54 protein-coding genes (2 of these 54 running past the window's edge) are annotated in these 57671 nt (G+C 46.3%); 38 read left to right on the top strand and 16 right to left on the bottom strand.

What is annotated here, in order from left to right; all coding sequences use genetic code 11:
• From SPB21_RS07580 to SPB21_RS07560, 5 genes are all read left to right on the top strand, one after another.
• Positions 1–165, top strand: partial view of a hypothetical protein gene (locus tag SPB21_RS07580; protein WP_499866184.1) — the 3' portion only. The gene continues 561 nt to the left of window position 1, outside the view; the window shows 165 of its 726 coding nt (coding positions 562–726); the start codon falls outside the window, past its left edge; the stop codon is at positions 163–165.
• 192 nt (positions 166–357) lie between these two features.
• Positions 358–552, top strand: a complete 195-nt coding sequence (locus SPB21_RS07575; RefSeq protein ID WP_499866183.1) for a heavy-metal-associated domain-containing protein — start codon at positions 358–360, stop codon at positions 550–552.
• 310 nt (positions 553–862) lie between these two features.
• Positions 863–1162 (top strand): hypothetical protein, encoded by a 300-nt coding sequence (locus tag SPB21_RS07570; RefSeq protein WP_499866182.1) that lies wholly within the window; start codon positions 863–865, stop codon positions 1160–1162.
• Between the two features lie 311 nt (positions 1163–1473).
• Positions 1474–1728, top strand: a complete 255-nt coding sequence (locus SPB21_RS07565) for a hypothetical protein (protein ID WP_163699609.1) — start codon at positions 1474–1476, stop codon at positions 1726–1728.
• Positions 1729–2220: 492 nt separating this feature from the next.
• Complete coding sequence (locus SPB21_RS07560; protein ID WP_499866181.1) at positions 2221–2616, top strand: response regulator transcription factor; 396 nt, start codon at positions 2221–2223, stop codon at positions 2614–2616.
• A gap of 871 nt (positions 2617–3487) precedes the next feature.
• Here the strand turns inward: SPB21_RS07560 and SPB21_RS07555 are convergent.
• Both SPB21_RS07555 and SPB21_RS07550 read right to left on the bottom strand, forming a co-directional pair.
• Positions 3488–3886 (bottom strand): hypothetical protein, encoded by a 399-nt coding sequence (locus SPB21_RS07555; RefSeq protein ID WP_163697264.1) that lies wholly within the window; start codon positions 3884–3886, stop codon positions 3488–3490.
• Positions 3887–3980: 94 nt separating this feature from the next.
• Positions 3981–4412 carry a hypothetical protein gene (locus SPB21_RS07550; protein WP_163697262.1) on the bottom strand — a complete coding sequence of 144 codons (432 nt, stop codon included), beginning with the start codon at positions 4410–4412 and terminating at the stop codon, positions 3981–3983.
• 339 nt (positions 4413–4751) lie between these two features.
• On the opposite strand from SPB21_RS07550, the gene SPB21_RS07545 reads away from it, so the two are divergent.
• Together SPB21_RS07545 and SPB21_RS07540 are read left to right on the top strand one after the other, a co-directional pair.
• The gene (locus SPB21_RS07545; protein ID WP_499866180.1) at positions 4752–5201 is read left to right on the top strand and encodes a hypothetical protein; all 450 of its coding nucleotides are present in this window, start codon (positions 4752–4754) and stop codon (positions 5199–5201) included.
• Entirely contained in the window at positions 5198–5599 is a 402-nt protein-coding gene (locus SPB21_RS07540) for a hypothetical protein (RefSeq protein WP_499866179.1), read from the top strand. The genes SPB21_RS07545 and SPB21_RS07540 overlap by 4 nt, the downstream gene beginning before the upstream one ends.
• On the opposite strand, the gene SPB21_RS07535 is transcribed toward SPB21_RS07540, so the two are convergent.
• On the bottom strand, positions 5596–5937 hold the full coding sequence (locus tag SPB21_RS07535) for a hypothetical protein (protein WP_499866178.1): 342 nt from the start codon (positions 5935–5937) through the stop codon (positions 5596–5598). The genes SPB21_RS07540 and SPB21_RS07535 overlap by 4 nt on opposite strands.
• A gap of 63 nt (positions 5938–6000) precedes the next feature.
• On the opposite strand from SPB21_RS07535, the gene SPB21_RS07530 reads away from it, so the two are divergent.
• A complete protein-coding gene (locus tag SPB21_RS07530) occupies positions 6001–6396 on the top strand; it encodes a hypothetical protein (RefSeq protein WP_499866177.1) in 396 nt (131 codons plus the stop codon).
• On the top strand, positions 6393–6854 hold the full coding sequence (locus tag SPB21_RS07525) for a hypothetical protein (protein WP_499866176.1): 462 nt from the start codon (positions 6393–6395) through the stop codon (positions 6852–6854). Before SPB21_RS07530 ends, SPB21_RS07525 begins: the two co-directional genes overlap by 4 nt.
• Here the strand turns inward: SPB21_RS07525 and SPB21_RS07520 are convergent.
• A complete protein-coding gene (locus SPB21_RS07520) occupies positions 6840–7931 on the bottom strand; it encodes an IS481 family transposase (protein ID WP_499866134.1) in 1092 nt (363 codons plus the stop codon). The genes SPB21_RS07525 and SPB21_RS07520 overlap by 15 nt on opposite strands.
• A gap of 97 nt (positions 7932–8028) precedes the next feature.
• Between SPB21_RS07520 and SPB21_RS07515 the strand changes: the two genes are divergently transcribed.
• The 11 genes from SPB21_RS07515 to SPB21_RS07465 are packed head-to-tail and all read left to right on the top strand — an operon-like array spanning position 8029 to position 19867.
• Complete coding sequence (locus SPB21_RS07515) at positions 8029–8274, top strand: hypothetical protein (RefSeq protein WP_499866175.1); 246 nt, start codon at positions 8029–8031, stop codon at positions 8272–8274.
• Positions 8275–8283: 9 nt separating this feature from the next.
• Positions 8284–9000 carry a hypothetical protein gene (locus SPB21_RS07510; RefSeq protein ID WP_499866174.1) on the top strand — a complete coding sequence of 239 codons (717 nt, stop codon included), beginning with the start codon at positions 8284–8286 and terminating at the stop codon, positions 8998–9000.
• Positions 9000–9230 carry a hypothetical protein gene (locus tag SPB21_RS07505; protein ID WP_499866173.1) on the top strand — a complete coding sequence of 77 codons (231 nt, stop codon included), beginning with the start codon at positions 9000–9002 and terminating at the stop codon, positions 9228–9230. Before SPB21_RS07510 ends, SPB21_RS07505 begins: the two co-directional genes overlap by 1 nt.
• A complete protein-coding gene (locus SPB21_RS07500) occupies positions 9202–9678 on the top strand; it encodes a hypothetical protein (RefSeq protein ID WP_499866172.1) in 477 nt (158 codons plus the stop codon). Before SPB21_RS07505 ends, SPB21_RS07500 begins: the two co-directional genes overlap by 29 nt.
• Positions 9679–9719: 41 nt before the next feature.
• A complete protein-coding gene (locus tag SPB21_RS07495; RefSeq protein WP_499866171.1) occupies positions 9720–9929 on the top strand; it encodes a hypothetical protein in 210 nt (69 codons plus the stop codon).
• Positions 9929–13498: a tape measure protein gene (locus tag SPB21_RS07490; RefSeq protein ID WP_499866170.1), complete on the top strand. Its 3570-nt coding sequence runs from the start codon at positions 9929–9931 to the stop codon at positions 13496–13498. The genes SPB21_RS07495 and SPB21_RS07490 overlap by 1 nt, the downstream gene beginning before the upstream one ends.
• Positions 13498–13989, top strand: coding sequence for a hypothetical protein (locus SPB21_RS07485; protein WP_499866169.1), 492 nt, complete (start codon positions 13498–13500; stop codon positions 13987–13989). The genes SPB21_RS07490 and SPB21_RS07485 overlap by 1 nt, the downstream gene beginning before the upstream one ends.
• Positions 13989–16937, top strand: a complete 2949-nt coding sequence (locus SPB21_RS07480; RefSeq protein WP_499866168.1) for a hypothetical protein — start codon at positions 13989–13991, stop codon at positions 16935–16937. The genes SPB21_RS07485 and SPB21_RS07480 overlap by 1 nt, the downstream gene beginning before the upstream one ends.
• A gap of 13 nt (positions 16938–16950) precedes the next feature.
• Positions 16951–17637 carry a hypothetical protein gene (locus SPB21_RS07475; RefSeq protein ID WP_499866167.1) on the top strand — a complete coding sequence of 229 codons (687 nt, stop codon included), beginning with the start codon at positions 16951–16953 and terminating at the stop codon, positions 17635–17637.
• Positions 17637–18452, top strand: a complete 816-nt coding sequence (locus tag SPB21_RS07470) for a hypothetical protein (protein ID WP_499866166.1) — start codon at positions 17637–17639, stop codon at positions 18450–18452. The genes SPB21_RS07475 and SPB21_RS07470 overlap by 1 nt, the downstream gene beginning before the upstream one ends.
• Entirely contained in the window at positions 18449–19867 is a 1419-nt protein-coding gene (locus tag SPB21_RS07465) for a hypothetical protein (protein WP_499866165.1), read from the top strand. The genes SPB21_RS07470 and SPB21_RS07465 overlap by 4 nt, the downstream gene beginning before the upstream one ends.
• 330 nt (positions 19868–20197) lie before the next feature.
• On the opposite strand, the gene SPB21_RS07460 is transcribed toward SPB21_RS07465, so the two are convergent.
• Positions 20198–20470, bottom strand: a complete 273-nt coding sequence (locus SPB21_RS07460; RefSeq protein WP_499866164.1) for a hypothetical protein — start codon at positions 20468–20470, stop codon at positions 20198–20200.
• Between the two features lie 128 nt (positions 20471–20598).
• Here SPB21_RS07460 and SPB21_RS07455 point away from each other — a divergent pair, with 128 nt between their 5' ends.
• The 5 genes from SPB21_RS07455 to SPB21_RS07435 all read left to right on the top strand — a co-directional run bounded on the left by SPB21_RS07455 (position 20599) and on the right by SPB21_RS07435 (position 26890).
• The gene (locus SPB21_RS07455; protein ID WP_499866163.1) at positions 20599–20811 is read left to right on the top strand and encodes a hypothetical protein; all 213 of its coding nucleotides are present in this window, start codon (positions 20599–20601) and stop codon (positions 20809–20811) included.
• Between the two features lie 56 nt (positions 20812–20867).
• Positions 20868–21113, top strand: a complete 246-nt coding sequence (locus SPB21_RS07450; protein WP_499866162.1) for a hypothetical protein — start codon at positions 20868–20870, stop codon at positions 21111–21113.
• Positions 21114–21628: 515 nt separating this feature from the next.
• Complete coding sequence (locus SPB21_RS07445) at positions 21629–23095, top strand: toll/interleukin-1 receptor domain-containing protein (RefSeq protein WP_499866161.1); 1467 nt, start codon at positions 21629–21631, stop codon at positions 23093–23095.
• 44 nt (positions 23096–23139) lie between these two features.
• Entirely contained in the window at positions 23140–23757 is a 618-nt protein-coding gene (locus SPB21_RS07440; RefSeq protein ID WP_499866160.1) for a CHAT domain-containing protein, read from the top strand.
• 1039 nt (positions 23758–24796) lie between these two features.
• Positions 24797–26890, top strand: coding sequence for an NACHT domain-containing protein (locus tag SPB21_RS07435; protein WP_499866159.1), 2094 nt, complete (start codon positions 24797–24799; stop codon positions 26888–26890).
• Between the two features lie 240 nt (positions 26891–27130).
• Here the strand turns inward: SPB21_RS07435 and SPB21_RS07430 are convergent, their stop codons facing one another.
• Positions 27131–27517, bottom strand: coding sequence for a hypothetical protein (locus tag SPB21_RS07430; RefSeq protein ID WP_499866158.1), 387 nt, complete (start codon positions 27515–27517; stop codon positions 27131–27133).
• A gap of 137 nt (positions 27518–27654) precedes the next feature.
• Here SPB21_RS07430 and parA point away from each other — a divergent pair, with 137 nt between their 5' ends.
• Entirely contained in the window at positions 27655–28350 is a 696-nt protein-coding gene (parA, locus tag SPB21_RS07425) for a ParA family partition ATPase (RefSeq protein WP_499866157.1), read from the top strand.
• A 411-nt stretch (positions 28351–28761) separates the two neighbouring features.
• Here parA and SPB21_RS07420 read toward each other — a convergent pair whose 3' ends face one another.
• Positions 28762–29103, bottom strand: a complete 342-nt coding sequence (locus tag SPB21_RS07420; RefSeq protein ID WP_499866156.1) for a conjugal transfer protein TraD — start codon at positions 29101–29103, stop codon at positions 28762–28764.
• A 393-nt stretch (positions 29104–29496) separates the two neighbouring features.
• On the opposite strand from SPB21_RS07420, the gene SPB21_RS07415 reads away from it, so the two are divergent.
• Entirely contained in the window at positions 29497–31020 is a 1524-nt protein-coding gene (locus tag SPB21_RS07415) for a MobA/MobL family protein (protein ID WP_499866155.1), read from the top strand.
• Here the strand turns inward: SPB21_RS07415 and SPB21_RS07410 are convergent.
• A complete protein-coding gene (locus SPB21_RS07410) occupies positions 31006–32544 on the bottom strand; it encodes a type IV secretion system DNA-binding domain-containing protein (protein WP_499866154.1) in 1539 nt (512 codons plus the stop codon). The genes SPB21_RS07415 and SPB21_RS07410 overlap by 15 nt on opposite strands.
• Before the next feature lie 716 nt (positions 32545–33260).
• On the opposite strand from SPB21_RS07410, the gene SPB21_RS07405 reads away from it, so the two are divergent.
• The 8 genes from SPB21_RS07405 to SPB21_RS07370 all read left to right on the top strand — a co-directional run bounded on the left by SPB21_RS07405 (position 33261) and on the right by SPB21_RS07370 (position 47139).
• Positions 33261–34283 carry a replication initiation protein gene (locus SPB21_RS07405; protein ID WP_499866153.1) on the top strand — a complete coding sequence of 341 codons (1023 nt, stop codon included), beginning with the start codon at positions 33261–33263 and terminating at the stop codon, positions 34281–34283.
• Between the two features lie 134 nt (positions 34284–34417).
• Positions 34418–34717 (top strand): trypco2 family protein, encoded by a 300-nt coding sequence (locus SPB21_RS07400; protein WP_499866152.1) that lies wholly within the window; start codon positions 34418–34420, stop codon positions 34715–34717.
• A 34-nt stretch (positions 34718–34751) separates the two neighbouring features.
• Positions 34752–40652 carry an NB-ARC domain-containing protein gene (locus SPB21_RS07395; RefSeq protein ID WP_499866151.1) on the top strand — a complete coding sequence of 1967 codons (5901 nt, stop codon included), beginning with the start codon at positions 34752–34754 and terminating at the stop codon, positions 40650–40652.
• Between the two features lie 111 nt (positions 40653–40763).
• Positions 40764–41414 carry a type II toxin-antitoxin system toxin DNA ADP-ribosyl transferase DarT gene (gene darT, locus SPB21_RS07390; RefSeq protein ID WP_499866150.1) on the top strand — a complete coding sequence of 217 codons (651 nt, stop codon included), beginning with the start codon at positions 40764–40766 and terminating at the stop codon, positions 41412–41414.
• 19 nt (positions 41415–41433) lie between these two features.
• The gene (gene darG, locus SPB21_RS07385; protein WP_499866149.1) at positions 41434–42468 is read left to right on the top strand and encodes a type II toxin-antitoxin system antitoxin DNA ADP-ribosyl glycohydrolase DarG; all 1035 of its coding nucleotides are present in this window, start codon (positions 41434–41436) and stop codon (positions 42466–42468) included.
• A 126-nt stretch (positions 42469–42594) separates the two neighbouring features.
• Positions 42595–45162 (top strand): tetratricopeptide repeat protein, encoded by a 2568-nt coding sequence (locus SPB21_RS07380; protein ID WP_499866148.1) that lies wholly within the window; start codon positions 42595–42597, stop codon positions 45160–45162.
• A gap of 33 nt (positions 45163–45195) precedes the next feature.
• Positions 45196–45885 (top strand): hypothetical protein, encoded by a 690-nt coding sequence (locus SPB21_RS07375; RefSeq protein WP_499866147.1) that lies wholly within the window; start codon positions 45196–45198, stop codon positions 45883–45885.
• A gap of 204 nt (positions 45886–46089) precedes the next feature.
• Entirely contained in the window at positions 46090–47139 is a 1050-nt protein-coding gene (locus SPB21_RS07370; RefSeq protein ID WP_499866146.1) for a hypothetical protein, read from the top strand.
• 64 nt (positions 47140–47203) lie between these two features.
• Here the strand turns inward: SPB21_RS07370 and radC are convergent, their stop codons facing one another.
• The 7 genes from radC to SPB21_RS07335 all read right to left on the bottom strand — a co-directional run bounded on the left by radC (position 47204) and on the right by SPB21_RS07335 (position 52961).
• Complete coding sequence (radC, locus tag SPB21_RS07365; RefSeq protein WP_499866145.1) at positions 47204–48016, bottom strand: RadC family protein; 813 nt, start codon at positions 48014–48016, stop codon at positions 47204–47206.
• A gap of 162 nt (positions 48017–48178) precedes the next feature.
• Positions 48179–48811 carry a hypothetical protein gene (locus tag SPB21_RS07360; protein ID WP_499866144.1) on the bottom strand — a complete coding sequence of 211 codons (633 nt, stop codon included), beginning with the start codon at positions 48809–48811 and terminating at the stop codon, positions 48179–48181.
• Between the two features lie 3 nt (positions 48812–48814).
• Positions 48815–50920, bottom strand: coding sequence for a type IV secretion system DNA-binding domain-containing protein (locus SPB21_RS07355; protein ID WP_499866143.1), 2106 nt, complete (start codon positions 50918–50920; stop codon positions 48815–48817).
• Complete coding sequence (locus SPB21_RS07350; RefSeq protein ID WP_499866142.1) at positions 50917–51504, bottom strand: hypothetical protein; 588 nt, start codon at positions 51502–51504, stop codon at positions 50917–50919. Before SPB21_RS07350 ends, SPB21_RS07355 begins: the two co-directional genes overlap by 4 nt.
• Positions 51501–51986 carry a DUF6753 family protein gene (locus SPB21_RS07345; protein WP_499866141.1) on the bottom strand — a complete coding sequence of 162 codons (486 nt, stop codon included), beginning with the start codon at positions 51984–51986 and terminating at the stop codon, positions 51501–51503. Before SPB21_RS07345 ends, SPB21_RS07350 begins: the two co-directional genes overlap by 4 nt.
• On the bottom strand, positions 51874–52698 hold the full coding sequence (locus SPB21_RS07340) for a P-loop NTPase family protein (protein ID WP_499866140.1): 825 nt from the start codon (positions 52696–52698) through the stop codon (positions 51874–51876). The genes SPB21_RS07345 and SPB21_RS07340 overlap by 113 nt, the downstream gene beginning before the upstream one ends.
• Positions 52699–52703: 5 nt before the next feature.
• A complete protein-coding gene (locus SPB21_RS07335) occupies positions 52704–52961 on the bottom strand; it encodes a hypothetical protein (protein ID WP_499866139.1) in 258 nt (85 codons plus the stop codon).
• Between the two features lie 250 nt (positions 52962–53211).
• On the opposite strand from SPB21_RS07335, the gene SPB21_RS07330 reads away from it, so the two are divergent.
• The 3 genes from SPB21_RS07330 to SPB21_RS07320 all read left to right on the top strand — a co-directional run bounded on the left by SPB21_RS07330 (position 53212) and on the right by SPB21_RS07320 (position 57372).
• A complete protein-coding gene (locus SPB21_RS07330) occupies positions 53212–53352 on the top strand; it encodes a hypothetical protein (RefSeq protein WP_499866138.1) in 141 nt (46 codons plus the stop codon).
• Between the two features lie 545 nt (positions 53353–53897).
• Positions 53898–54209: a CU044_2847 family protein gene (locus tag SPB21_RS07325; RefSeq protein WP_499866137.1), complete on the top strand. Its 312-nt coding sequence runs from the start codon at positions 53898–53900 to the stop codon at positions 54207–54209.
• A gap of 4 nt (positions 54210–54213) precedes the next feature.
• Entirely contained in the window at positions 54214–57372 is a 3159-nt protein-coding gene (locus SPB21_RS07320) for a GAF domain-containing protein (RefSeq protein ID WP_499866136.1), read from the top strand.
• Positions 57373–57665: 293 nt separating this feature from the next.
• Here the strand turns inward: SPB21_RS07320 and SPB21_RS07315 are convergent, their stop codons facing one another.
• A protein-coding gene (locus SPB21_RS07315) for a tyrosine-type recombinase/integrase (RefSeq protein ID WP_499866135.1) crosses the window boundary here: on the bottom strand, positions 57666–57671 show its end. 975 nt of this gene lie beyond the right edge of the window; only the last 6 of its 981 coding nucleotides appear in the window; the start codon falls outside the window, past its right edge — the gene reads right to left on this strand; the stop codon is at positions 57666–57668.

Raw genomic sequence — 57671 nt, 5'->3', positions numbered from 1 at the left:
GTTGAGTGGCGGAATAAGCCTGGTGAAGGGATTGCTCGCACTGCCAAATACGTCACAACCGTTGGCTCCGATATGGTTCTGCCTGAATTCGGGGACTTACTGAGTGTCCATGACTCAACGACGTTGGCATTGATGGACCGTGGTGTTAAAACCTACCTGGCCTAACCCCACCAAAGTCGAACGCGATCGCACCCAGGTTTCAAGTTGTATAGTTAGCTGCTGTAAAGAGAAGCCCGTCAAGGTGACTCGCACCACTCAATGGGATTGTTACAATCTGTACCCAGGTTTCTACGCTGGTCTGTGTACAAACGATCTACATTAAAGGTGCCACTGTTTCGAAAAGGACACCCTATCCCTATGGCTATGCAACTCAAGGTTTCTTCCATCGTTTGTGATGGTTGCGCTGACACGATTACCAAAGCCATCACCGAGCTGGACCCCGGTGCAAAGGTCAACATCAATGTTGAGACGAAGGAGGTATCTGCCGAAACCAGCGCCTCTGAAAATGCTGTGCGGGAAGCGATTACTGCAAAAGGTCATACGGTGGAGTAAGATTTCTTATCCTGCTTAACAGTTAATCGTCGTGGGGAGCGCCGAAGGCTGGATTCTGAATAAAAGTTTCATCGGTCAACGTATTCAGAAATGCCAGCAAATCCTGTCGCTCCTGCTCGGTTAAGCTCGAACCCCTGAATGAAGGTACTCTTTATGGGATTGGCAGGGGCATCGGTTGGTGGTGGAGTAGCACTCACCCAAGTCCTTAACTTTTCGGCATGCCCTGATACTGAGGTTTAACTCAGATCGCTAGGGAGCCTTGGGTGATTAGGTAGAAAGTTTCCTCCCAATAATGAGTTAGCTTGTCGATATGGCCATTCCACTCACATCTGGTACCCAGGAGCGTCTCGCCCTCCTTTTCGCGCCGAGCGAGCTTGAAGCTGCCATGGCGCTTCTTCTGCAAGACTGCGGAGACAACATCACCGAGCACGTCAAGCTGCTGGAACGGGTGCGATTTGCCGTGCTCAAGGCAAGTGGTGGCACGCTTGACGGTCTAGTCGACGCCATCGCCCTGGCCCAAACAGACTGGCGTGACGCTCTCGTCGGTGCCGGGTTCGCAGACGATCCTGAGCAACATACGCTCTGGTGGCCGGGCGACGAGGCAAGCTAACAAGTGGTTGCAGCTAGATGTGATCTCCTGGCCAAAGCTTCCAAGGTGACAGGAGTTGTTTGATGGGGAGTAGTAGCATAGCCTCTATTTTGGTTAGATGAGCATCAATATAGGCGGTGCAGGATTTTAGTTGAATTTCAAGTTTATTTGCTGTAGTTGACTGGGAATCTTAGCGATGTAAGCCATTTTTTCCTGTTTTCTTCTGTCGTAAACAAGAAAGTTTGTATGCGTTAAGCGATCATCGGCTAGCAATGTTGCTGCCGGTGAATATGGAAGTACCAAGATATTCATCTAGCCATGGAGATAGCGTAATGAATAAGCTGACTGGACGAGTTCAAACTGTTAAAACTAAAAGTAACGATAACGCTATTGTGGTAATAGATTCAACTTCCCATGGAAACCTTCCGCCAAAAGGTACGGACGGGCCTTTAGATAATTATTTTTATTTCCCTGGTAGTATGACAGAAGATCAGTTATCTGAGTTTAAGCGTGCCCAAGGATCGAACCTCGGCGTCACGGTAGAATTTGAAAATGACCGTGTTATTGACAGTATAGTTGTGTTTTAATAACAGCCCACTATGCCAATAGTCCAGCCAGAAAAGCGAGAGAAATAGATAGAAAGGCCATTCAGATGGTTTTGTCTATTAACAAAACCATCTGAATGGCTATGACATGCATGACAAAGGCAAGAAACTTACTCAACAGTTGAAGGGAACTCTGTAGAAGACTCTATGTCAGCTCAATTTACTACGACTGCCGCCCAACAGCAGAGGTTGTGACAGTTGGTATTTCAATGCTCAAAGGACTTGCAGAAACTTAGGAGTTAAGTAATGACCAGCATCCTAGACCAGAACTTCCAGGGTGCTAGAGGTGAGCGTCAGAGATTATTAGGGGAGTGAACGGGCGCTTAGTGCCATGAATGGTTGCATTCATCAGCTACGATGTCCTATTAAACGAATAATTGACACTTTTCCGTAAATTCTGAGTCAATGCCTACATCTTCTTCCCCAAAAAGCCTTTACGCTTCCGAGTTGACGACTTGAATTTAAGTTTGTATTGTGGCAACTATTCTAATTGTTGAAGACAGCCCCAGAATTGCAGCCTTTGTATCAAAAGGGTTGAAAAGAGCAGGCTATCAAACCCAGATAGCCTCAAATGGGAATCAAGCTCTACCGTTAGCTTTATCAGGAAAATTCGACCTTATATTGCTAGATTTAGGGCTACCTGGAATGGATGGTAGGGAAGTTTTAAAGGAGATCCGTACGCAAGCAATGCAGATCCCTGTGATTGTTGTGACGGCTCTTGACAATGACGAAGTTCGAGAAGACGTTCTCTCCTTAGGGGCTCAAGCATTCATTGTCAAGCCTTTCCGGTTTAATAGTCTATTGACGTGTGTTCGTTCCCATCTTATGGAAGGCGTGTGCTCAACTCTCTCAGACCCAATAAGAACTTGAGGGAGTGTGAACCTTTGAAAGGTGCGATCTCTCCCTACAGAACTGGGCACTCTAGACACTGAGGGCAGACATACTGCCTATTCAAACTTCTATAACAAAGCCGCCCCCAGTGCCTTGTGTGTTGGGGGTTATTTAATGCCTGTCTGCACCCCACCCCAAACAAAATAAACCCCCAGGCGCATACTCCTAGGGGGATCAGGTGTTCCGCATTGCGGAAGCTTTGCAGATAGCCCTAGTGTGCCCAGGGAGGGTTGAGGATAGCGGGGGAAAGGTTAAGGCAATAGGAAGGACCATCGTCACTTCGAGGGTACGGCTGATCTCTGAAAGCCCTATGTTTTGGTTGACATCCGTGGGGCCTTATTTGACAAGGGTTTCAGTGGTTACGACCGTAAATCCTAAAGGCTGATAGGATAGGATTATCGGCATCCGTGGTTTGGCTGTCTGGGGCGTGCTCTATGACAGGCTTCTGCTGGGGGTGTCTTTACCGATCAGTTCAGATCGGAATAGTTGGAAACCCCGTCACCGTTATCATCTTTGACGTCGTCACACGATATAACCTTTACCGATCAGTTCAGATCGGAATAGTTGGAAACGAGTAGCAGCAGTAAGCATTACACCAGCAGACTTAACAACTTTACCGATCAGTTCAGATCGGAATAGTTGGAAACTGGCACCCTCAAATGCCTTGATTAATGCTACGAGCTTTTGTCTTCACCGATCGGCCCAGATCCGGAATAGCTATAAGCAACAAAAAGCCGCCCTGGGAATTCTCGGGGCGGTTGCTTTTTATAGCCCCAAACAAAAACCCCCAACCAACGTCAGGGGAGCTGGATTATCACAAGCAGGAATTACAATAAGCCCGTCACAATTATCAGTCTTTCTGAACGTTCAGTCGGATATGTGTGGCCGTTCCTACCCCTACTTCATTTCCGTCTTGATCAACAAAATACATGCCAGGTGAATCACATTCGCATTTAGCCTTCCAAGATAGCATGAGCTCATGAGCAATATAGTTTTGTCTTGAATCCTCTAGCTGCCACCAACCAGGATCGAACACCAATACCATTTGTTCATGATTGCTTTTGTTGACTCCAGATTCAATGATTAGATCATCCAATTCCATCGCAGCCGCCTCAGTCTTGAATGATTCTTGGCTTGCAAGTGTTTTAGCGCTTAGTCTTTCTGGGTCATTGGTTTGCAGGGATAGTAGTACTATGCCTCCTGTCACAAGCAGCAGGGACAAAGTTACAGGCAGCCAGTATTTACGCATAGCAATAGTCCCCGAACAGCAACAGATCAATTATCCATCACTATTCAGGGGCTATCAGAACGGTCGCGGCTTAGTAGACTTTTAGCTTAGCCTGCTACTCAATCTCAATGCTCTGAATCGACCATTCTTCTGGCAAATGGTTGAACGTCGCCACAAAATCAGCCTCAGTTCGCCCGCCAACCTGATCGATAGTGACTTCCCTGAACTCTTCAGACCGTCCTTCTTGCTGAGCACGAATAGTGAGCGTAATGTTGCTAATAGGCGAGGCACCAGAATTCCTTAGAGTCCCCCTTATATTATTGCCGACAGCCCAAACGCCATAGGTAGATAAGTCTGATAGCCTCTGCTGATTAAGCGCGGCAATCGCTTGCTCCTCTCTCGCCTGAGCCGCTACGTCCCGCTCGTTGCACATATAACTCAGGTCCGTGCGCACCCCATACATATCCATGTAGCACACAGGTGTAGCCAATGCCGAGGGAGCAGCAGAAAACAACGCAAACGAAGCGATAACCGGGGTAAGTTTCATGTGTCGTATGTAGGGAAACTACACTAAAAACTTCCCTGAGGCGTTCATCTGTCGGGATGCTTTAACTAAATGAGACTTTTGGTTAACCCCCTCAATAGATAGCATTGAGCATTCTTTCGCAACTTTTAAAAGCATTCGGAGGTCGATACTACAGGGTGTTCATCGGACTCTAAATGCACTTACTCACCTCCCTTGGCTTGTACCTGCCGAGGGATTTTTTTTGGGGGATGATCAATGCTGTCTATTGAAGGGGTTAGCCGAAAGTATCGAATATGTACGACTGACCTGATCGACTTATCGGCTTGTGGATAATGGGGGTGTTGAGTTTGGGAGTGTGGCATGAGTAGCTTTCTTCGTGGCTTAAAGCAAATCCCTTGGTGGCTATGGCTGCTGATAAGTTTTGTTTTGCTAGCAGCGTATGGTAACAGCTTGCCTGAAGAATCTGTAAATTCAAAAGAAAACCCTGACCAAGCCACTCCTGAGCCATCTAAGCCAAAGCCAACGCTGACAGCAGCGGAACTCAGAGAATTTGATGACGTTGTCCTTGAATTAGACCCAGGGCAAACGCTGGTAACCGGTGTTACTCAATGGGAGGATTCGGAGATAGTTGATGTAACTGTAGGAAACGGATTTATTCTGGTTGATCAGACCCAACAAGGAGAGGTTGCGATCGCAATGCGAGACAGATTAGCTAATATATGCGAGTGCAGCCCCTACCTGAAATTCGAAACAGAAGGTGGGCAGCGCTTAGTAGAGATTGGGCGAGGACAGCCCAAGTATAAGCAATGACCTGGATCGCAAAAAATATCGGTTCGTACCCCACAGAAATCACTTTTAAGCTTGCTACTGCAATTACGGATGATGGCGAGGGAGGCACCGCGACAGGCACTGAGGACTTGGTTATTCCTGTGCGCCTAAGCCCCGTCTCAGGGCAAGGTGAAGCTGCACAGATCATTGAGCAAGACTTTCCCGGAGCGTCCAACTATCAATATGTGTTCTACGGGTGGGTGAATGACCCCACTAACTACAAATTTCCCGCAGCACTTCGAAAACAACGCCGACCTATTGGTGAGTGCGAGATAGAAGTAGGCGAAGGACGGATCGAGTGCTCAGTTAGCGGGGTGGTGTTGGAGATGGCCGCCAAGAAAATTGGTGAAAAATTTACAGCGATTTGGACAGCGATTTAACCCTTCTCCCACTCCTCTCTCTTGATCAAGTAGGGCTCACCCTGCGATCGCGTGTAAACAAAAACCATATTTTTATTCATCGATATTGTGTTTATCTCAGACCAATGTAGCGGAACTATCGTTGATAGGCTTCTATCTGTTAATTGAGCTGTGATGAGGATGGCAGCTTTTCTACAGCAAGACTCCCAATCATTGGAGCAAAGCTGCGCATAAAGAAGGTTTACAGCGATCGCCATATTGGTCGCGTTGGTCTGCCCCCCAAGCAACTCAGATAGCTCTTGCCAACGGCTGTGGACCGTCTCAGATAAGCCTGTGGCACGAATTTCTTTGTTGGCCATTGCGATTTTCCAGGATATCTGGAATTTTAGCCCAATGCTGAAATTGTCGGCCATGCTGTAGCCATGGCGAGTGTAACTATTTTCAAACAGAATATAGAGCGGGCATTAACTAGCGGGCTTCAAGATACAGTCCGTGATCTTAATAGTGCCTATACAACAGCCATTGAGGCACCACGCTATGGCTGGCCTGGTAGCACTGCACGACGCTCTGGCGAGTTAGCTGGGACCACTCGAAACATTGTTGACCTGGGTGGGTTTCGGGATTCTCGGGATGTGGAGTTTATTAATCCATTCCTGGCTGAGTTTAGCTGGAATGTACCCTATGCGCCTCAGATCTTCTTTGGCTATACCACCCGTGCTGGCAACACCTTTCCTGCTCGCAACCCAGTGGAAGAAGCTCATAAGATCACCAACCCAACTGAGCTGTTTGGCGAGAGCGTACGGAGGTATGCGTCGTGAGTATCACTCTGGCTGAACTCCGTAATCGCGTCGCTTCGTCCCTGGCGACTGAGTTGGGGACGAAGACGTTTGCTACAGCGGGAGGTGAGGCAACTGTTCAAGCGCTGACTATTGATGATGGCAATGTTCAGACGGTGGGTGGCCAGCCCTGGGAGCAGAAGCCAATTAAACACACTGGCTTGGAATGCGTCATCCAACCAGAAGTGGATAGCAATATCCGGCCATTACTGGGAGGGGATTTTTACCTCACCCATACGACTCGGATCACACTAAAGCAGTTTGATATCACTGCCACAACCAAGACAGCGAGATCTCTATTGATTCAAGAGTTAGGCAATCTAATCGACAATATTGGCCCCCGGATTGGCAGAAATGCGGCGATAGATTCCGTGGAGCAACAAAGTTTTGATGTAATAGATCAAACTTCATCTGACAGAAGGGGGTTATCTGACACTTAGAGACTTGTCAGGTTGTGTTTGATTTTTTACACTCTTTTCTCCGTATTGATCTAATTGTTTTTCGTTTGCTAAATGCGCACTATCGAGAAAGGTTTGTATGGGCGTCTTGCCGTAACAATATCGACCTGAATGGGGTCGTTCCCAATTGTAATACTCTATCCATTCATCCACATCGTTTTGTAGGTCTTCAAGGCTTTGATAGACTTTTTTACGAAACGCAATTTGATAAAACTCCTCCAAAATGGTGCGATGAAAGCGTTCACAAATCCCATTGGTTTGGGGTGATCTGGCTTTCGTTCGCGTATGGTCAATGTCTTCAATGGCCAGGTAGAGTTGATATTCATGGTGTTCGACATTGCCACAATATTCGGTGCCTCGGTCCGTCAAAATCCTCAGTAATGGAATGCTCTGTTCCTCATAGAATGGGATTACTCGGTCATTGAGCGTATCAGCGGCCACCAGCGCATTCTTACGGTCATACAGCTTCACCTGAGCCACCCGAGTGTAGGTATCAATGAAGGTTTGCTGATAAATCCGTCCGATGCCTTTGATGTGACCCACATAGAAGGTGTCTTGAGAGCCTAGATACCCCGGATGATGGGTTTCTATTTCCCCATGGGCTTCCTTTTGTTCCTTCGCCTTTTCGAGGGCTTTTACCTGCGCTTCGGTGAGGATTAGGTTGTCTTGAGCCGCTTTCGCTTCCAGTGCTTTGAGCCGGAGCTTAAACGTTTGAAGGTCATGCCGTAGCCAAATAGAGCGAACACCGCCTGGAGAGACAAAGAGGCCGTGTTTCTTCAGTTCATTCGAGACACGCACCTGGCCGTAGGCCGGTTGGTCTGTGGCAAACGCAACGACGGCGGCTTCTACCTCTGGGTCGACTCGGTTCTTGACGCAGGGCTTTTTACGGTCAATGTCGCGTAGAGCCGCTTCTCCACCGGTCTCGTAGAGTTCTTTATAGCGATAGAACGAATCTCGCGATACGCCCATCACTTTGCATGCCTTGGAGACGTTGCCGAGGGTTTTGGCTAGATTTAAGATGCCTAAGCGATTCTTGACGATCTTGTCTTGGGTATTCATTGTGACACTCCTGATTCAGTGTGAGTTTACAGGTTGTGTCAGATAAAGTCTTAACTATTACAGTTTTGACCTGATCTTTTATGGGAGTTCATAGCCTATGCCTTCACAACCACCTCGTCAGCCTCCCGGTTCAACCCTAGCCCTGGGCTTCATCGATCCTCAGACACAAGAGTTTGTAAGCACTGCATCGCTAACAGTATTGCCTAATGGCGTAATTGAATTTAAAGCGATCTCGGATATTCCAAAGGGAAGCGTTGCCTATCTTCCGACGACTTTTATCCCTCAGCCTTTATCCCCGCAACAACCACAAACGACCACATTTAGCAGCTTTGACCACCCATAACTAATACCCATGCCACAAGCCACCCAACCCATTAGCCCACCCCAGGCAAAAAATACGATTGTCCGCTCAGCCCTGATTGCTACCGGCCAAACATCTCGCCCGATCTCAGGAACCTTTGAAGTTGCAGGCACCGGCAATAGTGGAGCTGTCGCAGTCGAAGGTACTGCCGAAAATATCGATCTAATCCTGAGCGCTGCTATCACAAGCGTTGTCGAAGTCGGCCAACCGCTAGAATTTGTTGCCCCCTCAGGTGCCAGTGTTATCGCTCGTGTACGAACAAAATATGAAGGATCTGGAACGACTCTAGCGGTATCAGCCAATGAAACGATTGTTGATGGTTCTACGGCTGTATTCCCGCCTGTTGCCCGTATTCGTCAGTCAGCTGACATCAACGAATCTGTCTCTACTACCTCGTTCTCTAGCTTTGACCATGCCACCTCTGCGGTGAGTATCGGTGAAGGTACAGCGGATGGGACGTTCAATGGAGGTTACTCGTATTACGATGCCTTTTTCGAAACGCTCACCTACGCCAAGGACAACACTCAGAAGCTTTACGTAGAGCGTGAGCTGGAGTCTCCTGATTCTAATGTGTTCTCAACTGGCCCAATCATCTGGGGCATTTGTGTAGCTACTGGTATCGCCTCTCCAGCGGCTGACGGCTCAGAGGTTCAAGGCAATATCACTGTAGCCTTCGATTCTATTAATCGCATCGCACCTCAGACCTAATGATCGTACTTAGCAACCGTGATGTGTTTCTGATTGGCCAGATTGCTGATGGCGGCGTCAATGCGTTGGCAATCTGGCTGAAGGATAAAGCGATCTCAGGCACCCAACAACAGTTATGGGACCGCCTAGAACAAACCATTCACAGCACGGTTGCCATCCCACCTGAAACCGCCCAAGTTCACACTGATATCCTGCTGCCTTATGTCGTCACCCCTACCCTGGAAGATTGAGCCTAAAAAAAGAAAAATCGAAGCGGATGGGATTGAGTTTGAAATCCCAGATTACGGTTCTTTGTTGGTCGGGGAGCTGGACTATATGAAGGCGATGCCAAAAGACCTGGCTGATCATCAATTTGCTCGTCAGTTCGTTGCCTTCTGTCTTCGATTTCGGCATAAGGATCAGATTCCTCAAGACATAACTGATGAAGATCTGTTAGCTGAAATGCCCGTGGGATTAATCGCCAAGCTATTCAATTTCCTGGTTTATGGCGATGAGAATAAGTCTATTGCGGAGGTCAAAGTCAAGGCAAAAAAGCCAAGGAAACAGACACCGGACAACTCTACTGGCAACTCCAACTCTACTACCCAGGGCATCCCTACTTTGCTACCAAAGCCTACGAGAGGTGTCCAATCAGGGTTATCAATGCCGCCATCAGCAACTATGAAGAAAACCGCCTAAGGCAGCTGAACAGCGAAGCTAAGGCGATCGCGAACCTCGGCGTGATTGTTGCTCGACTGGCAGGCGTAAAACAGCCAGATACGGTGTGGGTGAATGAATTTGAACTAATTGAAAGGAAGCGCCAGATTAATGAGTTGTTCTCTCCTGCCTTGGCCCAAAAATACTTAGAGCTACATGAGGCCAAAATCATCCCAGCTTGGGTCGATGAGCTGACGGATTTGAACAAGATGAAACTAGCCGCAATTGAGTAATGGTCGACGCAGGCAGAGTCTTATTTCAGGTTGGGATTGATCGGCCCTCGTTGGACCGTGCAATTGCTGATGCAGAACGAAGGCTAGGCAGCATCGGTGACATTGATCTCAAGATAGGCAATCAGGGCGCTGCTGCTGCTGTCAGTTCTGTTCAGCGATTGTTTGATGGCATTCGCGTTCCTGAAATTGGAATTCAGATCAACACGAACCAGGCTAAGTCATCTGTCTCTAGCCTCAAGACAGATGTATTGGATTTAGAAACTGCGATCGCTGCTATTAGCGGTAACCGGGCCAAAATAGATCTCGATGTGAAACGAGGTGAGGCAAGCCTGGCTAGGATTGAAGCACAGATTCTTAGGCTAGAACGACAGAAAATTAACATCCCAGTTGTGACACTGGAAGGGGCCGCCCAAGTACGAGCAATTGAAGCGCAGATAGCAAGCTTGAACGCCCGCAAAATCAGCGTAGAAGCCAACACTGAACAAGCCAGGGCACAGCTAAACCAGCTCGACAGAACCCTAGATGACCTCAATAGCAACGATGCGGAGCAAGCGTTAGAACGGCTGCAGCAGGAATTCAGGCAAACCGAGCGTGCGGCGAGAGATGCAGGGGACGGGGCACAATCATTTAACTCCGTACTAGCTGGTTTTGCTGGGGGTGCCGCATTTGCGCTGGTGGATCGGCTGGTCGATGCGTTTGGCAATCTCACCCAAAAAGTAACTGAGTTCGTTGCTGCCAGCATTCAAGCAAATCAATCCTTAAGAGCGACTGAGAATGCCTTAAGCATTGTTCTGGGCTCCCAGGAGGCAGCAGCCGAGAGCATAGACTTTCTGAGAGATGTCTCGGAACGGACTGGTCAATCATTCCAGGCATTACAAACGGAATACTCTGGGTTGACGGCGGCAGCGGCTGAAGCTGGAGTCCCTCAGGAGCAAGTCAATGATCTGTTCGCTGAAACTAGCCGAGTACTAGCTATTTTTGGTAAAGACAGCCAGTCAACAGGCTTGGCATTCAACGCCCTGACGCAGATCACAAGCAAGGGCGTGGTCTCTATGGAAGAGCTACGCCAACAACTCGGTGAGCAACTTCCAGTGGCGTTTGGTGCGGTTGCTCGTGGTTTGGGGATAACGACAGCAGAGCTTAACGACCTAGTAGCCAGTGGTGAGCTCACTGCTGCTGAATTTATCCCCGCATTCACTCGTGGACTTCAAGAAATTGAAGGTGCTGCTCCGGCTGCCCAGCAAGCGATCGCGCGCTTAGAGAACTCTATTCTCGAATTCCAGCAAGGATTGGGGAGGGCTATTGAGCCCCTTGAAACAGCATTCAGCGAAACATTCGCCGCGATATTTAGCAATGTTGATGTTGGGGTGTTAGACCCATTGGTAGAGGCTGGCAACCGCCTGCGCGACTCATTGGCCGAAAACCCAGAGCTAGCCGAGCGATTAGGTGAAGCACTGACAAACTTTATCGGTAGCGGTGCGCAGGCGGTTGCCAATATCCTCGACAGTATTACCGAAGCCCTGAGCGACCCTGAGAATGTAGAGCGGTTTGCTGGATCAATCGAGAATGCAGGGAAATTGCTAGAATCTCTAGTTTCGATTGGTGGGCTAGCAGTTGAAGCGTTACTGACACTGGGTACGGGATTTGACAATGTGATTGGTGATGGCCCAGTTGACGCGATCGTTGGTTTTGTTGACGCACTAGAAACGATTGCCCCCATTGCTGGCGGGGCTGTTGATTCCCTAGGGTCTATTGCCAGCGCAATGGATGACATCTCAGGGAGAATCCCTGGAGTCGTAAACGCAGCAGGAAATCTTGCAAGGTTTGGGGTTCTTGGCGGAACCGCAAAAACAATATTTGATAATCTACCTGGCCAACCAGATCGAAACGCTCAACCCGAGGCAGCGGATACTAGTCAGTTTGTTCCTCAACAGGATGAACTAGACAAGTCTGTGCGTGCGTCGCGGCAAGCGTCTGAGACTATTGCACAAGATTCTGAACGTGCTGCACGGGCTGCTGCCGCTGCCAGAGTAAAAGCCAACGAAGAAGCCATTGCCGAACAAAAACGAGCCCAAGAGCAGGCCCTGATCGATCTCGAAATTGCCCAGAATAATCGCATTATCGGCGTACGCGAAAACCAAAGCGCTGGCAACATCACCGCAAGTCAAGCTGATAGCCAAATAGCGGAGATTGAATCTCAGGCGATTCGAGATCGCATCGCCCTCAGAGAACAAGAAATCGCTCAGGTTCGAGCATTGGAACAACAGGGGGCACTATCTGCCGAGGAAGTCGCCCAGCGTATCAGCGCTGCCAAGCAAGCAGCCAGCGAACTAACCATCCAGGCCATTGAGCAGGAAGTACAGGCGCAGGAAGAGGTTAGGCAAGCAGCACTAGATAGGTTAGACGCAGAATCCCAGTTAAACTCTCTCAGGGCAGAGCAGGTAAATTTGCAGTCTGATTTAGCAGGGACAGCACTACAGGATCAATCAGCCCTGATTAGCGCTCAAGTTGGCTTAGAGCAATCTCGCCTATCACTTTCCCGTCAGTCTCTTGATACAAAATTAGCTGAAGCTCAGGCGGCTGAAGATGTGGTGGCGGTGGAGGCATTGCGAGATCGCATCCTGCTCAACCAACGGCAATCAATTGCAGCTGAATTCTCAGCCCGTCGCCAACAGTTGCGGATTCAAGAGCAACTGGCTGAGCTTGATGCCGACCGACAATTAAGGCTTGGCCAGATAGCCGCCGCTGAAGCCCGTATTGCTGTAGAGCGCGCCCGAATAGGAGGTAGCAGCCAGGAAGAAATTCAAGGGCTTCAGGAAATTGCTCAGTTACGCGAAGCAGAAACGGAGGCTTTGACATTTCAGGCCCAGTCCAAAGAAAATATCTTGGCTCTGCAATTTGACCAGCTGGATAATGAGGAAGAGCTGGCCAACCAGTTAGCTATTCAAGAGCGTCGTCAGCAAGCGATTGAAGAATTTAAGAAGCAACAGAAAGACCTGGCCGATGAACAGGTAAAAGTTGAGAAGGAATTAGCGTCAGCAGCCAGAGATAGAGAATCAGCCGCCCAAGGGATTGTGTCGGCGTTGAGCGGGTTGCAGGATATCTCAGCAGAAGATGCTCTCGGAAATTTAGATCAGCTTGAAGAAAATTTTAGAGCCGCTAGGCGTGCTGGGGCGATTGACAGCAACCAATCTAGCAGCATCCAAAGGGCCATCAATCAGGCTCAGTCTGCTGCTCGTAGTGGCGGAGAATTTACGATTGAAGAGGCGATCCGGTTTGCCCAGCGGAACGAAAATAATGCATTCGCTAGCGGCATTTTGGATACTGCGGGACTGGGGGGTGTAAATTCACTGCTCGACAGTCAGCAAGAATTTGCCTTGGCGGAAGAGCAAATATCGGAGTTGTCTGGCAAGCTAGCTGAAGTCAAAGAGGCAATTCAGTCGCTTCCAGAAAATCTTCCTCCAACCGTACAGAACCTCAATGTAACCACACCTCAACCTGTGGATGACGCGGCATCTGTCGTGTTCAACCTGGGCAACGAAGTAGCAAATCGCAGGGGTATTGTGTGATGGCATACCCAACGACAACAGAGAACGGCATAAGGTTAATCCTCCCTAAGCCAAGCACAGGCAATTACACGCTCACGCTGACAAGCTTTGGCAGATTTCCAGGGCAATACCCCCGATTCGAACCTCAGTATTACGGGATTGAATATAGCGCTCATGGTGGAGTCGCCAGGGTGGGGACTTCGTTTAGGCCTAAAATGTTTTGGCAATTTGAAGCCAGCCTCAATCGTGATCAGCAAGAAACCCTAAAACGCATGGAGGCGGTGTACCTGAGTAGTCCATCTGCTTGGACTATTTACGACTACACCAACCCTCACTCTGAAGTGGGAAGCGCTTCTATGGCCTTGGCCCCCAACAGTACGTTAGCGGACGATGGGGATACTGTTCTTTATTATCCCGTATGGACAGCAGAGCCTGTTGATCAAGGCTTTGAATTTAGAGAAGATCCAAGGGATGGCATAAATTTTGTGTCATTTCGGCTCAAGGAGGTCTGATGGTTGCCTCCGAAGCCCGTTCCCGCCGCCTCCGCATCCTGATCGGCTCCGACCAACAAGACTGGTCAGCACATTGGTCTGTGTTGTCTATCGGTCGTTCTGGGCTCAGCGATGAACGCGACCCTGGCAAAATCCCAGTTACGGGCACCCTGGAGATCAAGGGCAACACAATCAACCCACCCGAAAGCATCGACCCCGCCATTAATCCAGTGCGTTGGAACCCAGGGGTCAATATCTACATCCAGGCTCGGAACGATGCCAATACTGCGTGGATCGATACGTGGTTTTCACGGCTGAAGATCCTGAAAACCCCAAAACGCCCCCGCACCAATGGCAACCTTGTTTTGGAGGTCGGCTGCAAAATCCAATGGGGCAATCAGTCCCAGTTTGAAGACGATCGCTCTGGGATTATCTACGGACAAGCCGAACCCTGCAATGCAGTCGCAACAAGGTTGATCCAGGCCAGTGGCATCGATGGCGGAGTGAGCCTGAGCACCTGGCCCTATTCCATGGATCGACCAGTGGGGAAAAGGCAGAACAGCTTTCTGGAACAGGCAGCGGATCTGGCCTATGCCAATGACTGGCATTATCTGTATCAGGACATCAACGGGAGTATTGTTGATCGGGAATTTACTCTGGCTTCAGGATCTCCGATTGCGACCGTTACTGTTGGGCAAGACGACATCATCTATGAGCCAGCCGACGGTGAAGAGAGACCGGCTGAGACGACCAAAGTGGCGGGTACTGGTTTCCTGTTGGGGTCGATTGAGAATCCGTCTGTGGATATCGAAGACGTCTTAGTCAACTTCAACGACATCAGCCCCAACAGTGTTGGTGACGGCATTGGCGAGCGAGTTATCACCACAACATCGTTCACGTCGGGGGCCACACCTACCAAAACAAAACGAGTGCAGGTATTCAGGGCGGAGGCGTTGGTATTTCAAGATCCTGATATCCCTAGCCAGTTAATTGAGGTTAGCGATACGAATGAATTTGAAACTTATGAGACTGGCAAGGTGGACCCGACCACAGCAAGGCTGACTCAGTTTATAAAAACCGAACTCGTCAAAGGTAGAACCTTAGACCCCACTGATGAAGTGTTCAATATGCGGCAAACGTACCGCAAGCAGGAGGATATGACCTATGGGGCTGGCGAGCCCATGACGCGGTATCAATGTTTAGAGAAACAGGCGGCCATTGTTTTGGATGACAATGCACTGGGTCCGTGGGCCGAAGTTACGACTGAAGATCTTGATTACGAGTGGACTGAATACGCCACTGGCAAATTCGATCGCGTTGACAAAGACAAGCAGCCCCTGATCAGTCTTCGTAGCAATATAAATCGCGAGTTCGCCAACCCTGAGGCGTTACTGACCAGGGTGCGAAAATTCAACCGCAACACCCCCAACAAACCATTCGAGACTGTTTTCTTTGACGCTGGCATAGACGAAGACTCCACCGAATTTGAGGGCTCTGCTGCATACATCGCCCCAGGCGGCCCGAGTGGGGTGGAGAAAGAGCGTCTGTTCACGGTGGCCGATGGGTTTGGTTTTAGTGAGGAGCAAATGGAAGCCTTGGCGATTAAGCACCGAGATTTGATTATTGGTCGTGAGAGATCCTACGAGATCGGACTGGCCATCACTGATGCTCTTTTGCAAGCCCCACCACTAGCACAGATAAATGTGGTGGATGTGGATGGAAGCACGTATGAGTATTTGAGTGATTCCCTCTCGTTTGAATTCCAAGAGGCGAGATCCGAGGCGTTTTGTTTTGGCATCTGGATTGATGGGGGATACCAGAAGGCAATCAACATTGCCGCCACAATTCCAGCAGGACGGCTAAATACAGAGATCATTCAATCCAGCTTCAGTATCGCTACCAGCATCCCAGCAGGACGGTTGACGATCAACCTCACAACCGGGTTCAGCGTCGCCGTGACAATTCCAGGGGGGCAGTTGAACACCACGATTGTTTCCTCGTTCAGTGTCTCTGCCACAATCCCGGCGGGGCAGCTAAATACGCAGATTCAAGCACCGATATTAATTGCTGCATCCATCCCGGCGGGGCAATTAAGCACAACGATCATTCAATCGAGCTTCAGTATCGCTGCGGCCATTCCAGCAGGAAGGTTAAACACGGCGGTTGTTCCATCATTCAGTGTCTCTGCCACAATTCCTCAAGGGCAACTGACATCTGATATTGCAAGTAACAGTGCAGACCCAGATGCAGCCGTTTACATTGCGGCCCTATCGGGGAGTTATTCTCAAGCTCAGCAAAATGCAATTAATCAATTCTTTGTTGACCTTAAAGCAAACGCAACCTGGGATGAGCTTGACGAGATCGTGATTTTCAGGATGCAGGCTGAGGCAGACGCCTTGATTAGCCTTAAGACAGCTACTAGCGTGATCATTAACAACGGGGCAACTTTCACTGCTGGCATCGGATTCACGACTGGATCGGGCGGCTACCTAGATAGCGGGTTCAATCCAGCCCTGGCGACAAAATATCAGCGGGATTCAGCAACAATCGCCTATGAGGTAAATGGAACCAATAGCGGCCTCATTCAATGTGATGTGGGGGGACGTGCGAGCACATCAACATCTCCCGAAGTCTTCATTGCTACAAAAACGTCAGCCTCACGAAATTATCGAAGGCTGAACTCGACATCGGGAGGATCCACCTTTGGGGCTGCTGACGCGGGAGTGTTTGCTGTGCAACGAACTAGCCCAATTCTGACAACTGTGTATAAAGAGGGGGTGTCTATAGGCAGCGAGAGCATTCCATCCACAGCGGTGCCTGACGTCGAGTTGTATGTCGGGGCATATTCCAACAATGAATCTGCGACCAGAATTCGTTCTGCCGATTATGCGTTTGTTGCGTTTGGGAGTGGGAGTGTGAATATTGCCACGCTAACCAACGCTTGGGCCACATTGAAATCCGTTTTGTAAGGAGTCCCTGAAAATGCCACTATCCACCACTGCTATTAATGCTGGAGCCAATGCCTTGGTCGATCTCGTTGATACAGGGGCAGGTACTGGCACCCTCGAACTAGGAGATTCTGCATCGTTCACAAATGTCCTCGTTTCATTCGATCTCGCCACGCCTGAAGCCTTCGCCGCCGCCGCGGGAGGAATTGCAAATTTCAATGGCACCCCAATCTCAGCGACTGCCACAGCAACAGGAACAGCCACTCATCAACGACTCAAAGACCGAGACGGGACTGTTGTTGACGGAGTTGATGAGGTAATAGATGCGATTCTTGCCCTGGTTAATGCTGGCGCAGGAACCGCGACGGTTGAGATTGGGAATTCTGATTTTTCGGTGATCTACATCACCTATAACTTAGGCACCACAGCCTTTGGTGCCTCAAGCGGAGGGACCGCAACCGCGAACGGCTTTCCGAAATCAGCGACAGCTTCAGCCACAGGGTCGGGGACTCATTTCCGAATCAAAGATAGAGATGGCAGTGTTGTTGATAGCCAGACATTGCCCAGTCCGATCAGTTTTGAAACTGGACAAAGCTATAATTTCAATTCTTTCTCGTACTCTACAACAGCCTATTCTCAGGCGCTAGATAGCTCTATCAGCATTACTAATGGAGAAAGCTACATTCTCAATAGTGGCAACTACACCCAACCTGCATCCTGATGACCGCCCGCGATCGCGCCCAACTATCCAACTTAGCCAGACGCCAAGACACTCGTGAGGCATTGGAACTCAGAAGGTTAAACCAACGCGACCCAACTTATGGCGGGAACGGCTATCGCGTGAGGACTCTGGGTGCTGCGGGGGCAATCCCTGGGAGGACTCGCAGTAAAACATCCAGAGGGAGTATCGGGGAACCGCTGGGTCTGCTCAGTGGGGGATTAGGGGCACGGATTGATTCTGCTAGCGATCAGGAGCTGAGAGACATACTGCGTGATATGCAGCAGATGATTCAGGCAGTGGCGAACCGTAGGGGGATCCTGCTTTTCAAAGGAGACGAAACCACAAACCCCAACAATGACCCCAACGACGACGCCAACGACGGGGAAGGGCGGGCTTATCAGAGATACGACAACCAACTCGTTTATACAGGTAGCAGAGATCGAAGCGGGGCACTATATTGTCATCTGCCTGCCATCACAGCAGATGGTGAAGAACAGCCAGAGGTGTTTGTTCCTGTTCAGGCGCAAGAAGACTTAACTGGGTATATAGAAGCCCCTACCGCTGGATTTGCTTATCCACTGGTTGCTTACGCCGAATACAAGTCTAAAATCACCAGCCTCTACGCCAAAGTGGGATCAATCCTTGTGGGTCGCATTGCCATTCAAGGTTCTGGAGATCTTGTAATAGGCGATGTCACAATCACTATTAACAAAGCCATAGGGTCGCTACTAGATGTTGGAGAAGAACTCACACTATCTAGCAGTGACACAAGCGGGAACGACCTTAGGTTCACTGTTGGGATGCTGCGAATATGACTCGACGCTGGCTATTGTTCCCCGCCCTCGGCATCGCCAAACTCGCCTGGCTGTATGCCGAAACACAGGCAAGCACTGTGCAATTCAAGCTATATGGCATTTACCCCACCCCTATCCTGCTATGGGAGGCTCCTGACACAGACCTGCCGTTTGCCGCTGGCAATACAGTCCAAGATTATTCCTTCACTGGGAGCGGCGAATGGACAGAGGAGAATGGTCGCCGCTTCGGGACTGAAGACAATGAACTAAGAAGCCTCATAACCAACCAATCATGGTCAGCTGTGGCGTCCTCCGATGCCTCGTTTACAGCAACGGGGGATTTCCTTCCAAACACAAATGCAAGTGCTGTTGTTATCGTCAATAGCAGCAACGGGGCACTCAGGCTAGATGCAAGTGCTAGTGAGGGGACGTCTGGGAGCGATACAGAGAATGGATCACTTTCTTCGTGGGGCCACTCAGGCTATTTGTGGAGGATGGGCGGCACAATTGGGGGTTCAGGCTCGTTCCCACGGACAATCGATTATACCGGGACTGGATCCATTGCCTACACACTGTCTGGGGATGCACCGCTGACCTATCAGGGGCATCTGTATAGGGATGAGGACACGTTGCATGTTGTGATTAATTACGGACTAAAGCTGAATTCAGCCGCAATTGTCTCAGGTAGCAATGTGGGCGGCGATCAGGATGAAGAGCAATATACGACTGTTGATTCTGGCTATTTATTGCTAGATAGGACGAATGTTGGGCAAGTAGGGCTCGCAGAGCAAGCTTTTCATGGCATGCTCTGGCGGCGGCTTCGACATATTCAAGTATCGGCATCAACAGGGGCTATCCTGGCTACTGGCGACTATGCAACAGACAATTTGCCACCCAAGCCAACCCCTTTAATCCCTAGGGGCATTTGGAGCGATTCTATCCCCAGGAGCTTTCAGTGGGATGGCGACAATGATCGAAATATCCCAGAAGAATCGACCTGTCTAAATGTTCAATATGTGTTTCTCGACGGCACCCACAACAGCAGGATGGCTGAATGGAACTTCAACTACACGGGCAGGAACTCGTTTGCCTCCATCCAGCGGTTTGGCGGCACGTACTATCACGGGTTCATCAGCGCTGCACAGCTAGAAACCCCAACACTCACCCAAGCCCAGGTTGATCTTTTTGTGCAGAATAACGTTAATAACTTTGCTGAAGTAAATGACCCCGTGACTGATAGCGAAGGGTCCACTCTTTGCACATTTCACAGCTACAAGAACCGGGTCATTGCTGGACTCACAGGGCAGCCTGGTGTGTCAGATGGCATCATCACCGCGCTCAAGTCTAGCATCCTGAACAACTCACGACCGGACCGGGATGCGCCAGGGCTCAACTTCAGACTGGATGTGGTGCCGATCCTGGGGTTGGATACTTGAGCCCCCCAACCCTCGCCCCGCATTATCCGGGGCGAGGGTAATGGAGGAGGACTACTCTGAGTAGCGTGATGCGCCGGAAACCCAAAACAAACAGCCGAAAACAATGGACTAATTTTGGACTAGATTTTTTAGTAATTATGTTATTTATGCTCGAATATATGCTTTAACAAGAATCTTCAAGATCATCTGAAAGCATTGAGCTCGCTAAAATCCAGGAAGCCAACGGCGGGATTTGAATCCGCGACAGCAACGGCTATAAACATTGAATTTATTAGGTTTTAGAAGCAGTTTTATTTACTTGCCCTAAAATTGCCCTAATACTGTGAAAAGCTACTTAATCTCACCCGACCGCTCGACCTCTTGTCGAGTGCTCTCTATCTGCCCTCTTTCCTGCGCTTGGACATCTTCTGTTTCACTCACCCCAGGATCGTAGACCAGGAAAAACTGACCATGCTTTAATCTTCGCGCCAGAAAGCGGATGTGGGTTTGTGCGTCCGCTTGGTTAAACGTTCTGCCAATAACCTGCGGGACTTTGTCTGGAAATGCAGCCACGACAAGATAAGGGCAGTGTTGCCCCTGTTGCAGCTCAGGTATTTGGTTCATGGGGACTTTGATGCGTGAACTGCAAAGCAGCATAGCATCTATACGCGCATACGCGCTTATGCGTAACCGAGCAAATGCAGAGAGCGTTAAGTGCTATGACACAATGTGTGCAGCGAAAAGCGGAGCACATGGCGTCAAAGAAGGAATTTCGAGGATATATTCCACCAGAGCTTAATAAACTTATCCGGGCAGTCACCGCACTCAAAAACGGGGAGCGGGATTGGAGCTTAAGCGATGTGCTCACGGAAGCTTTAGAGGATTGGCTCCAAAAACCTGAAAATCGAGCACTGATTGAAAAGCACAACCTATCTGAGTTTCAAGCTGAACGGGATAAGGACTAGCTGAATCAAGTATTACCTTTGTTGGTTCAGAGGTTGCTGATGGTAAGGCTGATGTGGTGGTCAGCCTTGAAATCAAGCAGAGGCTTGGGAATTTCCCTAAGGAGGATAAGGAGCCGGTTAAGCTGCTGGTGATTGGTTCTAAGCAGGCTGTACAGGCGATAGTGCAAGCTCTGCATATGTGTGGGTTTGCTGAAATTTTTGAGTGGACTGATTTTATGCCTGCGCCTACTCCTGAACGGCCTTTGCAGTGTAAGCCTGGGGAGTTGATGAAGGTGCTGGTGAGGTATTTTGCGAGAGGTTAGGTAGCTGATGGCCAAAAGTTAAAGCGGAAAAGCTTCTGAATATTTTTGGCCCTACTAGGTTTGTCTAAGTTGTTCAGGTGATAAGCAATCTTTGTATTGGCGGATTTGATTGACTATTGCCAGCAACCTGCTTATTAAATCTATGAAGTGCTAAAGAATTAACGCAAGCAGGTTTCGAAAGTGTGGCCATTGGAGCTGGCGTTTTAATTTCTTTTGCTACAGTATATACATTATCATTCTGACTTTTAGTATTCTTGTGTAAATCTTTCTATTTTTTACGTCAGTGAAATGTAGTAAAGGCTCTGACGTTAAATTCTATTAATTTAAGAGTTGCGAGTTTTTATAAGAGGTCAAAACTGATTGAAGAATGCTACAACCAGTGCGATCTTAAACTAACAGCAGACTAACAGCAGACTAATATGTACGAATATCTACATGGCTTCTCTAATTGATTTTTGTGATAATCAGTGTTGTAGATTTTCAAGGAAGTATGTAGATGTTGCTGGCAAAGGAAGATGCATCAAGTTAACAACCCAGTAATCGAAATTTTTGTCTCTTCTTGTCCTGAAGATAATTACTATCTGCACAGACTAGATACGCACCTATCAATCCTGAAACGAAACGGAAAAATAAAAGCATGGCATGCTGGAAAACTTATCGCTGGAGACAATTGGGAAGGGGTAAGCAAGATAAAGCTGAGAAGTGCGCAGATTATCTTACTGCTGATTAGTGCTGATTTTATTGCATCAGATTATTGCTATAACGTTGAATTACGAACAGCAATCAGTCAAAGGACTGTCAGTAATACTCGTGTTATACCAATCATTGTTAAACCTTGCGATTGGCAAAGTCTTCCTATATTCAGAGATTTAGAGATATTACCTAATAATCGACAGCCAGTAGCTGTTTGGCCTCTTGAATCAGCTGCTTTTACTGATATAGCGTGTGGTATTAGGCGAGCAGTCGATAATCATACTCATCTTCTCAACTGTCAAAGATATTTAAATTTCTACCAATCTAAATTATTTCAAGATCGAGCCACCATTTCTCTTGAAAATCGCTTTAATTTGTGGAGGTTTTCTCGACAGTTAGAACTGTCGCCAGAAACAGTAGATAATATCGAAAGAGGATATAGTCCTTACTATAAATGTTTGAATATATATGATAGAGAGTGCCAAAAAATAAAATCAAGCTCGATTCCCATAAAGTACTCAGAATTAAAAAAATTATCAGATCTTTGTAAGCAGCTGAGGCTTTATCCAAATCATGCAAGCCAAATTGAAAGGAATTGGGGTTTAACAAAAGACTTAGCATACTACTTAGTCTTTTTTAGAGGTTGTGTTATTGCGATTACAGGAGCAATACTATTCATTTTTATTGCCGTTCTATTTTTGGCGAACAAATCTCAAGATTCCTATAGTTCACTACCATCAACTTTATCTACTACTTCGCTTATTGTTGATGGTAATCAGCTACCGGAGCAGACTAAAGAACTTATTCAAGTGTCTCCACCATTAACTAAAGAGAAAGCAATCAAAATAGTAGAAAATTATCATAAAGTTAAGCCTAAAATATTTGGGAATAACCAAAATCTAGAGAATGCAGAAGAAATAGCTAGACATCTAACCGATGACCCTCTACTAGAGGACATTCTGAAAGGACTTGATAGAAAAGGTGACGGTGATTATGTTGAATTTGATATTCCTGAAATCAAATCCTTTATTTATTTTTGTTCGTTGGGTTCAAGTAAGATTGAAATCCATCTTTTGATAGACCAGTTATATCGAGAAACTGATAGTAATAAGTTGATGAGTTGGAAAGAAAGCTACGGTAGTGACGGAGCAGCTTTTGGTTTGCGATATACCGAAGGAGTATGGAAGTTAGCTCACATAGTGAAGATTGAACAAAAGACTCGAATTTCTGAATTTAGAAGAGTTTTTTGGGGAACAGAACTCTCCATTGTAGAAGATCAATGTAAGTAGGCTTAAAACTTCTAAAAGGATACTTTACTTGTGCTTTTTCACCTATGGCTAGTGAACCTGGATTAAAATCGATCTTGTTTATTGCTGCGAATCCAAAAGGCACTATTCACTTAAGTTTACAGGAAGAAGAACGAGAGATCCGAGAAAAATTACGTTTAGCAGGATATGGCAAAGTACCTATTAATTCAGTTGGAGCAACGCGCCCTAAAGATATTCAACAAGCGGTGTTGGATTTTGAACCACAAATTGTACACTTTAGTGGTCATGGAATAGCTACAGAAGGGTTGATCTTTGAAGATATAAACGGAGAAGAAAAACAAGTTGACTCAGAAGCATTAGCTAATTTGTTTAAGTTATTTTCAAGTTCTGTAGAATGTGTTGTTATGAATGCTTGCTATTCAGAGGTCCAAGCTGTAGCGATTAATCAACATATAGATTATGGGATTGGGATGAGTAAAGCCATAAGTGATAGAGCATCAATTGCCTTTTCAGTTGGCTTTTATAGTCCTATAGGAGCTGAAAAACCAATAGATTTTGCTTATGAATTAGGTTGTAATTCAATCCAAATAGAGGGCATCTTAGAGCATTCTATACCTACTTTTTATTGTAAAGCTGACCTAATCCGTGAATCCGAAATGAAACTGCGTACACAGCAAATATGAGATAAAAGACTATATCAACTCAAGAATATGAATCTTCAAGATTCAAGATTCAAAATATAGTGCGTACATTGATAGAACATTGTCTTATATTCAAAGATGGAATGATTCTTACTATGATAACCAAAAAATATTATGGTTGTTAAGAGAATACAATCGTAAGAAGTATGATGAGCGCAATGATTTTATTAGTCATCAAATAGATGAAGATATTGAGTTGAAACTTGAAATAGTTAGTGCTTAAAACTTCTTTGAAGAAATGGCATTATTGATTCATCGAGAATGAGTCGATGAGAGCTTGTCACGTGATTTTTTAATGGGATTATTACTAAGTTTGTACGAATGCTTTATCCCTGGATATAAATTAGAAAGAACATTATAAGAAATTAAAATATTTATGAAAGGCTGATAAGCCTATATGATTCTTGGACTTCTACATAAGTCATCTAATTATCATCATTAAAGAGCGATAATTGCGAATAGTTAGATAGCTCAAATCAATCATTAAAGACACATACAACGTTTTTCTAGTCGGTGAGGTACAGTCTGAAAGTCGATGCTAACTCAACATAAGTTGATGGTGTACTTCATCAAAATTGAAATTTCTATAAGACGCTATATTCAGCTACTAAACTCATTACGAATATAAAAAAGTGAAGTGTTTGGACAATAAACTTCGCTAGTTTTGGCAATTATTTAATCTAATCAATATCCTAGGTTTGCCCGGTGGTCCCTAAAGAGTAATGATATTTTGCCTAGGCTCCTATTGGTGTGAATTCCGGAAATTATGGCCGGAGTGATTCCGGAAGCCACAATTGGCTTAATATCCATATTCTTACCCCTGATGCACTAGCGTTTGTGCTAGGGATCTATTGGGAGTTATAACTACTCAAAGTAATGATATGGCAATGCTACCCCTTTTTCTCTCAAGTGTTTTAGAAATAGTCAAAGGCTAAAATAGTATCAGCTTAAATACGGTCAGTATTTTAAGCCGTTTTCAAAATTGCCTATATGTATTAGCTCGTCTTTAATAATTACTTCTATGACTGGATCTGAAGCTATTTGGATGACAGCGGTCAATAGTCTAGCTAGTCTTATTGTCAAGACCGGCTGGGAAATGGGAAATAAAGAGATAGGTACCCCTATTCAACAGCAGATATTCAAAGCATCAGGACAATACATCAAAACCTACAGAAATCGCCATGGCAATCTAAAGGTTTTGGGGATGTCAAGGCCAGTTTCTTTAGAATCTATTTACACTACGGTTCAGCTTCTAGATGCAAAAGAACTTACCAACTTCCAGACAATTGAAGGACTAGAGAAGCTTTATCGTAAATTGAATAGTAGGAAATTGGGGGGCAATAAAAAAAACAAGCAAGAAGGTATTAATGTTGTTAATAGAGAACGTTACTTAACTGTTCTAGGTGAACCAGGAGTTGGAAAGTCAACATTTCTCCGAAAAGTCGGGTTAGAGGTTCTTAAAGGCAAAGAAGGTAAATTCAGATATGACTGTATACCTGTTTTTCTAGATTTAAAGAGTTTTGACTCGGACGGAATAGATATAAGACAGCTTATTATCGAGGAGTTTCGCATATGTGGATTTCCTGACCCAGAGGCTTTTACAACCAGAGCCTTACAGCAAGGTCGCTTGCTTGTTTTGCTAGATGGGCTGGATGAGGTACCTGCGCTGAATCTCACCTCAGTCATTAGTAAGATTCAAGACTTCGTGGATAGATATTATAAGAATCGCTTTATTACATCTTGCCGAACTGCAGCTTATCACGGTTTTTTTAAGCGTTTTACCGATGTAGCAATTGCCGAGTTTGATGATAGCCAGATTAAGCAATTCATTCATAATTGGTTTCAGTCAGAACTAGATAAGCAAGCGCATACAGCGGATAAGTGCTGGGAGCTGTTGCAATCACCAGAAAATTCAGCAGCAATGGAATTGGCACAAACGCCTTTACTGCTAACATTTCTTTGCCTAGTTTATGACTATTCCCAGAATCTACCTGATAACCGGAGCACTCTATATCGAAAGGCGCTCGACATTTTATTAGAAGAATGGGCTGCTGAAAAGCGTATACAGAGAGAATCTATTTATAAAGGACTTCATACAGATTTAGAAAAGGTTTTATTGTCAGAGATTGCTTATAAGAAGTTTGAAGCAGATCAGTTATTTTTTCAAAAGCAGGAGGTTATAAATCAAATCACTGATTTCCTTGCAGATACTCTGAATGCTCCTAAGCACTTAGATGGAAAAGCTGTTCTGCATGCTATTGAGGTTCAACAAGGAATTCTGGTAAAGCGAGCAGAGAACATTTATTCTTTCTCTCACCTAACTATTCAAGAATTCCTAACAGCTAGATATATTGCAAATAATCAAAAATATCTTAAAAAGTTGCTTGCTGAATCACTTACAGATGACCGCTGGAGAGAAGTTTTTTTATTAGTAGCAGGGCTAGTTGATTCTGCTGATGATCTGCTGTTAGAAATTGAAAAACAGGCTCTAAGGTATCTCAATACACCGATATTAAGAAGTCTACTGCATGAAATAGATGAGATTGTAGTCAATATGCAAGGTAATTATAAAAAACCAGCTAAACGAGCTTTAGCTATTACTTCTGTGCTGGCGCGCACTCGCATCCTTGCAATGATGGAACACTTTGATCTCACATTCATTAGTAACTTTAAAGAACCTAAGTTTGCTATTAATCAAGAACTTAGCCGTGTTCAAGAACGTGCTCAGAAACGCGCCCGAGATCTAATCCTTTCTTGCGATGACTTCTGTGTCGAAAACCTTGATCGTATACTCTCTTGTGACAAGATCTGGTCTCAAGATTTCACAATGATTCACAGTCTTGATCTCGTTCGTAATCCTTCTCTCAGCTTCAATTATGACCACAATTTCAAATTGATTCTCTCAAATGACGAAGATCGTGTTCTTTTTCTTGACCTCATTTTTGCTAAGAATTGTCTTAATAACATCCTTATAAGTGCACAAGAGATTAATTCCTTAGCTAATTATTTGACAGCCAATCTCTTGATGGTGAAATGTAAACAATCAGCTGTGAGAGTATCACAGAAAGCTTGGAATGATATTGAAGAACGGATGCTCACAATCCCTAAAGAATAACTGACTAAATGACCTACAAATTATATTTTATAGGAATACACCTTTGAAAAATCCTGGCTGACCGTTGGTTCAAACTTAGTCAGTGATGATTACGTAACTTTGCAATAATACTGAATACTCTGGCGATGTGTGCTGTCTAACACTGAAGTATAAATTGACACTTGTAATTAGGAAGTTCTATATGCCAGGTCAAATTGGCTGGAAGGGTTATCTATCAACCTTGCTACCTATAAATAGATCTTAACTAGACGGCCTCCCCGTTTTTACCTTCTCCAAGCTACCCAGGGTCTTTACCAGCTCAGTATCCGGCATTTTAACCAGAGTGTGTAGGCCCGCTCTAACCAGCTCGCTCTTACTGATACTTTGAGCTAACCCCAAACACCGCTTCTGTAGTACCTTGATTAGCCCATAGTCATCCTTTGGCAAGCTGAAGCTATCGCGGATGACCTTTGACTTTGGCGGTTTCAGTTTCTTAGGCTGCCTACCCTGCTTCCCTTCAGTCTTAGGACGCTTAGTCTTCTTACGCTTTGACCCAAGTAGACTCTCTGCCTTCTCAAACCTGGATCTAACCGCATCATCCTCAGCTTCAAGCGATTTAGAGAGTGCTGCTTTCATATCTTGCTTCATACGAGTCTCTTAAGTGTGTAAATAGCCTGGTGTAAATCTTGGGAATTGCATATACCCTAAGACTTACAAAATTCTGTTAACGGTATAAATTGTACAAACGGTTTATACGATTTTTTATGCTTTGAAAAGGCCCCAATATGCCCGCCAAGATAATTACTGTTGCGAATCAAAAGGGAGGTTCAGGTAAAACAACAGTTAGTATGCAGTTAGCCGGTACCCTAGCCCGTCGAAGCTACCGTGTCCTTGTAGTTGATGCGGACCCCCAAGCTACTGCAACCCGCTGGGCCGCATCAGCGTCTGATGATAACCCCTTCCCTGCTTCCGTCGTTGGCCTTAGTGCTGCAAATGAAAAAGTTCACCGAGAAGTTAGAAAGTTCATTGATGACTATAGCTTCATCATTATCGATTGCCCACCTGCTGCAGATTCCCAGGTGCCTCAAAGTGCCCTGCTGGTAGCAGATTTAGTACTGGTACCTATCATCCCCTCACCTCTTGATATGTGGGCTGCTGTCGGCATCAAACAGGTGATCGCAAATGTATCCGAGATTAACGACACCCTTCAGGCCAGACTTTTGCTCAATCAGTGCCAACCCCGCACTACTTTGGCCCAGGAAGCTCAAGAAATTTTGCCCGCCTTTGGGATTGAAACCGCTACCAGTAAACTCTGCCACCGGCAGGTTTACCGTCAGGCGGCAGTTTTTGGGAAAACGGTCCATGACTTTGGCCGTAAAGCTGCAGCTGCTATTGCCGAGATAGACTCCCTGGCCGATGAAGTGTTTGAGATTCTAGGTGGCAAGACTTCAACGATGCAGCATACAGTTCACACCGTATAAACCCTACAAACGATTCATACGGTATAAATGATATAAACCGTATAAACGGTTAATCCTGATCTTTTCCGATATTCTCACTGCTCTGGCCAGAGGAAAGCTTTCAGAAACCTTGTTAGACGCCCTCAGCGCCTCGTCATTGAACGATCTACCCTTCACCTATACATACCCCGTGTCAAACAATAAAAAACGATTCTCGGGGCTCTGAGGAGATTTTTTCAATTGGCGTGAAATAGGGCTTCTTTGGGAGATTTTCTATCTGTTGGCTCAGATGGCCTGATGTGATACCTATGCGCTGCAGTCTGAAACGGAGGCTGGCTCTGCGGGGACGCAACCATGCCAAGGGATAGGGCTGTCAAAGGCTCATCAAGAATGGGCAGCGGCTGGGTAGGGGATTTCCCCTGCCCGCCGCTTTTACTTGTCCTCTGCAGTGTCGGATTTTTTTGACCAATCGCGCCGTCTACCCGCACGACGTGTCAACGTTTTATCTCCCAGGTGTTTTAGATTCTTGTAGGTGGCCTCATCCTTGAGGAGTTCTATCCCTAGCAAAAACGCACCTAGCACGGCTCCCGTATCCATTCCTCGAAAGCCTGCAATGTCAGCGAGACCTCCTAACTGAATCAGTTCCCGAGTTCGTTTTTTTCTCTCCTGTTTCTTGAGTTGTTGCTGAGCAATCCTCATCTCTTGACGACTTTTTTCTATTTGCTGTCCAATCTTCTTGACTCGTTTTCGTAGTCGCTCTTCGGCCCTATCCATCTATTCCCCACGAGATACCTTAACCCAGTTCAGATAGCGTAAATCCTAAGAGTCTTGCTTGCACTAATCAAATCAGCATGGACGCTCATTCTTGATAGTTCTTTGGCCATGCCTCGATAAATCCTTTGGGGGTTCGGGGGGCAAGCCCCCCGACAATGAAGACGCTGAAAATCTCGTTAGAGATTTTTCCATTCGCCATTCCCTTGACATTGCCATTCACCTCTGGAGTGATCCACCCAACCCATGCAGTGGCACAACCCCCAGGGGGGTTCGGGGGGATGCTCCCCCTGAGTCCATCATGTCCAAAAGGACGTGATGGCGCGCTTAACCGTTTCAAGGAAACGGCGCGTCGGGGAGTGCCCCTGAACCCCCTTGAGCACCTGAGGAGTTCCGTTGGCTATTTATCGCTTTTCGCTAAAACATGGCTCCCGTGCCGATGGCAAAAGCGGAGGTGCCCATGTGCGCTATATCCTGCGAACGGAACGGTACGAATATGGTGCTCACGAACTGACATACACTGAGTCTGGCAATCTGCCCGCTTGGGCGTCTGACCCAACCGAGTTTTGGGACGCGGCAGATACCTATGAGCGAGTAAATGCCCAGGTGTACAGTGAATTTGAAATCGCTCTTCCAAGAGAACTCACCGATGACCAACGTCTTTGGCTGGTTAGGGAATTTGTCAACACTGAGATCGGGGAGAAGCATCCCTATACGCTAGCAATTCATGAGGCTGAGGCGATGGATGGCGGGAAAAATCCCCATGTCCATGTGATGTTTACGGCCCGAGCTTTGGATGGGATTGAGCGACCAAAGGAGCAGTTTTTTAAGCGGGCGAATGCTAAGCACCCTGAGCAGGGGGGAGCCCAAAAGGATCGGAGCTGGAAGCCCAAGGAGCGACTGATAGAACTGCGTCAATCGTGGGAGAACCACTGCAATTTAGCCCTGAAGCGTGCCGGTCAAACAGCGGTGATTGACCATCGTAGCCTTGAGGCGCAGGGCATTGACCGACCGGCAGAACCCAAGCTTTCTCCCTATGAGTCGATGCTTTGGAAACAGGGAATTCTGTCTGAGAAGGTGGAAGAGATTTTGCTGATTCGGGAGCTGACTGCCCTAGAGAAGACTCAGGCAGCGAATGAGGAAATCCTCCAGAAGCTCCGGGAGATAGGCAAATTACGGAATTTTGAGGTGAGGGTAGGGGCAACCTTAGACAAGGAGCGATCGCTTCTAGAAACCGTGCTTACGGAGCGAGAACGGGTTGATAACAAAATCGCAGACTTAAACAACAAGCTGAGCTATGCCCCAGGCTCCCCGGAAGATGCCGTTGATATGGCCAAAGACCGGCTGTATGGACGGGCGATAGATGCCCATCAGCACTCTATCGACTGCTGGCGGAAGGAACGCGATCGCATCGCCAAAGAAATAGAAAACCAGGTTAAACAAGGATGGGCAGTAATCACAGACCTACCCCTTATTTTCCAGGAATCAAAGGACCTTCTGGAGGCCCATCAGCTGCTGAATGCCGCGAAAGATGCCTATCAAGCCCTGCTAGAAAGGGCAGATTCTCCAGAATCCAGGGAGAAGTGCAGTGCCCTGGCGGAAACGCTCTATGCCAGCAAAGTGGAGCAGGAGACCGAGCGGAATGAGCTACTGGAAACGGCATTCTTGCTGCGAGACCAGATACCAGCCCACGAAGCGACTATTGCCGACTTAGACCGGATGCTGACTGACATCCAGCAAGAGCGGTACGCCCTAGAAAGTACCCTATCTCCGGTGGTGAGGATGTGGATATATGCCGAGGATGACGAAATTACGGTAGGGCAGGAGGCTCGAATTGAGGAGTCGCAGACCCAGGGGCAAAAACGGGAGCTAAAGCAGCAGCTATCCCTGAAGTTTTCCCAAGACTCAGAACCAGTTTAGGGCCCGTCGTTTTGATTGAAATTGCTGTTTTCCGCGTTTAACCTTATTCCTGGCGGTCAGGTCGGGATAGTCGAACTGGATGGGGGTGGTCATGCCCTGATACTGCAGAAATCCCTCGCGATCGCCCAGGGACAGAAACTCAGCCGGAAGCACGAGATACTCAGTTTTTCGGTCTTGCCGGTAGCTCAAGGATTCCCCCCGTCTACCCACAAGCTGTGAGGATTCGCTGATCACCCGTTGCTCAAATTCAGGTTCACCAATCATGCGAGCACACCATTCAGCCGAGTCAATCTCAGCGGTTCTAAGAAAAATCTTGGTTTTTGGGGCCGAGAGTATGGGCATGGCCAGCTTATGGTAGAAATTCTCGATCTGGTGTTTGTTCTGAAAGCCCAGCACTAGGCGGGTATTGTAGCTTCTTGCCTGGGAAGCGGCTTGCTCAAGGAAGCTCAGGGTTTTTAGTGAGGCAATTTCATCGATAAAAATCCAAGTGGCCGGTGGACTGGCCTCTGGGGAGAAGTCTAGAAGTTGCTGGATCAGGATATTGAACCAGATGGAAAATAAGGGCTGCAGGATTTGCTGATCGGCAACGCCCGCCGCGCCAATAAACAGCCAACCTGAGCGTTTCTGCACCATTTCAGCGAGTGAAAAGCTGTCACGGCCATCCTTTGGAGGTAAAAGCTTTAGATGGGAGGCCACATTACTCAAGCTACCCAGGACGCCTGCCCGCTGGTCTGGGGCTTCTTTCGGGATGTATTGGGCTACCGGGTCACCCGCTAGGATTTCATCAATCTGCTCACCAGAGCTAAGCCACCTGAGCAAATCGTCTACGGAGGCATCCTGCGATTTCATCTCCAGTAAAAGATGCTCCAGAATGTTCCTCGGACTTTTTACAAAGAACCGTTCTTCTTCACCTGGGGCACAGGGCAAGAGGCTCTCTGCCAGCAGCTTTGCTTTTTCTGGACGGGTAACCTCAGCCGCTAGGTCCCAATAGGGGCAACTGTCTGAGAACGGGTAGAGCAAGATATCTCCCCGTTCTGGAGAGCCGTGGTATTTCCAGAACTCACACTTGGGGTCATAGAAGATGGCTATCTCTTCATCTCGATGCTGAAGCTGGGTAGCAAAATAGTGAAATATGGAACTTTTGCCCGAGCCGGTGTCACCACAGACGAGAAAGTGTTTGTTCTCATCTTCCTGGCGAATTTCTAGAAACAAGGGTTCTTTGGCCTGTCTTTTTTCAGCACTGTTGTTGGGAAGAGCGATGCCATCACCATTGACCTCATCCATAAAGGCTTTATTAGTAAGCATTGTGGTTCCCCGCAGATGCTTTTTTTGCTCGTAGAGGTCGGTTAACTTGGCACTCCCCAATACAATGCCTGATGCTGTAAGAACAAATAACCCGCTGTAGAGGGGGACCATACCCATTTGATAGGCAAGCCAGGAGTCTCGAAGGGCGAATATCTCACCAATGGAGAGCACGGCTGCTATACCGAGATGGGCAGGGAAACGCTGATGATAATACTTCACAGGGCATCGAGGTTAAGACAGGCAGTGAGCCCCGACTATAGGGTTACTGGATTGAAAAGACAATTAGGGGAGAGGGGGGCAATCGTCCAAAATCTAATCCACGAGGCAACCCCATCAAATAATTCTTGATAGCCTTTGGAATGCCTCCAAAATCCTGGGGTTTGGGGCGAAGCCCCAAGTTAATGTCATCTTATACTGGCCCGTTCAATTATCCACAGAAACGCTAGTGTTCTTTAGTGTTCTAGTGTTCTTAGTGTTCAGAGCGAATTTTGTTGTGATATCGATATCTTAACCCCCTGATCGATCACAAATTCAGGCGGAGCGATCACAAATTCGGGCTGACCGACCACAAATTCAGGCGGAGCGATCACAAATTCAGGCGACTTTCCACAGGCCAATTAAAGCAGTTATCCACAGGTAAAAGAGCTGGAAATTCTCTCATTCCTGGTGTTTTTAGGGGCTAGGTCACTCAAAACTGACTTGGGGAAGCCTGATAGGTGAATTTGGCTCGATTGGGTTAAAGCGAAAGCAAAATTTTGTTGGCCTAATTGTTGTTGTTTAGGGTGGACCGATCACAAATTCAGGCCATTGTGCCTCTTGTTGCTCATCACCGATCACAAATTCAGACGATCTGAGAAACTTTCATCTGTTAGAAATCCTCACCTGACACCAATCACGGCTTGCTAGGTGCTAAGTGCCGTGATATGTACGGACCCATGAAACAGAAAGCACCTAAAGCGACGGGTAACCCCTGGAAGGTTAATCCGGACACCTCAGAGCAGGTGACTGTTCCGGTTCCAAAGCCAGTCATCATGGTCAAGGTGGATGGTCCCTTTCGTGAACGAGAGCGAAAGCTGTGGACGTTTCTGCTACATGCTGTAGCTCACAGGCTGGAAGAGAGTCGGGTCCATGAATTACCGGCTGCAGATGTTTGGAAGGTGTTTAATCAGCTGGGTGGAGAGCGTGGAAAAGCTTGGCTCTGGGATGCTTTGGCGTCTTTATCGGATACCAAGGTCACGTTTGAGGGAGTGGATAAAGGCGATGTTCGCTATAAGACCATTACGCGGTTGATTTCAGCCGTATGTTTGAATGAAGGCCGAGGGACTGATACCATCTGGTTTGAATTTCCCCAGATGCTTATTGATGCTATTAAGCAACCCTTGCAATATGCCCGCATTCGTACACACCACCTGATTTCCTTATCGGGTAAGTACTCTGTGACGTTGTACGAAATCTTAGAAGGAGTGGCTAATCAAAAGCATCCTATCCTCGAAGTTTCTGTGGACGATCTCAGACAGTGGCTCAAAGTACCAGACGGCAAACTCAAATGCTGGGGGCATTTCCGCTCCAGATGTCTGGAGCCTGCGGTCAAAGAAATCAACAGTAATCCTTATGGTTCAGGCTTTGAGGTTTCCTATGAGTTGATTCGAGGGGCCAGAAATAAGGTGAAAGCTGTGAGCTTTATGGTGACAAAGACCGATAGTCGTTTGCAGTTTGAGGACTCGTTGCAAAATTCTGGTAATCAGCCGGTTAAATGTGCCTTTAAGCCGTCTACCTATGAAAAGGCTAAGAAACTAGCACCTGGATTGGATGTCTATGTGTTGGAACTTGAGTGGCGAATTTGGATGAATCAGAAAGGACAAACCATCGATAATGAAGAAGCTGCCTTTTTAGGATTCTGTAAGAAACGGACTCGAAAAGAAATATTGCGCAAACCTAGTTTGCAAAGCAGTGGCTAAGGTGTTGTCCTTGCCCATTGATGGGCCGAAATGATTTTGAGTTGCAATGGCCGCAGTGCTCTAAAAAAACGCGGATTTCGACGTAAACTTATCTGCTGAGCCATAATGAAGCCTAGGTTCGACGGAAAGGGAAAATGGCGAAGCTAGGACTGAAGGAAACGGTGGAAGCTCTACGCACAGAGTTGAGTGAAGCTATCCTCGTGGCAGAGGGCAAGGAAATTCGGTTTGAGATGGGAGAAATTGAACTGGAATTTCAGGTTTTGATTGAACAAACATCTGAAGGCAAGGGAGGCATCAAATTTTGGGTCGTTGAACTAGGTGGTGGCAGTACTGAAAAAAATGCTGCTATTCACAAAGTAAAAATCCCACTGAAACCAGTTTGGAAGGACGGAGCGCCAGTACTCACTGGTGATCAAGGTAAGATTCCAGGCTAATCATCACAGTCATTTCCTAGGTCCTGTGTAGTTAATGCCTAGACGTCAGTTTGAACCCAATCGCGCGATTGAGATTATTGCGCCCCGCTACGGTACCGCCTACCGCATTGGTGGTCGGCTGGCATTAACCTGTAAGCACTTACTGTTAGAAGATGAGCAATGCCGGGTGCGCTCTAAATGGCCCCATAACCCTTACGAAGTAGCTGCCAAAGTAGTATGGAAATCACCGAATTTTGATATTGCCCTGGTCGAACTGCCTGAGGAAATTGAGCCCTGCGATGCGATTTTTTTCGGGCAATTGCCTAAGCGACCCTCAAGCCAAATTCTCAATTTTGATATGTATGGGTGGCCTAAATGGGCGCGCACACTGATCTCAATCACAGAGGAGTTAGCTGGTGGGCGACAGATTGACGGCAAAATCTACCTATCAGATTTATCAGGAGAAAACCTTTTAGTTCTAAAACCAGAACGCGTTCCTAAACAGCTTAGCCAGAATTCATCACCTTGGGGGGGCATGTCAGGAGCAGCTGTAGTGTGTGCAGGTCGGGTCATTGCAGTACAACGTCAGCATCAAAATCCTAGTGAGCCTGCTGCTCTAGAAGCAGAATCGCTAACGAATATTTATACTGACCCCGATTGGCAAGAGCAATTGAAGAAGCATGGTATTTCTACGCAACCTGAAAAGATTAACCTACACTCTGGAGTGCCTAACCAGATACCTCCTTTACCACCCAACTATGTAGATCGATCAGAGGTAATTACAGCGGTGAAGGAAATGCTGCTTGCAAAGGATGATTGTCCCCTGGTGGTGAGTGCTATTTCTGGTCTGGGTGGTCTGGGAAAATCGGTCTTGGCAGCCGCAGTAGCACGGGACTCAAATATACAGGAGTGGTTTGATGATGGCATTTTGTGGGTGACTTTGGGGCAAAATCCAGACTTGCTTAAAATGCTACGGGATTGGATTTGGCAGTTGGATAAGTCGCGGGAGAGTTTTTCGGCGAATACATTAGAAGCTGCTTCACGGTATTTAGGAAATTTGTTGGCTGAAAGGCGAATCTTACTCGTGATTGATGATGTCTGGAATGCAGCCCATGCAGAATGGTTTCGGGTTGGTGGGGCTGAGTGTCGGATCTTGGTGACAACGCGGGAGGCCGATATTTCAGGAGCAACACGGTACAGATTAAATGTTATGTCGGAGAAAGAAGCTGTTGACTTAGCGAAACAGAAGTTTGATCTGCCATGGAATGCAGTGCAAACAAATGACTTCAAAGCCTTTGCTAAAGCAGTAGGATACTTGCCATTGGCTATCGATTTGGCGGCAAATCAGGTTCGAGATGGTTTGAGTTGGTCAGATTTGCGATTGGAGTTTGAGGCAGAACGTCAGGCTGTTGCCTTAGAAATTTTAGATTCGTCTGAATCCTTTGAGTATCTATCCTTAGAAGAACAGCGAAAGTACAGCTTGCAAGCTTGTTTTAACTTGAGTTTGTTACGTCTTAAAGAGAAGAAACCAAAGCTACTAAAACAGTTTGCCTGGTTAGGGATCTTGCCAGAGGATGTGACTTTAAGTTGTGCCGTGGCAGAAGTACTTTGGAATATAAGAAAGCCTGTAATTGCCAAAAAAGTGTTGATCGATTTGCGACAGCGATCATTGCTCACAGATGGCGTTACGACTATCGAGGGTGAGCCGACATATCGTGTTCATGATCTGATGCACGATATGGCCTGTAACCTGATTGAAGATGGCATCCTCGAACTACAAAATCTAAATTCCTCTCGTAAATTGGCACAAAGTGTTATTCATCATCTCTCCCTAGCTCATTGTGAATTTCTCAAACGTTATCAAGAACGTGCAAGTGATGGAAGTTGGTATGACCTACCCAATGACGGTTACATTCATCGTTATTTGACCTGGCATCTAGAGCAAGGTGAATGGACAGAAGAAGTTCACTTATTGCTCCAAAAAGAGGATCCAAAGGGTGGAAACGCCTGGTTTGAAGCCTGTGACAAAATTGGACAACCGACAATATTTATCGAGGATGTAGCACGGGGATGGCGAATCGCCGAGAAGTTTTACGATCAAGACCAAGCCCGAACGATTGGGTTGCAATGTAGGTATGCTTTGATTACAGCAACGCTCAATAGCCTAGTTGGGAACTTGCCTATTGGCATGATAGCGGAATTTGTTAAACGCAATTATTGGTCGTTGGAACAGGCCTGGGCGTATGTGGAACAGATTCAGGATGAGACAAAAATTGCTATGGCAATTGGGGCCTTGGCGAATCATTTGTATTTATCAAAAACACTGTTTCAAATGGCTGTAAATAAGGCACGTAAGTTGCAGAATGAGTCCAGTCGGGTTTCTGTGTTGGTGAACCTGACTAAACTTGATGGGGCTTACTTCGATGAGGCACTGAACACAGCATGTGAAATAGAGAATGAGTATAGTCGAGCCCCTTTGTTGAAAGAGTTGGCCCATCTCGATGGGGCGGATTTCGATAAATTGTTGAGTGCCGCGCGTGAGATACGGTCTGAGTCCACTCGAGCCTCTGTATTGAGAGAGTTGGCTAAGCTTGATAGTACTTACTTCGATGAAGCGTTGAGTGCCGCGCGTGAGATGCGGTCTGAGCCTAATCGGGCTGATATGTTGAGAAACTTGGCCAAGCTCGATGGGGCAGATTTTGATAAATTGTTGAGTGCCGGACGTGAGATACAATCTGATTACAGTCGGGCCGAGGTGTTAAAGGATTTAGCCAAGCTTGATGGGGCAGACTTCGAGCAACTCTTAAGCGCTGCGCGTAAGTTTCAGGTTGTATCCTGTCGAGCTGAGGTGTTGGAAGAGTTGGCCCATCTTGATGGAGCAGATTTCAATAAATTGTTGAGTGCCGGACGTGAGCTAGAGGATGCGTCTAATCGAGCCGCTGTGTTGAAGGCGTTAGCCAAGCTTGATGGAGCAGATTTCGAGCAACTGTTGAGTGCCGCGCGCAAGCTTCAGGATGTATCCTGTTGGGCTGAAGTGTTGCGGGAGTTGGCCCACCACGATAGGTCCTACTTCGATAAACTGTTGATTGCCGTGCGTGAGCTGAAGGATGAATCCATTCGGATCTATGTGTTGATAGACTTGACCAAACTGGGCGGGATTTACTTCGATGAAGCATTGTGTACAGTACGTGAACTGCAGGATGAGCTCAGTCAGGCCAAGGCTTTAAAGGATTTAGCCAACCTTGATGGGGCAGATTTCAATAAATTGTTGAGTGCTGCACGTGAGCTTCAGGGTGAGAGTTGGCGAGCTTCTGTATTGAAGGAGTTGACCAACATTGATGGGGCAGATTTTGATCAACTCTTAAGCGCCGCGCGTGAGCTTCAGGTTGCGTCCTGTCAGGCTGACGTATTAGAAGAACTTGGCAACCTTAATGGGGCAGATTTTGATAAATTGTTGAGTGCCACTCGTGAGATAAAGAATGAAAATAGGCGAGCCGATATGTTGAAAGAGTTGGTCCACCTTGACGGGGCAGATTTCGATCAACTGTTGAGTGCCACTCGTGAGATAAAGAGTGAAAATAGGCGAGCCGATGTATTGAAGGAGTTAGCTAACCTCGATGGGGCTTACTTCGATGAAGCGTTGAGCACAGCGTGTGAGATACAGAATGAGTCCAGTCGGATCTACATGTTAAGGGAGTTGGCCAAACTCAATGAGACAGATTTCGAACAATTGTTGAGTGCTACATGTGAGCTAAAGGATGCGTCTATCCGGACCTCTATGCTGAGTGACTTGACCCATCTTGGCAGAGCAGATTTTGATAAATTGTTGAGTGCCGCACGTGAGCTAAAGGATACGTCTATCCGGGCCTCTATGTTGAAGGAGTTGGTCAAACTCGATGGGGCTTATTTCGATGAAGCATTGAGCACAACACGTGAGATACAGGATGAGCCCAGTCGAGCCTCTGTGTTAAGGGAGTTGACCAAACTTGATGAAGCAGATTTCGAACAATTGTTGAGTGTTACACGTGAGCTAAAGGATGCGTCTACCCGGGCCTCTATGTTGAGCGACTTAACTCACCTTGACAGAGCAGATTTTGATAAATTGCTGATTGCTGCGCGTGAGCTAAAGGATGTATCCATTCGAGTTTCTGTTTTGAGGGAGTTAGCCAACCTCGATGGGACTTACTTCGATGAAGTATTGAGCACAACACGTGAGCTAAAGGATGCATCTATCCGGACCTCTATGTTGAAGGAGTTGGTCCACCTTGACGGGGCAGATTTTGATAAATTGTTGAGTGCCGCGCGCGAGCTGCGGGATGCGTCCGATCGGGCCTCTATGTTGAAGGAGTTGGTCAAACTCGATGGGGCAGATTTTGATAAATTGTTGAGTGCCGCACGTGAGCTAAAGGATGAAAATAGGCGAGCCGATGTGTTGAAGGATTTGGTCTACCTTGACAGGGTAGATTTCAAGCAACTGTTGAGTGCCGTGCGTGAGCTACAGGGTGATTACAGGAGGGCATCTATTGATTACAAGCGAGCCTCTATATTGAAGGATTTGGCTAAGCTTGATGGGACTTATTTCAATGAAGCGTTGAATGCCGCACGTAAGCTGAAAGATTCGTCCAAACAAGTCTCTGTTTTGAGGGAGTTAGCCAACCTTAATGGGGCAGATTTCGAGCAATTGTTGAGTGCTACACGTGAGCTAGATCATGCATCCCATCGGGCTTTTGTGTTGAGAGATTTGGCCCACCTTGATGGAGCAGATTTTGAACAATTGTTGAGTGTTGCACGTGAGCTAAAGGATATTTCTTGGCGGGCCCTTGTGTTGAGAAACTTGACTAAATTTGATGAGGGTTATTTCGATGAGGCGTTGAATACAGCGTGTGAGCTGCATGGGTCGATGCGGGCCAATACGTTGAGGGAGTTGGCCCATCTTGATGGGGCAGATTTCGAGCAGTTGTTGAGTGCCGCGCGCGAGCTGCGGGATGCGTCCGATCGGGCCTCAGTGTTGAAAGAGTTGGCCCATCTTGATGGGGCAGATTTCGAGCAATTGTTGAGTGCTACACGTGAGCTAAAGGATGCGTCCAATCGGGTCTCTGTGTTGAAAGAGTTGGCTAAATTCGATGAAGTTTACTTCGATGAAGCACTGAAAGCAGTGCGTGAGCTACGCGAGGCCAGGCGAGTCTCTGTTTTGAGAGAGTTAGCCAACCTTAATGGGGCAGATTTCGAGCAATTGTTGAGTGCTACACGTGAGCTAAAGGATGCGTCCAGTCAGGTTTCTATGTTGAAGGAGTTGACCAACCTTGATGGGGCAGATTTTGAGCAACTGTTGAGCGCAACGTGTGAGCTGCTAGGTAGGCCCAATCGGGCCTCTGTGTTAAAGGAGTTGGCCCACCTTGATGGGGCAGATTTCAAGAAATTGGTGAGCGCTGCGCGTGAGCTGCATGAGTACGGTCGGGTCGATATATTGAAGGATTTAGCCAAGCTTGATGGGGCTTACTTCGATGAAGCACTGAACGCAGTGCGTGCGTTGCAGTCTGAGAACATTCGGGTCTCTATGTTGAAGGAGTTGGCCTACCTTGATGGGGCAGATTTTGAGCAATTGTTGAGCGTAGCGTGTGAGTTGCAGGATGAGAAGAGGCGGGCTGATGTGTTGAAGGAGTTGGCTAAAAAGGTGTATAAAAATTTCTTTCCCATGATAAAGGATGCAATTGATAATCTGACCCAAAAAAACATAGCAGCAAAATCACTAAGTGACTCTCTTACCTGTTTCCAACTCGAAAAATTGTCTTATGCTGATTGGAAATCATTTCTGCATCTACTGTCACACCAACAACGTAGTGAGCTAGTGCAAAACTTCATCACTCTATATCCAGCAATTTTTCACCTGGGTGGTAAATCTGCTATGCGAGAAGTGGTTAACGCTATGCAAGAGGTTTGTAGTCAGTGGAAATAGAAGGCTTTACAGTAAGTCGTTTAGTACTCAAACTTTCGACTTCTCCCAAAAAATGATGTAATCTAGGCGGCACATTGCACGAAGATAGGTCTGCCTAGCCAAACGTCCGGTATGTCTGGAGTTCCACCGAACCCGAAAATCTACCACATCACCCATATCAATAACCTGGCAGGCATTATCAGCTTAGGTGGCCTGGTGTCGGACGCTCGCCGGGTTAGTCAGCAGATGGATTCTTTGGTGGTGGGGATGTCCACCATCAAGCAACGACGATTACAATCGGTCAGCGTGCGGTGTCATCCAGGCACCACCGTTGGGCAATATGTACCGTTTTACTTTTGTCCGCGCTCCATCATGCTCTATATCTTGCATCGGGGGAACCATCCAGAGTTAACCTATCGGGGAGGGCAAACGCCCATCGTTCACGTGCAGGCTGATTTTGGGGCCGTGGTTACCTGGGCTGATCAGAATAGAGTTCCCTGGGCATTTAGCGATCGCAACGCGGGCATTTACCTGAGCAACTTCTACAATAGTCAGAGCGATCTGGGCGAAATCGACTGGCAGGCGGTTCGGTCCACTGACTTTCGAGACCCCCAGGTTAAGGAAGGCAAACAGGCCGAGTTTCTACTGTTTGATTTCTTTCCCTGGACTCTGGTGGAAAAAGTCGCCACAATTCATAGTGCGATCGCAAATCAGGTGCGCTCCATAGTGGAAAATCAAGCCCATCGGCCAACGATTGAGGTGAGGTCAACCTGGTATTTTTGAATGAACGTGCGGTAACCCCATGATTGAGTTTACTCAAGGTGACATCCTCAAAACCGAAGCAGATGCCCTGGTCAATACGGTGAACTGTGTTGGCGTTATGGGTCGGGGGATCGCCTTGCAGTTTCGCAAAGCCTATCCTGAAAATTTTAAGGCGTATAAAAAAAACTGTGATGCAAATCAGGTTCGGCCTGGAGCCATGTTTGTCCATGATCTGAACAGCCTGTATCCGCCACGCTACATTATTAACTTTCCGACGAAACGCCATTGGAAAAATAAGAGCCAGATCGAGGATATTCAATCGGGTCTTGAAGACCTGGTGACTGTGGTTAGGGATCGGCAGATTCGTTCGATTGCCATACCTCCCCTTGGATGTGGTTTGGGTGGCTTGAATTGGGCGCAGGTACGGGAGCTGATTATTGATGCGTTTCAGGCATTGCCAGATGTAAAAGTGCTGCTGTTTGAGCCGATGGGAGCACCTGCAGCGAGTGTGATGGCCAAGGAAACAAAAGTACCGAATATGACGGTGGGCCGAGCGGCTTTGCTGGGACTGATGCGGCGTTATCTGGCTGCGGTGATGGACCCCACGGTTACTCTCCTTGAAGTCCATAAGCTGATGTACTTTCTGCAAGAGGCGGGTGAACCGCTACGGTTGCAGTATGAAAAGGCTCCCTATGGTCCCTATGCGAAGAATTTACGTCATGTGCTGAGTCATATTGAGGGTCACTTTATTACGGGGTATGGGGATGCCGAGGATCGGCCTGATAAGCCGTTAGAGTTGAATATTCAGGCGGCGGACGAGGCGGTTGCGTTTCTGGAGAGTCATCGGGAGACTCAGGAGCGGTTTGATAGGGTGGCTGACTTGATTCAGGGGTTTGAAACGCCGTTTTGTATGGAGCTGCTTTCGACGGTGCATTGGGTGGTGACTAAAGAGGGGACTGAGACTGTTGAGGAGACGGTGAGTAAGGTGCATCAGTGGAATAAACGGAAGCTGATGTTTAAGTCTCAGCATATTGAAATTGCTAGAGATAGACTTTTGGATGACGGATGGTTTTAGAAGTTTGCTAAGAATAGGGACGTAGTTTTTCTATAAGATTTAATTTTAGGTTTTGAGGATACGAGGCGTTTCGTGATGTAGAAGAAGAAAGGCTATATTGCTTTTGGGTTCCATTGTCATCTGTACATGCGCTTTATATTTTCTTCTACTAGACTTGGTATCATTCTTCTTGCTGGTACGTGCGTATTGTTTTGGCCTCAATTAGTGCTGGCACAATCTCAAGATGACTATGACATAAAGATTCAGCTACCGCCTTTGCTGCCTCCAGTAACCTCAGAGCTTGATACTTTATTTAGTCAAGCTAATGCGGCTGAATCGGTTGGCAACTATTCTCAAGCTGAGTCAATTTGGCGGCAAATCTTAAACATTGAACCTAGCAATATTGATGCCTATTATGGTTTAGGGAATGCTTTATTAGCACAAAATCAGAATGCGGAAGCCGAAAATGCTTATCGTGAGGCAATACGCTTAGCTCCATCTTTCGCAGGTGCACATCATGATTTGGGTATTGCGTTAGAGAATCAGAATGAACTCGAAGAAGCGGAAGAGTCCTATCGTAATGCAATTCGCTTTGAGCCTAACGTTCCTATTGGGTATGAAAGTTTAGGCAATCTTCTCTTCAAACAAAGACGTTATCAAGAGGTTCGAAATATATTTCAGGACATGATTCTCGTAGATCCAACGAGTCTCAGTGCACATACAAGACTTGGAGATGTTCTGTATGTCCAAGAAAATTATGTCGCTGCAGAGGCGGCTTATCGAGAAGCTATTCAGTTAGAGCCAGATTATGGCTACGCTTATCAAAGTTTAGGTAGGGCATTACACAAGCAGAACCGTTTTGAAGAAGCAGAAGCGGCTTATCAAGAGGCTATTCGATTTCACCCAAATGCCGCCAGTATCCATCAAGATCTTGGAGATGTGCTATTCGAACAAAAACGTTATGAAGAATCAGAGGCAGCTCTTCGTGAATCTATTCGCCTAGATCCTTCTAATGTATTCTCACATATAGGCTTGGGTGATGCTCTATTTGAACAACATAGCTACAGAGAAGCAGAGGACGCTTATCGGGAGGCTATTCGTCTCAACCCAGATTATAGTTTTACACATTTCTTCCTAGGAACTGCTCTTTCAGCTCAAAACAAGCATGAGGCAGCAGCAGAGTCATTTCGAGTAGCTTTAAGTCTTAATCCTGAGAATGCTCAGGCGTACTACAAACTAGGCATCGCATTACACGATCAGGGAAAATATGAAGATGCTGAAGAGGCTTATCGTAACGCAATTCGCCTTAAGCCAGATTATACATCCGTATACAACGATTTAGGCACTGTACTGGAAGAGCAGGAGAGCTACGAGAAAGCTGAGGAAGCATACCGAAAAGCCATTAGCCTTGAGCCTAACTCTGCAGCTACATCCTACTATAATCTAGGTCGAGTCTTACGGAAGCAAGGCCTTACTGTAGAAGCTGAGGAAGCATATCGGGAAGCGCTCAGAATCAATCCCGATTACTATTCTGCTCACAATAATCTAGGTCTCTTACTCGAAGAGCAAGAACGTTATGCTGAAGCTGAATCAGCCTACAGGCAGGCTATTAACCTTAAGTCTAGTCATGTTAATGCACATCAAAACATAGGAACATTGTTGTTTACTCAAGAACGATATGACGAGGCGGAGAAAGTATTTGGGGAGTTGCTCCGTATTGATCCGAACAATATCCCTGGAAAATTTTATCTAGGCACAACATTTGTAGCTCAAGAGAGTTATGCACAAGCTGAAAACGTATTTGAGCAAATACTAAGTTCTTCAATGCCAATGAATGCTGTTGGTTATTTAGGTTTAGGGATTTTATATCAAGAGCAGGACTATTTGGTAGAAGCTATTGAATATTATGAACAAGCCTTAAGTATACTTCCTGAAGCTGAATCCATTCGTGACGCGTTAGCTGAAGCAAAACGTGAACTCTCATTGCAGGCGAATCCGTCAGCAAACTTAGAAGAAGAATTTTTACCAGTGAATGATCCCCTCTTGCCAGTCTTTAGATCAATAGTAAGAGTTGCTACAGGAATCAACAATACGTTTGAGGTCCCTAAGTATGGCACTGGTTGGGTTGTCAAACGCGAAGGCAATCGTATTTGGGTTCTTACCAATCGTCATGTGGTATCTCAACCTCTATTGGAAATAGGAACAGCTACTGAAGAACAGCAAAGATTTGGGCCACTGAGTAGTGATGTGGCAGTGGATTTTTATAGTGAACCGCCTGCTGGTAGTACGTGGCTCCGCCGCCCAGCTCAAATTGTTCAATCAACTGTATTAGAAGATGGGCTTGATTTGGCTTTGCTCGTTGTCGAGAATGTTCCAAATGATATTCAGCCCCTTGAAATTACTTCTGATGCGATTAGTTTGGATACTACTATAAAAATCTATGGTCATCATGATGGAATACCTTGGTCAGCCTCAGCTCCAGGGAATGTTAGTGCTCGACCTGAAGGTTCTGAAATCCGAATTGTAGGAGCCGATGGTGTTGGGACAGGTAGTTCTGGTAGCCCAATTCTCAATGAGCAATATGAAGTCATCGGTATAGTTAATGATATTGAACCCCCTGATTTTGGAAAGGGGGCAGATGTTCTTGGTGGTTTTATTATTGGTCACCCTGCAACCATATTGGAACAAACATTGATTCGTTGGGGAGTGCTTTAAACTTTTAATATGAAAATAATTCAGCTTCTGATAATGCTCCTGGTTTTTCAGGTTTTCTATAGCTCGCCAGGACTTGCTTGTGAGCTTCTGGAGCCAGATAGTAATGAGTATTCATTGCAAGAGGATAACAGTTGTGAGGGTATCCGAAAACGAATTAGTGTTAGTGGTTCACTGGATTTAGTGTCTATAACAAACACACTTGGAGGTGAATTGGGGCGAAACCTTCAAATCCGGGTTCCTCGTCGCTACAATAACCCTCCCTACTTCAAACTACAAGAATTAAGCTCTCGCTATTTGTTAGATAATATTAACTTCTCGACCAGAGGAAATTTCTACATTCATGAACGATCAACTCGAAGGATGAACCGAAATGGTGTTGAAAGAATTGATGATCTACGGGCAATTGCTGTAAATGGAACTCAACGTACTTACCTGCCTACTTTCTTAGGTAGACCTGCGAATAACTATCGCTTTGTCTTTTACAGTAATGACATCGTCCGTTTCGTTGAAGCTGGTATTCGAAGTAGTGATAAGAGCTATGCAGCCTGGGGATCTCAAGGTGCTCAAGAGGGGCAAAAGGCTTTTGAATGGAGTGGGATAAGAAATGTACCTGCAGGTCTTTATGAGTTTTATTATGTTGCAGAGATTGAGCAGGGAAATCGTGCGCCAGAGCGTATTTCTCGTAGTATTGCCTTTTGGCATGATCCTATTTGGCTAAGGTGATTATTCGTGACTCCTCCTCGACGCTCAAAACAGATAAATAAAACAGTTCAGCCTTCAAGGCCAAACCGTCTTTCTATATGGTTAAGACGCTTAAAGGCCGGGCTTATGCAGGTGTTTTCTGCAAAGAGGATTCATCTGCTAAAACGACATCGTCAGAAAATCTTCAATCTATGTTTACTTATTGCCTTTATTATTATTTTGTTGATGGCGTTAGTTCCTGGAACACGTCACTTTGAAGTTCAGGTGCTTACCAAGCAAATCAGTTTTGAGACCGATCTTCCAACTGACGAATCCAATCGTCGGTTCTTGAACAGTATTCGTAATTTAGATGCATTTAGTCTAACTGGGAGTTATCCTGACCCGATTGTTCTGGTGGGACAGTTTAATAGCAAAGAATTCGGTGATTTGACTGAACTAGCCATTGAAATGCCCTACGAAAAAAGCCAAATTGAGTTTCAGCCTATTAAAGAAACCAATAATGATCTACCTCATGAGCTAGAAGTTCTGGCATTGTGGTTACAAGACCGAACTACGGTGGATGCTTTGCGGTATGTTCCTTTTACCCGCCGTTTAGATCTCCAGTTTTCTCATGTTAGTCCTCCACCGATGAATGAAGGGAGTTTCTTTGAGCTTTACTTGGGGCAACAACCTTTGCAACTAACATTAAAAGGATACCGACTTTCTGTTGCTGGTAAAGCTCTGGATGATCCTGATGCTAATCAGCCCTTAACGTTCACCTATCAACCAGGAATCACAGCTGAACTTGCTTTAGCATTACCTCAATCGGGGATTATATCTTTATCCTTACCTCAGCTGACAGATATTGATACTTTGCCATGGTTCTGGGGTGATTTGCCTGTTTCTAAAATTGCCTTTTCGACTGAATATCGTCGTGAGACAGATTCTCTGGATCGTTCCACAATTATTACTGGTAGGGTTCGTATGGGTGAGCAAGAGTTAGATATTGAATCTGATCAATTTTTGATTCTGAAAGAACCAGGCATTCAATGGTTGCGATATTTAAGTTTGGTAGAGAACCAAGGCATCGAAGTTCGCGCAATGGGAGAAACCTCTCTAGCGCAGGTTGGTCTTGATCCTGATTTTCCTATGCGTGATCTGAATTCGAACCTCATTAGTCAGTGGCTTCGTCCAGATATAGTTGTTGCCATTGTTTCATTCTCTGGTGCAATGGTAGCGTCTCTTATATCGTGGTTTGTTGAAAATCTCTTTAAGGCTACGGATGATGATAACTAACTTGTGAATTGAGAGTGACTGTAGCGGTTTAGTGGTCACATCAATTCCCCACTTACTGCACTGTTTATTGATTTTCCCAAAGGTATCCGTTGGTTTGCCTAAGACTCACAAAATCTCCTTTTGAGACAATGATGTGATCAAGGATAGGAATATTAAGAATCTTCCCACCTTTTAGCAGTGTTTCTGTAAGACTGATATCTGCCTCGCTGGGAGTGGTATCCCCAGATGGATGATTGTGAGCGATCACTAACCGACTGGCCCCTTTCTCAATGGCTTTTCCAAATATTTCCTTTGGGTCTGCCAGGGTCTCAGAACTGGTCCCTTTAGAAACAATATGCGTGGATTTCAGCCTGTGCTTGATGTCCACGCATAGGATAGCAAAGTGCTCCAGATGCTCATAACCGATATCGCCCATGATCGCAGCAGCGGCCACCGCAGGATCATCAATCACCGTTTTCGTATTAGGCTTTGGGTTTGAGATCCGTTTCCCCAGTTCAAGGGCAGCGATAATAATGGCAGCTCTTGCCTCACCAATCCCTTCAATGTCTGTCAAGTCCTTCTTTGTCAGCTGCTGCAGGCCAATCGCCTCATTAGAGTCTTTCTCCTTTGCCTTCAGGAGTATGGAGGCAGCGATTTCATCCGCATAGATTTTTCTATCGCCTTTTGGAATTGCCCCCTGGCCGATAACGATGGTAAGCAGCTCCTTGGTAGACAGGACCTTTGGGCCATAGTTATCCAGACGATACTTTTCCATGGCAGGGGCGAGGCTCATAAAAGGAGCCCCTTGCCCCGTCCGATGGGTGGTCCTTCCAGGTAGTGGAGCCTGGCCTTGGGGAATTATGTCTAACTGCTTTACTGGCTGTACTCCATCTGCCACATTGGTCCTTTTGGTTTACCTGTTGTCTCCATTCCACCTTGGAAGTAAGTTTTACTATTCTCAATGGAATACCTTGTAAACCAATCATGATGCTTAGTCACTTCACAGCAGTTATTCTAAGGGGGCTCCCCCCACCTGAGAAGCCCCCTTAAGCAATGCCTATCACCGCCTTCTACGCCTGGTATTGCTCACCTTCCTGCCAGTGCGTGCAGCGGACTTAAGCAACTTGCTGCCCTTTGCTGCTCGCTTTCCTTTCTGTTTTGTAACAAGCTTATAAGCCCAAACAACCGGCTTGGCTATCACCTTTACAACTGACACCGCTGGTTGAGCACGTTGGATTGTCCGTTCACTCTTCTCATAGGGAGTCAGATGACGGTTTCCGCGTTCTAATTTCCGCTGATTCGCCCAGTTCTCTTTTAACACCATCTCCCCTTTACGATTCTCCTTCCCATGTAAGGTCATGCCATTGTATTTGGAAAGGCCCTTTTCCTGACTCTCCTTGATAATCCGTCCATCGTCATCGGCAACAGTCAGCTTGCCCCCACGCACTTTGTAAGACACTCGATCTTTCTTTTCACCAGGATTTCCAATCCCCCAACGCCAGACAGTTTTTCCCGTTTTCTGTGCCCGAAGCCGTAACTTCTCAAACACGCCTACCTCTTTCCGGGCGTTTAAGCCCTCCCGGACTGCCTCACTACCCTCCTTTGAAGACCGTCTGAACTTTTGCTGAAACCGCTCTACATTGCCTGAACCCGCTTGAATCGGTCGCTCTGAACGATAATTATTGACACTCATTGTCTAGTCCTCCCAATCGATTGAAACATCAAGGAGCTGCAGTCCTATAAATGCGGCCATCTCGGTAAATTTCTCCCTAGAAAACGTCTGAATCCCAGTTCCCATAGCACAATGGGACGTTATCTCATCCAGGTCACTGTCCTCTACTTTGAGAATCCGTAAAACCTCTGCGCGAGAAAGTTCATTAGAAGCGCTTCCAAACCTGGTAAACAGATTGTTCTCCGTTTCTATCTCTTCCTCACCTTCAATCGTTTCAAAGAGCCCCCATTTGCCAAGCTCTTCATCACTCCATGGGGTTAATTTGAGCCCTGGCTCCTTCTCTCCAATCCGGTCATAGGCTGGCACATCCTCATCAGGCGTAACCTGCATATCCTGCACTTCTTTCCAGGAGTAGGTATGCCAGTGATGACCACCCACACCCCCTGCAAAAAATCCGGTGAGCCCATGTTCTGGCCCAGTTTTTGGAATAGAAGCACTAAACAACGCTTCCTTTGGAACAAGGGGACGTTTTACACGCCGTAAAGTGGGACTGACCTCCCGTTCACCCTTACGCTTAAAGACATCGCCAACCTCACGCTCAGCACCGTCAAAGCCTTCTGAATACCCAACCTGGGATTCTATTACCTCCATATCTCCGATATAGGTCTCAGACATGGTTTTCGCGGTATCGCCATCAACACCGCCTAAAACCGCTAACCGGTGAGACAGCTCTAAAATCTGCCGAGACGCCTTCTCTCCAAACTTTGCCTCAATTCCTGCGGTATTCTGTGCTGACAAAACCGCACACCCACCACGGGAGCGAACCATCGTCATAAACCGCACCAGATTATTACCTACAAATCGAGATGCTTCAGAGACTTCATCAATGAAAAGCCAGATGCGCCGTAAATGACTGTCCGGCAAGTCCAATGTGACATTGACTAACCGCTCAAAGATAATCGAGTTTAGCTGCTGTACGGTGGCTCCAGAGGTGTTGTCATTGCCAAGAACAATCACGGTATCGCCAAAGTCACCGCCCTCAATCAGTTTCTTTAGACTCACCTTCTCCTCAGCAGAATGCCACAGCGCAGCCATCACTCGCAGAGGACGCAACCGGGTATTAAGGGTGAGCATGTAGTCATTGGTGCCACTGTGTTCACTCTTGCCCTGTAAACCTTCAGCAATAATGGCATCAAACTCATCGTCACCCACAATCTGTTTTAGAAACTGCTCATTTGAGCAGGCCAACAACACATCCCTTAGGTCCCACCACTTTCCTGAGCGGATAAAGAACCCCATCACGCTGGTAAGCAGATTCTGTGCTGACTGACTCCAATAGTTTTCTTGGCCCTCAGCATCAGGAATGAGAATTTTTACAACTGTGAGCACCTGCGCTTCATTCACCGTATCGGTACAGATATCCCAGGCAACTCTCCGCCTATCTAAAGGATTAAAAACCAGCACCCGTTTGCCCAGTGCCTCTAGGTAGGGCACCATTTCGATCTTGGCATCGAATACGATCCATAGCTCATTCTCTCGCCATCCAAGCCATGACATCATGGCCTTTAGAAACGTGGTCTTTCCACCTCCAATATTGCCAAGCAACATAAAGTGCTCATTCTCAACGTGAAACTCGATGTAATCAGCCCCCCAGGGGAGAAGTCCTGGGGGTAGCTCCCCGCGAGACCGCTTAATATCCCGAGAACTTATAAGCCGTGGTCCCCTTACATGGGGGTCAAACGGATACTCAGGGAACCGTGCTCGTGTCACCTGCAGTACTCCAAACCCTGTAACCGTCACGGCTGTAAGAAACGCGACCTTTACCCCTAGAAAGGGGATCAATAGCGCCTTGATGCCAAAGTAGAGCGATGCGATCGCACTCACCGCAAATAGCCACCAAAGGACATCCCGAACTGTTACCTGCTTCACCCGTCGTGCAGCAGCAGCCACTACACTCACAACAGCACCTCCTGCTGAGAACCGAAGGAGCATCCCAACCGCATTTCCAGGATTAAGCCACTCCAACCCATGCTGCAGTAACTGGACATCTACCTGTGCCTCAACGACCGGCACACACCAGGGTAGTAAGCTCCCAATAAGCACGACAGCAATGATCAACCGAACCGTCATACCGTTCCCTCCTGCTTTAACCGCTCAAAGTGATAAATCTTCCGCACATGCTTTAACCTGCCGTTTGGATACTGCCATCCCCAACCCATAATAAAGAGAAAGACACTGACCGCCATGACAAACGCCAACGGCTCCCACACCACAAACTTGACTGAGTGGAAGAACAAAACTGCGACTATGGGCGCTGCAACCAACAACATTGTTGCAAGGGCAATCCACCGTCCAAACACTTCAAGAATGTAGAGTGGGGACGCCCCACCATAGACAGAGCGAAGCTCCTCAACAGCACCGGTTAGAAATCGCAGACACCAGAGGGTAGGAAGTAGTGTCGTTATCTCGATAAACCATCGGTGTGAGCCCCCAGCAGTCGCCTTTTGGAGCGTTCCTTCTGCATCCTCTAGGGCAAGACCAGTCGGTAATCGAAATACCCCATCAATCCAGAGACACATCCTGTTATCAAACTCAAATTCAGAGAAAAATGCTGCCACAACATCACGCTGCAGCAAAAAGAGGATTGGAAAGCAGACCACCAGCACTAGAAAGAGTAACGCCACCGTTACCCGATTTCCCTTGTATCGTTTCATTCTGCCCCCTGTTCAAAGACACAGACCTCAGGGAACCGCTCGCAGATTTCACTACCTACAAATGAGAGCAGAGGACGACCAAAGAGAATGCCGGTGAGGAGTCCCATGAGAGCAACACCAATCAGTTCCCGTGCAAGCAGCCCGCTATTGCGGGAGGCACGGGGAAGCCTCATCTTTAACCGCTTATCCAGATTTTTTGAGAGTGCGGTAAGTCCTAGCGTGTATTCCCTCAATTCCCCAATCTTCTCCGTCAGGGTATCAACGGTTTCTGACAGCCGTTCTTCTTGGAGAGAAACTGCCTTTGGAATCTCCACCACCGCAGCCTCAATCGACCCCATAGCCACCATTACAATAAACATGGGATCGTCTTCAGCTATCCCGGTCTTGGCTACTATCTCCCACACTCTTTTTTGCTCTGCCTCGCTTTTTCCGTGCAGGAGCTTTTGGAGCAGGCTCTGTTCCGTTGTTGTCAGATGTTCCATTGGTAAAAATCTCTAATGCATCAAGTTGAGAGAAGAATGTGGTGAGTGCTCGTTTTACGCGACTGCGTGCCGCGATGGTGAGTCCACCGTCACGGGAGATAGCCTCCCCGAATGTGAGGGAATGGGCCTTTAGAAAATCAAGGTCCGCTGTACCAAATCGGGGCAGGTAAATGACTGGCACCTGATACGCCTGCAATGCTGTGCCAAGGCTTTCATTCGCCTCAGGATCTGAGTAGTCGTAGGTAAGCCGATCGGTAAAGTGCCGATTTCGAATCAGGATATGGGGGATACCGTCAAACTCCTGCAACGATTCAAGGAACAGCGTTACAGAGTCGTACTCACCAGAGGTTACAAACCAAAAGCAAAGCTTAATGCCTTCCTCGATCGCGAGATCGGCACTTCCCTGCGATAGCCATTGAACTAGCGCTCGGTGGGACTGAGCAGGGGAATTGACTACTGCATCAGTGTTACTGGCCAGCACTTCATCAAGGAGCGTGTCTGCCTTATCGAGCTGATCGCTATCTTCAGTGAAGTAGGGGTAGATGACCCGCTGTTTTCCTTCAAATGCGCGTCCTACATCGCCATTGGACCGATCCGCTTCACAGATAAGCGGTACTTTTTGCTTCTGCAGGAAGTACTCAGCAAGTGCCAGTGAAACGATGCTTTTACCGACACCGCCTTTCTCACCACAAGAATTATGAATCCAGGGCATGACCGTTACCTCCGTACTTTGGGTAACGGCAGGGCACCTGGTTTAGTAGTGCGGGCAGCTCGGTTTAGCTGCTGGACATATTTTTTAAGCGTTGAACATTTGATGGTGATGCCCTGTTCACCAAGTATCTGGGTGATTTCCAGATACTTGTATCCACGGGTGCGTAGATCGTTTATTTCATCTAGGATTTCGGTGATCCTGGATTTGAGTGTCGGCTTTAGTTTCGATGGAAGAGACCGTAAGACTTCCTTACAGGTACTCATAGGCGAATCCTCATGAGACGATGCTCATAAGGATGTCAGTGGGGCAGGGGGGATGTCTTGATCAGAGATATAGGATGTATGTCCCTTAATAGAAAGGAAATTTCTGTAACATGCTTTACACTTGAGTCATAAACTCAGATTCTTGATAGGCTGTCAAAATGGCACTGGTCACCTAGGAGATGACTTCTAGAATGCCTATGATTCCTTTCTTCTGGCCTATGAAATTTCCCATCTTCACAGTCATCAGACTGTGAAAAACAGCACGGCCACCCCCAAAGAGGGTAGTATCCACCAACGCTATCTGTGTCGAGGCTGTCGCAAGCATTTCAACGAACAAACGAATACGTCATTTAGCACCCTCATCTCTTCGGTGCGAGATTTAATGGTGTAGCTGGCCAGTTAACTCGATGACTGTAAGCGAGATATGGGAGTTCCGGTACGTTTATTAAACCATTTTCGGCAGGCTTTACACCGATATTGCTGCAGGGGAGCGCCGTCTTTAAGCAACCTCAAGCCGATTTTACGAAGTGCTTACTCTAGCAATGGTGACAGTCCATCAATCTGATCTTGATGCATCACAAGCTTTATGGGCAGCTCCTGCTCTCAGGTCCGTGCTATCTGTAGCAATCAACCTGGTCTTTGCCTGTATTAGTAATGATGCGCTCTTAGGGAGTTCGTAAATTGATCTTGCTTCCTAAAGCTCTTCATCCTTCTCCTTATAAAAATGCAGGGTTGCTCCGAAGTCAAAAATGAAAGCCTACAACCTGATTTCTCCGTTAGAAACAGCTGTGCTTCCTGCCAACATCCAACAGCAGCAATTAGGGGGTTAGCTTTATCGGTTACAATGATGAAGCATACAACCACTGAAAATTGACGAGTTAGTCTATCCAGAATGATTCTTTTTCATTGTGAAAAACTTCAATCATTTACATGATTATGGAAAACCAATTGATCGAACTTAGAGATGGAATTTTTGTCGAAGTAGAGGTTCCGAAAGATAAGACAAGAGAAATATCTGGCCAATTTGCAGGAAAAGTTGAAACAGCCCTAGAGGATATAAAACCTATTCTAAAGAATGTTTGCAAGCCTGTATCTGACGTATTTCAAGAATTGAATCAGGATGCAGCTATTGAAAGTGCTGAAGTTGAAATAACCTTTGGGTTTGAGGCTGAAGGTAACATTTATATTACTAGAGCGAAAGCTAATTCAAACTTAACAGTAAAGCTAAAGATAAAACCGAAGCAGTAGAAATATGGAAGAGAGAGCTATTACGAGAGCTATATTCTTAATCACAAGTAGCGATCCATCTCTAAGCAAGAAAAATCCATGTGGAACTGGTTTTTGTATCTACAAAGACCAAAAATACTCTTATGTAGTCACATGCCATCACGTGGTCGAAGATGTTGGGGGGAATTCTTTCTTGCTTGTCAACAATAAAAAGGCAGAGCTTATATCGAATAATAAGTCTGTTGATTTAGCGATCTTAAAGGTAGAAAATTTTCTCAAAAGCTTTCCACTAAATTTAACCCCAGGTATAGTAAAGGGCCAAATTTGCAAGATTCATGGCTATGCTGCTTTTGTTAAAGGTAAGTCGCATAGGCTTAGAACGTTAGAGGGTACGGTAGGAGAGATTTTTTTTCAAACCCAAGATAAAGGAGAGGTAAAAGTTGAAAGCTGGGATTTAATCATTAGCAATAAAGAAAATAGAATTCATAAAAACCTTCGAGGAGGTTACAGTGGATCTCCAGTTGTAAACTCGGAAGGTCAAGTTTTAGGAGTTGTTAATTTACAGCTTAATAGTGAAGGCAGTTTAGGTGCAGCTATTTCAATAAACTATGTAGAGATGGTTTGGCCAAAACTTCCTTCTGATGTCAAGAAGCAGTTAAAACCACAGAAAAAGCGCAATCTTTTTCCTGCTACAAACCGACTGGAGTCGATAAACGTTTCTCAGATTCTCTCAAAGTTGAGAGTTAAATTTAGAGAGGCCCCTGAGAATGTCACAGATCCAGATTGGATGCCTTGGTTCAGCGATATGCTCGTGTTACAACGTAAAGCTCTTGAAGAAATTACTTTTTCAATAGGTTCTATGTTAGGCGCTCATAGAACTACTGTTTACTTCTTGAGTTCCTCAGGAGGTCAGGAAATAGGTAGTATTTCTAACAGTAATGAACTTTGGTCACTTTTGGCTCAGGGAGAAAGCTCATTAGAAATTCGTGTTCCTATAGGTGAAGGAGTATCAGGCACAGTAGCCGCCACCCAAGAGACAATTTTTATACCTTCTGATGCATATGAAAAGGCAGGCGAATTAAGTGAGACAATAATAAACCAAGATGAAATAACAGGTTATCGAACGTATAACTTGCTGACTGCTCCTCTCCTTAGTGAAGATGGTAACTTAATCGCCGTTTTTCAGTTTTTGAATAAACTAAATTCTCATGCTAAGAGCCGTAAAGACATATCGCCTAACTTGATTATTGGTCAAGAAGACATTGATAAATTAGGCTTCAGTAACGAAGACTATGAGATCTTCAATAGTCATATGCCTGCGATTTGCCTCATAATTGAACTTTATCAAGACCACTATCGACAGTTTCGAAAGCTACAGTCAATTGTCAATTTCTCAAGTGCAACTTTAAAGCTCAGTCGAGAAAATCAGAGTTTAGAAGATATTCTTAATCAAGTTATTGATGAGGCGTGTAGAATTACTGAAGCTGACCGAGGAACCTTTTGGTTGCTTGACAGCCAGAGAAAAAGACTTAGAGCTAAAGTTCCTTCTGAATCTGGTAAATGGCAAGAAATAAGGATAAAAGTTGGAGAAGGATTTGCAGGTAAGGTTGCAAAAACAAAAAAAACACTCAATATTCCTTTCGACTTATATAACCATCCCGATTCTGCTAAAAGCAGAGAAACTGATGCCAGTACAGGCTATCGTACCTGTAGTTTACTGTGCATGCCAGTTTTTAGTCGGGATGACTCAACAAAGTTGATCGGCGTTACTCAATTATTAAACAAAAGAACTCAGCAAAGTATAAGAGGGCAATATAATGCTTCTAATTTTTCAGATAAAAACCCACCAAGCTTCTTTAAAGCCAGTTTCTCAGATGAAGATGAGGCTAGACTTGAAAGATTCAATGATCAGGTTGCTGCAGCAATTGAAAGTGCGCAGCGACCAATTATGGCTGAACAGTACAAGAACCTGCACGAGCTAATTCAAGTGATAGCTCAAGTGGCCGGAAGTTTTCTGAATGCGCATAGAGCCCGTATCTTTTTTGTGAATGAGGAATCAGAAGAAGCGTGGACAATTGTTGCAAATGAAAATCATGACCCATTTGAAGTTTCGGTACCATTTGGAAGAGAGTCTGTTGGTAAAGTTGCCATATCTCATTCACCTGAAATTTTCAACAAAGTTCACCAAGATGAGCTTGAACTCGCTTTCACTCAAGCTAAAGCAAACAATGAGTGCAGTATCCATAGCAAACTTTTATTTCCGATTTTCTCTCCGAGAACTCATCCTAAAAAAAATCTGGCTATAATTGAGTTTGTCAATAAACTTAAGCCTGATGTTGCTCATGGAGGGCCTTTTTCTTATGAAAATTTAGATGACAATGGATTTACTGAAGATGATATAGCAAATTTCAGATATAACCATGAAGGCTCAATCTTTTATCTGATCAATGGCTTCTTGGATGCTTACAAACCAGTGTATCAGTATCGTGAAGGAGAGAAACTTAGAAAGGCTAAAGAGTTTATGATACAAAGTGGAGCCAATACTCCTGAAGCCCTAGATAAGCTTATGGTCTCAGCCAGAGAGCTTGTAGGGGCACATAGAAGTACTTTGTGGAGAGTAGACCCTGATGACCAAGATATTCTATATGCTTGTGTGCCCTCCTCTGAGGGAGGGACTAAACGTATATCGGTAACTATTGGTGAAGGCTATGTAGGGCAGGCAGCAGATCGAACACTTGAAGCACTTAACAATCTCAAATTTAAGGATATATCTTTTAATGAGATTATGAAAAGATCGTTTCTTAATATTGGCTTTGATTTGTATGATGACCGTAATCGTTCTGCTAAGGCTAGGAAAACTGATAGAGAAACAAAATACAGAACCTGTAGCCTTTTGTGTGTACCTATTCTGTCTCCGGACAGAAAATTACTTGGCGTTATTCAATTATTAAATAAAATGCGGAGAGGGTTTGAAAATCAAGTACAAGATGTTTACAAGTTCGGAGAACCTCTTCCAAGATGTTTTATGGCCTCTTTCACCAAGCAGAATGAGAAGCAGATGGCTGATTTCTGTGCAGATGTTGGAGACATACTGGGACTGTTGGAGGTTCAAAATGAAATAACAAATCAAAGGAAAATGAGAGCTGTGCAGGCCAGAATTGATCGTATCAAGCAGCAAGGCTAGGACTGTTTCCAGTATAGCTATCGCAAAATAGCTGATGATACGTTGATATGGGCTTGAGAGTCATTCCTGTCAGGATAGTCTTAGCCTTCTAGTTCATCAGCCTTTGTGTCGGTAGATGTAAGTAATTTTATCAACGATCCGCCGTGCCTTCTAATGTGACTAATGTGTTGGAATTAATCCGGTCTCTTTGCTAACTGCTCGGTGGCGCTGACTGGGAAAATGGTCTCATAGGCTTCCCAAAAGGGAAAAGACTGAAATAAAGCTATCCCAAAAGCCCATTTACTAAGATCTCTCTATAG

The sequence above is a fragment of the Leptothoe sp. ISB3NOV94-8A genome, assembly GCF_043421595.1.
In the GTDB taxonomy this organism is placed as follows: Bacteria; Cyanobacteriota; Cyanobacteriia; order Phormidesmidales; family Phormidesmidaceae; genus Leptothoe; species Leptothoe turfae.
Note: the sequence above shows the minus strand (reverse complement) of the source record. Positions and strands in the feature narration are given on the sequence as shown.

Coding starts and splice junctions, on each gene's coding strand:
- SPB21_RS07430 (WP_499866158.1), bottom strand. CDS start 27,517: ATGAAGCAAGATATGAAAGCAGCACTCTCTAAATCGCTTGAAGCTGAG.
- SPB21_RS07440 (WP_499866160.1), top strand. CDS start 23,140: ATGGCTAGTGAACCTGGATTAAAATCGATCTTGTTTATTGCTGCGAAT.
- SPB21_RS07550 (WP_163697262.1), bottom strand. CDS start 4,412: ATGAAACTTACCCCGGTTATCGCTTCGTTTGCGTTGTTTTCTGCTGCT.
- SPB21_RS07435 (WP_499866159.1), top strand. CDS start 24,797: ATGACTGGATCTGAAGCTATTTGGATGACAGCGGTCAATAGTCTAGCT.
- parA (WP_499866157.1), top strand. CDS start 27,655: ATGCCCGCCAAGATAATTACTGTTGCGAATCAAAAGGGAGGTTCAGGT.
- SPB21_RS07380 (WP_499866148.1), top strand. CDS start 42,595: ATGCGCTTTATATTTTCTTCTACTAGACTTGGTATCATTCTTCTTGCT.
- SPB21_RS07480 (WP_499866168.1), top strand. CDS start 13,989: ATGGTTGCCTCCGAAGCCCGTTCCCGCCGCCTCCGCATCCTGATCGGC.
- SPB21_RS07505 (WP_499866173.1), top strand. CDS start 9,000: ATGATCGTACTTAGCAACCGTGATGTGTTTCTGATTGGCCAGATTGCT.
- SPB21_RS07510 (WP_499866174.1), top strand. CDS start 8,284: ATGCCACAAGCCACCCAACCCATTAGCCCACCCCAGGCAAAAAATACG.
- SPB21_RS07325 (WP_499866137.1), top strand. CDS start 53,898: ATGGAAAACCAATTGATCGAACTTAGAGATGGAATTTTTGTCGAAGTA.
- SPB21_RS07335 (WP_499866139.1), bottom strand. CDS start 52,961: ATGAGTACCTGTAAGGAAGTCTTACGGTCTCTTCCATCGAAACTAAAG.
- SPB21_RS07400 (WP_499866152.1), top strand. CDS start 34,418: ATGGCGAAGCTAGGACTGAAGGAAACGGTGGAAGCTCTACGCACAGAG.
- SPB21_RS07405 (WP_499866153.1), top strand. CDS start 33,261: ATGAAACAGAAAGCACCTAAAGCGACGGGTAACCCCTGGAAGGTTAAT.
- SPB21_RS07515 (WP_499866175.1), top strand. CDS start 8,029: ATGCCTTCACAACCACCTCGTCAGCCTCCCGGTTCAACCCTAGCCCTG.
- SPB21_RS07350 (WP_499866142.1), bottom strand. CDS start 51,504: ATGAAACGATACAAGGGAAATCGGGTAACGGTGGCGTTACTCTTTCTA.
- SPB21_RS07420 (WP_499866156.1), bottom strand. CDS start 29,103: ATGGATAGGGCCGAAGAGCGACTACGAAAACGAGTCAAGAAGATTGGA.
- SPB21_RS07530 (WP_499866177.1), top strand. CDS start 6,001: ATGGCGAGTGTAACTATTTTCAAACAGAATATAGAGCGGGCATTAACT.
- SPB21_RS07490 (WP_499866170.1), top strand. CDS start 9,929: ATGGTCGACGCAGGCAGAGTCTTATTTCAGGTTGGGATTGATCGGCCC.
- SPB21_RS07445 (WP_499866161.1), top strand. CDS start 21,629: ATGCATCAAGTTAACAACCCAGTAATCGAAATTTTTGTCTCTTCTTGT.
- SPB21_RS07360 (WP_499866144.1), bottom strand. CDS start 48,811: ATGAGTGTCAATAATTATCGTTCAGAGCGACCGATTCAAGCGGGTTCA.
- SPB21_RS07520 (WP_499866134.1), bottom strand. CDS start 7,931: ATGAATACCCAAGACAAGATCGTCAAGAATCGCTTAGGCATCTTAAAT.
- SPB21_RS07535 (WP_499866178.1), bottom strand. CDS start 5,937: ATGGCCAACAAAGAAATTCGTGCCACAGGCTTATCTGAGACGGTCCAC.
- SPB21_RS07465 (WP_499866165.1), top strand. CDS start 18,449: ATGACTCGACGCTGGCTATTGTTCCCCGCCCTCGGCATCGCCAAACTC.
- SPB21_RS07470 (WP_499866166.1), top strand. CDS start 17,637: ATGACCGCCCGCGATCGCGCCCAACTATCCAACTTAGCCAGACGCCAA.
- SPB21_RS07320 (WP_499866136.1), top strand. CDS start 54,214: ATGGAAGAGAGAGCTATTACGAGAGCTATATTCTTAATCACAAGTAGC.
- SPB21_RS07355 (WP_499866143.1), bottom strand. CDS start 50,920: ATGACGGTTCGGTTGATCATTGCTGTCGTGCTTATTGGGAGCTTACTA.
- SPB21_RS07485 (WP_499866169.1), top strand. CDS start 13,498: ATGGCATACCCAACGACAACAGAGAACGGCATAAGGTTAATCCTCCCT.
- SPB21_RS07500 (WP_499866172.1), top strand. CDS start 9,202: ATGTCGTCACCCCTACCCTGGAAGATTGAGCCTAAAAAAAGAAAAATC.
- SPB21_RS07375 (WP_499866147.1), top strand. CDS start 45,196: ATGCTCCTGGTTTTTCAGGTTTTCTATAGCTCGCCAGGACTTGCTTGT.
- SPB21_RS07475 (WP_499866167.1), top strand. CDS start 16,951: ATGCCACTATCCACCACTGCTATTAATGCTGGAGCCAATGCCTTGGTC.
- SPB21_RS07565 (WP_163699609.1), top strand. CDS start 1,474: ATGAATAAGCTGACTGGACGAGTTCAAACTGTTAAAACTAAAAGTAAC.
- SPB21_RS07345 (WP_499866141.1), bottom strand. CDS start 51,986: ATGGAACATCTGACAACAACGGAACAGAGCCTGCTCCAAAAGCTCCTG.
- SPB21_RS07460 (WP_499866164.1), bottom strand. CDS start 20,470: ATGAACCAAATACCTGAGCTGCAACAGGGGCAACACTGCCCTTATCTT.
- SPB21_RS07575 (WP_499866183.1), top strand. CDS start 358: ATGGCTATGCAACTCAAGGTTTCTTCCATCGTTTGTGATGGTTGCGCT.
- darT (WP_499866150.1), top strand. CDS start 40,764: ATGTCTGGAGTTCCACCGAACCCGAAAATCTACCACATCACCCATATC.
- SPB21_RS07340 (WP_499866140.1), bottom strand. CDS start 52,698: ATGCCCTGGATTCATAATTCTTGTGGTGAGAAAGGCGGTGTCGGTAAA.
- SPB21_RS07545 (WP_499866180.1), top strand. CDS start 4,752: ATGAGTAGCTTTCTTCGTGGCTTAAAGCAAATCCCTTGGTGGCTATGG.
- SPB21_RS07540 (WP_499866179.1), top strand. CDS start 5,198: ATGACCTGGATCGCAAAAAATATCGGTTCGTACCCCACAGAAATCACT.
- SPB21_RS07555 (WP_163697264.1), bottom strand. CDS start 3,886: ATGCGTAAATACTGGCTGCCTGTAACTTTGTCCCTGCTGCTTGTGACA.
- SPB21_RS07370 (WP_499866146.1), top strand. CDS start 46,090: ATGGCGTTAGTTCCTGGAACACGTCACTTTGAAGTTCAGGTGCTTACC.
- darG (WP_499866149.1), top strand. CDS start 41,434: ATGATTGAGTTTACTCAAGGTGACATCCTCAAAACCGAAGCAGATGCC.
- SPB21_RS07570 (WP_499866182.1), top strand. CDS start 863: ATGGCCATTCCACTCACATCTGGTACCCAGGAGCGTCTCGCCCTCCTT.
- SPB21_RS07455 (WP_499866163.1), top strand. CDS start 20,599: ATGGCGTCAAAGAAGGAATTTCGAGGATATATTCCACCAGAGCTTAAT.
- SPB21_RS07395 (WP_499866151.1), top strand. CDS start 34,752: ATGCCTAGACGTCAGTTTGAACCCAATCGCGCGATTGAGATTATTGCG.